At 68.3% G+C, this 55,586-nt stretch carries 56 protein-coding genes and 1 pseudogene (2 of these 57 only partly in view); 43 read left to right on the forward strand and 14 right to left on the reverse strand.

Going from position 1 to position 55,586, the window contains the following annotated elements:
- Positions 1-65, reverse strand: partial view of a fumarate hydratase gene (locus MLGJGCBP_RS41085; RefSeq protein ID WP_087556481.1) — the 5' portion only. 1,633 nt of this gene lie to the left of the window's left edge; only the first 65 of its 1,698 coding nucleotides appear in the window; the start codon lies at positions 63-65; its stop codon lies off the left edge, out of view.
- 178 nt (positions 66-243) lie between these two features.
- Between MLGJGCBP_RS41085 and MLGJGCBP_RS41090 the strand changes: the two genes are divergently transcribed.
- Positions 244-1,014, forward strand: coding sequence for a CPBP family intramembrane glutamic endopeptidase (locus MLGJGCBP_RS41090; RefSeq protein ID WP_087556480.1), 771 nt, complete (start codon positions 244-246; stop codon positions 1,012-1,014).
- Between the two features lie 21 nt (positions 1,015-1,035).
- On the opposite strand, the gene MLGJGCBP_RS41095 is transcribed toward MLGJGCBP_RS41090, so the two are convergent.
- Together MLGJGCBP_RS41095 and MLGJGCBP_RS50885 are read right to left on the reverse strand one after the other, a co-directional pair.
- Positions 1,036-2,280: an esterase/lipase family protein gene (locus MLGJGCBP_RS41095; RefSeq protein WP_160103186.1), complete on the reverse strand. Its 1,245-nt coding sequence runs from the start codon at positions 2,278-2,280 to the stop codon at positions 1,036-1,038.
- A 325-nt stretch (positions 2,281-2,605) separates the two neighbouring features.
- Positions 2,606-2,743, reverse strand: coding sequence for a hypothetical protein (locus tag MLGJGCBP_RS50885; protein WP_179220152.1), 138 nt, complete (start codon positions 2,741-2,743; stop codon positions 2,606-2,608).
- A gap of 303 nt (positions 2,744-3,046) precedes the next feature.
- On the opposite strand from MLGJGCBP_RS50885, the gene MLGJGCBP_RS41100 reads away from it, so the two are divergent.
- Positions 3,047-3,565 carry an OmpA family protein gene (locus tag MLGJGCBP_RS41100; protein ID WP_087556478.1) on the forward strand — a complete coding sequence of 173 codons (519 nt, stop codon included), beginning with the start codon at positions 3,047-3,049 and terminating at the stop codon, positions 3,563-3,565.
- Between the two features lie 9 nt (positions 3,566-3,574).
- Here MLGJGCBP_RS41100 and MLGJGCBP_RS41105 read toward each other — a convergent pair whose 3' ends face one another.
- On the reverse strand, positions 3,575-4,705 hold the full coding sequence (locus MLGJGCBP_RS41105; RefSeq protein WP_160103188.1) for an NADH:flavin oxidoreductase: 1,131 nt from the start codon (positions 4,703-4,705) through the stop codon (positions 3,575-3,577).
- A 138-nt stretch (positions 4,706-4,843) separates the two neighbouring features.
- On the opposite strand from MLGJGCBP_RS41105, the gene MLGJGCBP_RS41110 reads away from it, so the two are divergent.
- The 20 genes from MLGJGCBP_RS41110 to MLGJGCBP_RS41205 all read left to right on the forward strand — a co-directional run bounded on the left by MLGJGCBP_RS41110 (position 4,844) and on the right by MLGJGCBP_RS41205 (position 27,918).
- Positions 4,844-6,472 carry an amidohydrolase gene (locus tag MLGJGCBP_RS41110; protein WP_160103190.1) on the forward strand — a complete coding sequence of 543 codons (1,629 nt, stop codon included), beginning with the start codon at positions 4,844-4,846 and terminating at the stop codon, positions 6,470-6,472.
- Entirely contained in the window at positions 6,469-7,881 is a 1,413-nt protein-coding gene (locus tag MLGJGCBP_RS41115) for a chloride channel protein (RefSeq protein ID WP_160103192.1), read from the forward strand. Before MLGJGCBP_RS41110 ends, MLGJGCBP_RS41115 begins: the two co-directional genes overlap by 4 nt.
- A 42-nt stretch (positions 7,882-7,923) precedes the next feature.
- Positions 7,924-8,823 carry a restriction endonuclease gene (locus MLGJGCBP_RS41120; RefSeq protein ID WP_087556474.1) on the forward strand — a complete coding sequence of 300 codons (900 nt, stop codon included), beginning with the start codon at positions 7,924-7,926 and terminating at the stop codon, positions 8,821-8,823.
- A 166-nt stretch (positions 8,824-8,989) separates the two neighbouring features.
- Entirely contained in the window at positions 8,990-10,198 is a 1,209-nt protein-coding gene (locus MLGJGCBP_RS41125) for a serine hydrolase domain-containing protein (protein ID WP_160103194.1), read from the forward strand.
- Positions 10,199-10,304: 106 nt separating this feature from the next.
- Complete coding sequence (locus MLGJGCBP_RS41130) at positions 10,305-10,727, forward strand: Rv3143 family two-component system response regulator (protein WP_087556748.1); 423 nt, start codon at positions 10,305-10,307, stop codon at positions 10,725-10,727.
- Between the two features lie 218 nt (positions 10,728-10,945).
- The gene (locus MLGJGCBP_RS41135) at positions 10,946-11,305 is read left to right on the forward strand and encodes an NADH-quinone oxidoreductase subunit A (RefSeq protein WP_087556472.1); all 360 of its coding nucleotides are present in this window, start codon (positions 10,946-10,948) and stop codon (positions 11,303-11,305) included.
- Positions 11,306-11,354: 49 nt separating this feature from the next.
- On the forward strand, positions 11,355-11,909 hold the full coding sequence (locus MLGJGCBP_RS41140; RefSeq protein WP_087556471.1) for a NuoB/complex I 20 kDa subunit family protein: 555 nt from the start codon (positions 11,355-11,357) through the stop codon (positions 11,907-11,909).
- A 111-nt stretch (positions 11,910-12,020) separates the two neighbouring features.
- Positions 12,021-12,743 (forward strand): NADH-quinone oxidoreductase subunit C, encoded by a 723-nt coding sequence (locus tag MLGJGCBP_RS41145; RefSeq protein ID WP_087556470.1) that lies wholly within the window; start codon positions 12,021-12,023, stop codon positions 12,741-12,743.
- Entirely contained in the window at positions 12,743-14,053 is a 1,311-nt protein-coding gene (gene nuoD, locus MLGJGCBP_RS41150; protein ID WP_087556469.1) for an NADH dehydrogenase (quinone) subunit D, read from the forward strand. Before MLGJGCBP_RS41145 ends, nuoD begins: the two co-directional genes overlap by 1 nt.
- Positions 14,050-14,970: an NADH-quinone oxidoreductase subunit NuoE gene (gene nuoE, locus MLGJGCBP_RS41155; RefSeq protein WP_160103196.1), complete on the forward strand. Its 921-nt coding sequence runs from the start codon at positions 14,050-14,052 to the stop codon at positions 14,968-14,970. Before nuoD ends, nuoE begins: the two co-directional genes overlap by 4 nt.
- A 1-nt stretch (position 14,971) precedes the next feature.
- Positions 14,972-16,270, forward strand: coding sequence for an NADH-quinone oxidoreductase subunit NuoF (gene nuoF, locus MLGJGCBP_RS41160; protein ID WP_160103198.1), 1,299 nt, complete (start codon positions 14,972-14,974; stop codon positions 16,268-16,270).
- Positions 16,271-16,381: 111 nt separating this feature from the next.
- Positions 16,382-18,847: an NADH-quinone oxidoreductase subunit G gene (locus MLGJGCBP_RS41165; protein ID WP_236581672.1), complete on the forward strand. Its 2,466-nt coding sequence runs from the start codon at positions 16,382-16,384 to the stop codon at positions 18,845-18,847.
- On the forward strand, positions 18,844-20,196 hold the full coding sequence (nuoH, locus tag MLGJGCBP_RS41170) for an NADH-quinone oxidoreductase subunit NuoH (protein ID WP_160103200.1): 1,353 nt from the start codon (positions 18,844-18,846) through the stop codon (positions 20,194-20,196). Before MLGJGCBP_RS41165 ends, nuoH begins: the two co-directional genes overlap by 4 nt.
- The gene (gene nuoI, locus MLGJGCBP_RS41175) at positions 20,189-20,755 is read left to right on the forward strand and encodes an NADH-quinone oxidoreductase subunit NuoI (protein ID WP_160103202.1); all 567 of its coding nucleotides are present in this window, start codon (positions 20,189-20,191) and stop codon (positions 20,753-20,755) included. Before nuoH ends, nuoI begins: the two co-directional genes overlap by 8 nt.
- A gap of 31 nt (positions 20,756-20,786) precedes the next feature.
- Positions 20,787-21,596, forward strand: coding sequence for an NADH-quinone oxidoreductase subunit J (locus MLGJGCBP_RS41180; protein ID WP_201453345.1), 810 nt, complete (start codon positions 20,787-20,789; stop codon positions 21,594-21,596).
- The gene (gene nuoK, locus MLGJGCBP_RS41185; RefSeq protein ID WP_005239116.1) at positions 21,593-21,892 is read left to right on the forward strand and encodes an NADH-quinone oxidoreductase subunit NuoK; all 300 of its coding nucleotides are present in this window, start codon (positions 21,593-21,595) and stop codon (positions 21,890-21,892) included. Before MLGJGCBP_RS41180 ends, nuoK begins: the two co-directional genes overlap by 4 nt.
- Positions 21,893-21,961: 69 nt before the next feature.
- A complete protein-coding gene (gene nuoL / locus MLGJGCBP_RS41190; RefSeq protein ID WP_160103206.1) occupies positions 21,962-23,842 on the forward strand; it encodes an NADH-quinone oxidoreductase subunit L in 1,881 nt (626 codons plus the stop codon).
- Positions 23,839-25,407, forward strand: a complete 1,569-nt coding sequence (locus MLGJGCBP_RS41195) for an NADH-quinone oxidoreductase subunit M (protein ID WP_201453343.1) — start codon at positions 23,839-23,841, stop codon at positions 25,405-25,407. The genes nuoL and MLGJGCBP_RS41195 overlap by 4 nt, the downstream gene beginning before the upstream one ends.
- Positions 25,407-27,029, forward strand: a complete 1,623-nt coding sequence (gene nuoN / locus MLGJGCBP_RS41200) for an NADH-quinone oxidoreductase subunit NuoN (protein ID WP_160103230.1) — start codon at positions 25,407-25,409, stop codon at positions 27,027-27,029. Before MLGJGCBP_RS41195 ends, nuoN begins: the two co-directional genes overlap by 1 nt.
- Positions 27,030-27,195: 166 nt before the next feature.
- A complete protein-coding gene (locus MLGJGCBP_RS41205) occupies positions 27,196-27,918 on the forward strand; it encodes a DUF1906 domain-containing protein (protein WP_160103232.1) in 723 nt (240 codons plus the stop codon).
- Between the two features lie 5 nt (positions 27,919-27,923).
- Here MLGJGCBP_RS41205 and MLGJGCBP_RS41210 read toward each other — a convergent pair whose 3' ends face one another.
- Positions 27,924-28,427, reverse strand: coding sequence for a nuclear transport factor 2 family protein (locus tag MLGJGCBP_RS41210; protein WP_160103234.1), 504 nt, complete (start codon positions 28,425-28,427; stop codon positions 27,924-27,926).
- Between the two features lie 357 nt (positions 28,428-28,784).
- Between MLGJGCBP_RS41210 and MLGJGCBP_RS41215 the strand changes: the two genes are divergently transcribed.
- Positions 28,785-29,255, forward strand: a complete 471-nt coding sequence (locus MLGJGCBP_RS41215) for a MarR family winged helix-turn-helix transcriptional regulator (protein ID WP_087556459.1) — start codon at positions 28,785-28,787, stop codon at positions 29,253-29,255.
- Positions 29,256-29,265: 10 nt separating this feature from the next.
- Here MLGJGCBP_RS41215 and MLGJGCBP_RS41220 read toward each other — a convergent pair whose 3' ends face one another.
- The gene (locus MLGJGCBP_RS41220) at positions 29,266-29,616 is read right to left on the reverse strand and encodes a hypothetical protein (RefSeq protein ID WP_087556458.1); all 351 of its coding nucleotides are present in this window, start codon (positions 29,614-29,616) and stop codon (positions 29,266-29,268) included.
- Between the two features lie 108 nt (positions 29,617-29,724).
- Entirely contained in the window at positions 29,725-30,468 is a 744-nt protein-coding gene (locus tag MLGJGCBP_RS41225) for an Rv1157c family protein (protein WP_442972150.1), read from the reverse strand.
- 356 nt (positions 30,469-30,824) lie between these two features.
- Here MLGJGCBP_RS41225 and MLGJGCBP_RS41230 point away from each other — a divergent pair, with 356 nt between their 5' ends.
- Positions 30,825-32,159, forward strand: coding sequence for a mannosyltransferase (locus MLGJGCBP_RS41230; protein WP_087556456.1), 1,335 nt, complete (start codon positions 30,825-30,827; stop codon positions 32,157-32,159).
- On the opposite strand, the gene MLGJGCBP_RS41235 is transcribed toward MLGJGCBP_RS41230, so the two are convergent.
- Complete coding sequence (locus MLGJGCBP_RS41235) at positions 32,107-32,391, reverse strand: 4a-hydroxytetrahydrobiopterin dehydratase (protein ID WP_015889728.1); 285 nt, start codon at positions 32,389-32,391, stop codon at positions 32,107-32,109. The two genes, MLGJGCBP_RS41230 and MLGJGCBP_RS41235, sit on opposite strands and share 53 nt — an antisense overlap.
- Before the next feature lie 58 nt (positions 32,392-32,449).
- On the opposite strand from MLGJGCBP_RS41235, the gene MLGJGCBP_RS41240 reads away from it, so the two are divergent.
- Positions 32,450-32,830 carry a (deoxy)nucleoside triphosphate pyrophosphohydrolase gene (locus tag MLGJGCBP_RS41240; RefSeq protein ID WP_087556455.1) on the forward strand — a complete coding sequence of 127 codons (381 nt, stop codon included), beginning with the start codon at positions 32,450-32,452 and terminating at the stop codon, positions 32,828-32,830.
- Positions 32,831-32,832: 2 nt separating this feature from the next.
- Here the strand turns inward: MLGJGCBP_RS41240 and MLGJGCBP_RS50890 are convergent, their stop codons facing one another.
- The gene (locus tag MLGJGCBP_RS50890; RefSeq protein ID WP_087556454.1) at positions 32,833-33,009 is read right to left on the reverse strand and encodes a hypothetical protein; all 177 of its coding nucleotides are present in this window, start codon (positions 33,007-33,009) and stop codon (positions 32,833-32,835) included.
- 334 nt (positions 33,010-33,343) lie between these two features.
- On the opposite strand from MLGJGCBP_RS50890, the gene typA reads away from it, so the two are divergent.
- The 6 genes from typA to MLGJGCBP_RS41265 all read left to right on the forward strand — a co-directional run bounded on the left by typA (position 33,344) and on the right by MLGJGCBP_RS41265 (position 40,336).
- The gene (gene typA, locus MLGJGCBP_RS41245) at positions 33,344-35,251 is read left to right on the forward strand and encodes a translational GTPase TypA (RefSeq protein ID WP_072940524.1); all 1,908 of its coding nucleotides are present in this window, start codon (positions 33,344-33,346) and stop codon (positions 35,249-35,251) included.
- Positions 35,252-35,373: 122 nt separating this feature from the next.
- Positions 35,374-37,212 (forward strand): ABC transporter family substrate-binding protein, encoded by a 1,839-nt coding sequence (locus MLGJGCBP_RS41250; RefSeq protein WP_442972151.1) that lies wholly within the window; start codon positions 35,374-35,376, stop codon positions 37,210-37,212.
- Positions 37,209-38,087 carry an N-acetyl-1-D-myo-inositol-2-amino-2-deoxy-alpha-D-glucopyranoside deacetylase gene (mshB, locus tag MLGJGCBP_RS41255; protein WP_087556451.1) on the forward strand — a complete coding sequence of 293 codons (879 nt, stop codon included), beginning with the start codon at positions 37,209-37,211 and terminating at the stop codon, positions 38,085-38,087. The genes MLGJGCBP_RS41250 and mshB overlap by 4 nt, the downstream gene beginning before the upstream one ends.
- Before the next feature lie 99 nt (positions 38,088-38,186).
- Complete coding sequence (locus MLGJGCBP_RS50895) at positions 38,187-38,345, forward strand: hypothetical protein (RefSeq protein WP_005239161.1); 159 nt, start codon at positions 38,187-38,189, stop codon at positions 38,343-38,345.
- 14 nt (positions 38,346-38,359) lie between these two features.
- Positions 38,360-38,788 carry a hypothetical protein gene (locus tag MLGJGCBP_RS41260; protein WP_160103238.1) on the forward strand — a complete coding sequence of 143 codons (429 nt, stop codon included), beginning with the start codon at positions 38,360-38,362 and terminating at the stop codon, positions 38,786-38,788.
- A gap of 30 nt (positions 38,789-38,818) precedes the next feature.
- Positions 38,819-40,336, forward strand: coding sequence for a catalase (locus MLGJGCBP_RS41265; protein WP_160103240.1), 1,518 nt, complete (start codon positions 38,819-38,821; stop codon positions 40,334-40,336).
- On the opposite strand, the gene MLGJGCBP_RS41270 is transcribed toward MLGJGCBP_RS41265, so the two are convergent.
- Positions 40,333-40,710, reverse strand: a complete 378-nt coding sequence (locus MLGJGCBP_RS41270) for a VOC family protein (protein ID WP_087556448.1) — start codon at positions 40,708-40,710, stop codon at positions 40,333-40,335. The genes MLGJGCBP_RS41265 and MLGJGCBP_RS41270 overlap by 4 nt on opposite strands.
- 39 nt (positions 40,711-40,749) lie before the next feature.
- On the opposite strand from MLGJGCBP_RS41270, the gene MLGJGCBP_RS41275 reads away from it, so the two are divergent.
- On the forward strand, positions 40,750-41,592 hold the full coding sequence (locus MLGJGCBP_RS41275; protein ID WP_160103242.1) for a uroporphyrinogen-III synthase: 843 nt from the start codon (positions 40,750-40,752) through the stop codon (positions 41,590-41,592).
- A gap of 64 nt (positions 41,593-41,656) precedes the next feature.
- On the opposite strand, the gene MLGJGCBP_RS41280 is transcribed toward MLGJGCBP_RS41275, so the two are convergent.
- Genes MLGJGCBP_RS41280 through MLGJGCBP_RS41290 form a run of 3 tightly spaced genes read right to left on the reverse strand, consistent with a single transcriptional unit; the run spans position 41,657 to position 44,393 of the window.
- A complete protein-coding gene (locus MLGJGCBP_RS41280; protein WP_087556446.1) occupies positions 41,657-42,370 on the reverse strand; it encodes a uracil-DNA glycosylase in 714 nt (237 codons plus the stop codon).
- Positions 42,355-43,896, reverse strand: a complete 1,542-nt coding sequence (locus MLGJGCBP_RS41285; RefSeq protein ID WP_160103244.1) for a PH domain-containing protein — start codon at positions 43,894-43,896, stop codon at positions 42,355-42,357. The genes MLGJGCBP_RS41280 and MLGJGCBP_RS41285 overlap by 16 nt, the downstream gene beginning before the upstream one ends.
- On the reverse strand, positions 43,893-44,393 hold the full coding sequence (locus MLGJGCBP_RS41290; RefSeq protein WP_087556444.1) for a PH domain-containing protein: 501 nt from the start codon (positions 44,391-44,393) through the stop codon (positions 43,893-43,895). Before MLGJGCBP_RS41290 ends, MLGJGCBP_RS41285 begins: the two co-directional genes overlap by 4 nt.
- An 82-nt stretch (positions 44,394-44,475) precedes the next feature.
- Here MLGJGCBP_RS41290 and MLGJGCBP_RS41295 point away from each other — a divergent pair, with 82 nt between their 5' ends.
- The 7 genes from MLGJGCBP_RS41295 (at position 44,476) to MLGJGCBP_RS41325 (ending at position 51,018) form a co-directional block, all read left to right on the forward strand.
- Positions 44,476-44,661 carry a hypothetical protein gene (locus MLGJGCBP_RS41295; protein ID WP_015889740.1) on the forward strand — a complete coding sequence of 62 codons (186 nt, stop codon included), beginning with the start codon at positions 44,476-44,478 and terminating at the stop codon, positions 44,659-44,661.
- A 45-nt stretch (positions 44,662-44,706) separates the two neighbouring features.
- Positions 44,707-47,334, forward strand: coding sequence for a bifunctional FO biosynthesis protein CofGH (locus MLGJGCBP_RS41300; protein WP_160103246.1), 2,628 nt, complete (start codon positions 44,707-44,709; stop codon positions 47,332-47,334).
- A complete protein-coding gene (locus MLGJGCBP_RS41305; protein WP_087556442.1) occupies positions 47,331-48,101 on the forward strand; it encodes a hypothetical protein in 771 nt (256 codons plus the stop codon). Before MLGJGCBP_RS41300 ends, MLGJGCBP_RS41305 begins: the two co-directional genes overlap by 4 nt.
- A gap of 108 nt (positions 48,102-48,209) precedes the next feature.
- Entirely contained in the window at positions 48,210-48,533 is a 324-nt protein-coding gene (gene fdxA / locus MLGJGCBP_RS41310; RefSeq protein ID WP_005263360.1) for a ferredoxin, read from the forward strand.
- Positions 48,534-49,634, forward strand: a complete 1,101-nt coding sequence (dapC, locus tag MLGJGCBP_RS41315) for a succinyldiaminopimelate transaminase (RefSeq protein WP_160103248.1) — start codon at positions 48,534-48,536, stop codon at positions 49,632-49,634.
- Between the two features lie 45 nt (positions 49,635-49,679).
- Positions 49,680-50,549 carry a hypothetical protein gene (locus MLGJGCBP_RS41320; RefSeq protein WP_160103250.1) on the forward strand — a complete coding sequence of 290 codons (870 nt, stop codon included), beginning with the start codon at positions 49,680-49,682 and terminating at the stop codon, positions 50,547-50,549.
- A 55-nt stretch (positions 50,550-50,604) separates the two neighbouring features.
- Positions 50,605-51,018 (forward strand): PPOX class F420-dependent oxidoreductase, encoded by a 414-nt coding sequence (locus MLGJGCBP_RS41325; RefSeq protein ID WP_160103252.1) that lies wholly within the window; start codon positions 50,605-50,607, stop codon positions 51,016-51,018.
- A 4-nt stretch (positions 51,019-51,022) separates the two neighbouring features.
- On the opposite strand, the gene MLGJGCBP_RS41330 is transcribed toward MLGJGCBP_RS41325, so the two are convergent.
- Positions 51,023-51,598, reverse strand: a complete 576-nt coding sequence (locus MLGJGCBP_RS41330; RefSeq protein ID WP_236581673.1) for a hypothetical protein — start codon at positions 51,596-51,598, stop codon at positions 51,023-51,025.
- A gap of 177 nt (positions 51,599-51,775) precedes the next feature.
- Here MLGJGCBP_RS41330 and pruA point away from each other — a divergent pair, with 177 nt between their 5' ends.
- From pruA to MLGJGCBP_RS41350, 4 genes and pseudogenes are all read left to right on the forward strand, one after another.
- Complete coding sequence (pruA, locus tag MLGJGCBP_RS41335) at positions 51,776-53,416, forward strand: L-glutamate gamma-semialdehyde dehydrogenase (RefSeq protein WP_160103256.1); 1,641 nt, start codon at positions 51,776-51,778, stop codon at positions 53,414-53,416.
- A complete protein-coding gene (locus MLGJGCBP_RS41340) occupies positions 53,413-54,390 on the forward strand; it encodes a proline dehydrogenase family protein (protein ID WP_087556435.1) in 978 nt (325 codons plus the stop codon). Before pruA ends, MLGJGCBP_RS41340 begins: the two co-directional genes overlap by 4 nt.
- A 55-nt stretch (positions 54,391-54,445) precedes the next feature.
- The gene (locus tag MLGJGCBP_RS41345) at positions 54,446-55,120 is read left to right on the forward strand and encodes a rhomboid family intramembrane serine protease (protein WP_160103258.1); all 675 of its coding nucleotides are present in this window, start codon (positions 54,446-54,448) and stop codon (positions 55,118-55,120) included.
- 12 nt (positions 55,121-55,132) lie between these two features.
- A pseudogene (locus MLGJGCBP_RS41350) lies at positions 55,133-55,586 on the forward strand (acyl-CoA synthetase) (it continues 946 nt past the right edge of the window).

The following is a 55,586-nucleotide window of genomic DNA, read 5'->3' on the forward strand; positions in this document are numbered from 1 at the left end:
AGCAGCCGATATTCGGTGGGGTCCTCACCGATCGGCAGCAAGTCCTCGTAGAGGAAGTCGGCCATTCTATCTCCTGGACAGCGGGTTGTGTGAAGTTCGTCTTCAGGCTAGACGCGGCCCCCGGCGGCCCTGTGACGCGGGGGCATGCTTTGACCTGCGCAGTGGCGTGGCTCACAGAGTTCTCACAAGTAAATCCGTACACTTGACTGGATGCTTGAACACGGAACCAGATCGGCCGGCCGAATGACCCTTGCAGTCCAGGACGCCGGAGCCGTCGACGACGAGAAGTCCGGTGCACGTGCCAAGCGGCCCGTACTGCACGCCTACCTCGACATCGCGATCGTGGTGGTCGTCCTCGCGGCCACCAACCTGATCGCGCACTTCACCACCGCGTGGGCGAGCATCGCGACCGTTCCCATCGCCGCCGTCGTGCTGCTCGTGCTCACCCGGCGCCGCGGACTCGGCTGGGCCGAACTGGGGCTTTCACCCCGGCACTGGCGCAAGGGATCGCTGTATGCCCTCGCGGCGATGGGCCTCGTGATCGGCGTCGTCGCGATCGGTGCCGCCCTGCCGATCACCCGCCCCTTCTTCATGGCCGACCGGTACGCCACCATCTCCGGCGCTCTGATCGCGTCGATGATCGTCATCCCGCTGCAGACCGTCATCCCCGAGGAACTCGCGTTCCGCGGCGTGCTGCACGGCACCCTTGACCGCGTCTACGGCGCCCGCGGAGTCTTCGCGGCGGGATCGCTGATGTTCGGTCTCTGGCACATCGCGTCCTCGCTCGGACTGACGTCGGGCAACAAGGGACTGTCGAGCTTTCTCGGCGGCGGTGTGCTCGGGCAGGTCCTGGGCATCCTCGCAGCGGTGGTCGCCACCGCGGCCGCGGGCATCGTGTTCACCTGGCTCCGGCGCCGCAGCGGCAGTCTGATCGCGCCCATCGCGCTGCACTGGTCGTTGAACGGCGCGGGTGCGCTCGCCGCCGCCGTCGTGTGGCACACGACCATGGCCTGAGCGACGATGGCCTGAGCTGGGTCAGCCGGCCTCCGGGGCACCCAGCCACTCGAGCAGCTTCTCGTACACCGACTCGTGGTTGAGCATCGTGAAATGGTTCGCGGGCGCGAGGTGCATGCCGTCCTCGTCGCGGAAGCCGATCATCCGCGTCCTGTTCCGGCCGGACGCGCTCGGCACGAGCACCATGCCGTCGCCGAGCAGGCGGCCCAGCGGATGCCTCGGGCTGCGCGTGATGGTCGCGGAGACGAAGCAGTACGTCACGCCGTCGAGGAGGGGAACCTCGCTGATGGCCGCGGCGCGGAGGGCGTCCGGATCGCGACCGCGCCAGTCCTCGTCGACGAGCGAACCCTGATTCAGATCCCGGATGCCGGCGCTCCTCCGGCGCAGGAGTCCGGAGATCGCCCGCGTCTCGGGCAGTGCGGCCAGTCCGGCGCTCGCATAGTGGACGGCCTGCTCCAACGGGGCGCCGAGGTGAGGTGAGCCGAGACTCACGACCTGCCGCACCCGCCGCACCCACGGGCGATCGTCGAGGAAGGCGATCCGGCAGGCGCTGCGGGCGACGAGGCCACCCATCGAATGCCCGACGAGTGCGATCGACTCGACCTCGACCGGCCAGTGCCCGGTGACCGCGTCCAGAAGGTCGGACAGGCTCCTGCCGTTGTCGGAGATGTGCCGGCCGGAGTTGTACCGGATCTGCAGCGCCGTGTATCCCAGGTCCGTTTCGAGCCGTTCAGCGTAGGTCGGGCGGCGGCCCAGCGACCACGCGTCCTCGGTCTCGACGAGCCCGTGCAGGAAGACGACGATGCGGCCGCGGGCGTGGGGGAAGGCGTCGGCGAGCGTGGGCTCGTCCGCCGTGAGCGCGACACCGCCCACCCGTATCGCCAGAGGTTCGGCGAGCACGGACCCCTCCGATTCCAGTACGTCGCCGATCAGCCCCTGGATCGCGGCGATGGCCCGGGCACCGCCACGGGTCTGGGACGGCGGGACGTTCTCCGCCGACGGGACGTCGAGGAACTGTCCCGCGAGGGAACCGCCGAGTCGGGCGGTGCCGGCGACGAGTGCGTACACGGCGGCGGAGATCTCGTCGTGGAGTGCCTTGGCAGGCAGGGCGTGGGTGCCGACGCCGAGCCGTACTCCGGCGAAGACGCGGTCCGAGACGGCGCGGTGGATGCTGCCGATGCCGCCGGCGGCGGCCCCGATTTCGTCGAGAGCCAGCCGGGCGAGTGCCCGCACCTCGGAGCGGCGTCTGATCTGCGGATCGGTCACGAGATTTGAGTGTACGCATGTGCACTGAGATGTGCGCGTGGTGCGAAACCGCCGGAATGTGCAGCGCACGCGATTATTTCGCGAATAAATCAACGGTGAAACGGGAAAGTTGATCTTGCAAATGGCGGATCAATTGGTCGACCGACCAATTCCGGAGAAAAAGCTGGTGACGCGGATAATGAACATGTTCACGTCACGAGTTATCCATCGTGATAGATACGTGATCGACGCATCGTTACGCTGCCGACAACACCGCGACGGGGCCCGCGCGCCTGAGCGCACGAACCCCGTCGCGGGTATTTCAAGCCTTGTGCCAGCGGAAATGCTAGCCAAGCGTGGCTGCGGCCGCCGTCGCGGCGTCTGCGCCACCGCCCAATGCGTCGGCGGAACCCGAGAAGAAGTCCAGGGCACCGGCGAGGTCGGAGAAGGCGGAAAAGAAATCGGACAGGAAGGCGAGATCCATGCGTTTAACTCCTTGCTCGGTTGTGGGCATTTATGTCGGCGCTGAGCGGGCGCCGGATTCATTCCTACCGTTATTGAAATGAGATCGCAATCCGTGGAATTAACCGAATTGAAACGGAAGGCGAATCAACGGTTTCCGGGCAGGTGAGAAGCCCGTGTCCGAATCTACATCCGTCCGAGAAATCTCACGATGTGGGAGCCTGGGCCCTATGCGAATCGCACCTTCGAGGGGCGCGGGCGGGGCTATCCTCGTCCCACGACGTGTAGCGCCTTCCGGACATACGGACGTATAGGGGAAACCATCATGCGCAAGACCATCGTCACCGGCATCGCGGTCGCGGCCCTCGCGCTGCTCGGCGTGACCGGCTGTTCCAACGACTCGAACGAGGCGCCGATCGCGACCACGACCACGTCCTCCCCGTCCGATCGGATGGAAGGCGCGATCAGCAGTGTGCAGGCCACGGCGTCGTCCGCCGTGAACACCGCGCGCGAGGCCACCCAGAACGCGATCAACTCGGCCATCGCGGCGGTCCCGATCGGATTCGAATCGGGAACCGCCGAACTCAACGCCATCTCGGACGTGACCGTCAAGGCGGTGGCCGCCGCGATGAAGGCGGGCGACAGCAAGATCGCGATCGAGGCGTACGCGAGCAACTCGGACGAGGCGGCCGCCTCGCTCCTCGCCGACCAGCGCGCCCAGGCCGTGGCGAACGCCCTCGAGGCGCAGGGGGTCGACAAGAGTCGCATCTCGACCGAGGGCACGGCGAACCCGGCCGAAGGCGTGAACGTCGATCAGGTGGAGATCACCGTCGAGGACAGCTGACCGGCGCGGTCAGTGCAGGACCGCCCGGTGCTCGTTGCTGTACGGAATATGCTCGGCGGTCCTGCCGTCGCGGAGTTTGAGCACCCACTCCGGATCGGACAGCAGGGCGCGGCCGACCGCCACGAGATCGAACTCGCCGTTCTCGTACTGCCGGAGCAGGCGGTCGACCCCGGCGGTGTTCGAGGCGCCGTCCGACGTGAAGGCCGTCGTGAACACGTCGTCGAGACCCACCGAACCGACCGTGATCGTGGGCAGTCCGGTCAGCCGCTTGGTCCATCCGGCCAGGCCGAGTTCCCCGTCCTCACCGGACAGTTCGGCGAAGGCCGGTTCCCAGTGCCTGCGGGTGGACGGGTGCAGCACGTCGACGCCGGCGGCGACGAGGGGTGTGAGCACGGCCGCGAGTTCGCCGGGGGTCTGCGCGATGCGCGAGTCGTAGTGGTTCGATTTCCACTGCGAGAAGCGGTAGACGATCGCGAAGTCGTCCCCGACGGCTTCGCGGATCGCTGCGACCACCTCGACCGGGAAGCGGGTGCGGGCCTCGAGAGATCCGCCGTAACCGTCGGAGCGGTCGTTGGTGCGGTCCCACAGGAACTGGTCGAGCAGATAGCCGTGCGCGCCGTGCAATTCGATGCCGTCAAAGCCCACGTCACGCGCGTTGACGGCGGCCGCCACCCAAGCCTCGCGCAGCGCGTCGAGATCGGGCGCGGTGAATTCGCGTCCCAGCCGGGTTCCGTCCAGGGCGATCCCGGACGGGCTGGAGGTCGTCACCTCGGGGTTCATGCGGGGCTGCGGGCCACGTTCGACGCCCAGATGCCACAGCTGCGGGATGATCTGCCCGCCCTCCTCGTGGACCGCGTCCACCACCGACTTCCAGCCCGCGAGGCTGTCCTGTCCGTAGAGGAGCGGCACCCGGGTGTGGGATCCGGCGGCCGGGTCCGGAATGTACGTCCCCTCGGTGATGACGAGACCGACGCCGCCCGCCGCGCGCCGGCGGTAATACGCCGCCACGTCCTCCCCGGGAATGCCGTCGGGGGAGAAAGCCCTGGTCATGGGTGCCATCGCGAAGCGATTCCGGAGTTGGAGAGACTTGACGGCGAACGGCTCGAAGAGGCCGTCCACGGGCAGAGGTGTTTCGGTCATGCCTGTCTCCAACCGAACCCGGTTACGCACTATTCCTGCATATGACCTGCTGCGTAGTTGTAATCTGAAGTCACAGTCGACACTCGCTGCCGGCGCATGGGCACTCGCCCGCGCCCGGTCTGACGGGAGGGTGCACTGATGGGCACGAACGACGGAAAACCTGCCGATCTGGTGCTGTTCGGTGACGTGGTCACCATGAACGACGCCGCGCCACGCGCTCGGGCGGTCGCGGTGCGGGACGGGCGGATCGCCGCCGTCGGCAACGACGCCGCGGTGTTTCCGCTGATCGGACCGGCAACGATCGCGGTCGACGTGCACCGCGCCTGCATCCTCCCCGGGTTCATCGAGGCGCACGGTCACCCGTTGAACTCGGCGGTGCTGCTCGGCGAACCGGTGGTGGACATCAGGCCGGTGACCATCGCCGACGCCGATGAGGTGGTCGATGCCGTCCGCCGCGCCGTCGACGAGCACCCCGACGGCGCCGTGCTCAACGGCTGGGACCCTCTGCTCCAGAAGGGGCTGCCGGAGCCGTCCCGGGAATGGCTCAATACCGTCGCTCCCGACACCTCCCTGGTGATCCTGCACAACACCGGTCACGTGGCGTATTTCAACGACGTCGCCGCCCGGGAAGCAGGATTGAACAAGAAGACGCCGGACCCGGAGGGCGGCAGCTTCGGCCGCGACGAGTCGGGCGAACTGAACGGTTCGGCGTTCGAGGCGCCCGCGGTGATGGCGGTGGCCGCCTCGATTCTCGAGGGTGCGTCCACCCGGCTGCCGGAACTTCTCGCTGCGGAATGCGCGCGGATGAACGCGGCAGGCATCACCACCGCCAGCGAGATGGCCTTCGACCCACGCTTCCGGAGCGCGTTGACGGCGATCGCCCGGTCCGGTGCGCTCACCACCCGGCTGCGGCTGTACGAGATGTCGAACCCGGAGCGCTCCACGGACGTGTCACCCGGAGTGGGCGACGACCTGCTGCGCCAGGTGGGCATCAAGATCTGGTCGGACGGCTCGCCGTGGGTGGGCAACGCGGCCACGAGTTTCCCGTACCTCGACACGGAGGTCACGCGGTCGCTCGGACTCGCCGGATCACGCGGCAAGGCCAACTACACCGCGGACGAGATTCTCGAGATCAGCAAGCCGTACTTCGAGAACGGCTGGCAGATCTCCTGTCACGCAAACGGTGACGCCGCGGTCACCCTGGCCCTCGACGCGTGGGAGCGGATGCTCGCCGACTCGCCGCGAGAAGACCACCGACTGCGGCTCGAGCACGTGGGGGCGATGACCCCGGAGCAGTTCCGCCGGGCGACCGAACTCGGCGTCACGTGCAGCCTTTTCGTCGACCACCTCTATTACTGGGGCGACGTGCTCGTCGACGACCTGTTCGGCGAACGCGGAGCACGTTGGGCCGCTGCGGCTTCCGCGATCGCGGCGGGCCAGCGGATCTCGTTCCACAACGACGGTCCGGTCACCCCGACCAACCCGTTGCGCAACATCGCCGACGCCGTCACCCGCCGCACCCGGTCGGGACGCGTGCTCGCCCCCGAGGAGCGGATCTCCGTCCCGGACGCCCTGCGCGCGGAGACGATCAACTCGGCGTGGCACCTCCGGAGCGAGGACGCGATCGGGGCGATCGTTCCCGGGCTGCACGCCGATCTCGTCGTGCTGTCGGCCAACCCGCTTCTGGTGGATCCCGACGACATCGCGGACCTCGAGGTGCTCGCCACGATCCTGGAGGGTCGAACGGTCTTCGGAAAGCTGGAGTGATCCGGGTGGCGTCCGGGTCGCGGGCGCTGCGGTCGGTGGGGGCGTCGACCGGAGCCTGGATCCGCACCGCGGGCTACACCCGCAAATGGCTAGTTCTCGGTGTCGTGATCGGCATCGTCGCGGGGCTTGGCGCGGTCGTGTTCTACGTCGCGCTGTCGGAGGCGACGCAACTGCTGATCGTCGACATCGGCGGCTACCACCCGCCGACGGCGGCCGGTGACGGCGGCGCGGGCGGCAGCAGGGAGTTCACGAGACCGTGGGCGATTCCGCTCGTGGTGTGCCTGGGCGGTCTCGTGTCGGGCATCCTCGTGTTCACCCTGGCACCCGAGGCCGAGGGCCACGGCACCGACGCGGCGATCGAGGCCGTGCACCGGGACCCCCGCATGATCCGCGTCCGCGTCGTGCTGGTGAAGCTGGTCGCGTCGGCGATCACGATCGGATCCGGCGGGTCCGGCGGCCGGGAGGGGCCCACCGCGCAGATCTCGGCGGGTTTCGGGTCGCTCCTCGCCCGCAGGCTGGACCTCTCCCCGCGGGACGGACGCATCGCCGTGGCGATCGGCATCGGTTCCGGGATCGGCGCCATCTTCGGCGCCCCGCTCGGCGGCGCGGTGCTGTGCTGCACGATCCCGTACAAGGAGGACTTCGACTTCGAGGTGCTCGTGCCGGCACTGGTCACGTCGATCGTCAGCTACACCGTGTTCGGCAGCTTCCTCGGCTTCGGCCCGCTGTTCGGGTACGCCGCCCAGGACTACGTCTTCGACACCCCGGCGCAGCTGGTGTGGTTCGCGCTCATCGGTGTGCTCGGCGGCCTGATCGGATTGCTGTACAGCGGGACGTTCTACAAGGCCGTCGACCTCACCCACCGCCTGCCCGGCAGCCGGATCGTCAAGCCGGCGGTCGGCGGACTGCTCGTCGGACTGATGGCGCTGGTGCTGCCCGAGGTGCTGGGCAGCGGATACGGCTGGATCCAGCAGTCGATGGCCCGCGACGACCTCGCGGCCATCCCGCTGTGGGTGGTGCTGTTGTTGCCGTTCGCGAAGATCCTCGCGACGTCGCTGTCCATCGGATCGGGAGGGTCGGGCGGCATCTTCGGCCCGGGCATGGTGATCGGGGCGTTCACCGGCGCCGCGGTGTGGCGACTGCTGGAGCCGATCGCCCCGGGCGTCCCCGACAATCCGGCGCCCTTCGTCATCGTCGGCATGATGGCGTGTTTCGGAAGCATCGCCCGCGCCCCGCTCGCGGTGATGCTGATGGTCGCGGAGATGACGGGAAGCATCGGCGTGCTCGTACCGGGGATGATCGCCGTCGGAATCTCCTACCTCATCGTGCGCCTGTCTGGGAAGACGATCTACCGCGCTCAGCTCGAGAACCGGGCGGAGGCTCGGCTCGCCCAGGGTTCGCCGGGGTGATCGGATCCGGGTCCCTGTTCTGAGTGCCTGGAGGATTCGGGCATGCTTGTGGCCATGACTGTTCACGTTCCTCAGTACGTCGACCTCCTCTGGCCAGCGCTTCAGGCTGCCATTGCTTTGGGTGGTTCGGCGTCCAACGAGGAGCTCGACAGCGCAGTCGTTGAGCGAGAAGGTCTTTCGTCGGACGTGCAGGGCGTGCTGCACGGTGACGGTCCGAGCACCGAGATCGAGTACCGGCTGGCGTGGGCGCGCACCTACCTCAAGGGGATGGGTCTGCTCACCAACAGTCGCCGCGGGGTGTGGAGTGTGACGGAGAAGGGCCGGGAGGTCGGCGAGAGCGAGATCCGCCCGTTGCATGCCGAGTTCTCCGCCGAGAACCGCAAGAAGAATGCCGCGCGCAAATCGGCGAAGGCCGCATCCCGGAGGAACGACGAACCGGACGCCAACATCGCCGAGGCCGAGAACGACGCGGACTGGAAGGACCTGCTGCTCGACACGGTCCTGAAGATGTCGCCGCCTGCGTTCGAGCGGCTGACTCAGCGGTTGTTGCGGGAGGCCGGGTTCTCGAGCGCGTCCGTCACCGGGCGCGGCGGTGACGGGGACATCGAGGGGCTTGGCGTGTACCAGTTGTCGTTGCTCAGTTTCCCCGTGTTCTTCCAGTGCAAGCGCTACAGCGGCAGTGTCGGGGCCGGGGCGGTGCGCGATTTCCGTGGCGCGATGGCGGGTCGCGGCGAGAAGGGTCTGCTCATCACGACCGGGACCTTCACCGGTGACGCCCGTACGGAGTCCAAGCGGGACGGTGCCCCGCCGATCGACCTGATCGACGGCGACCGGCTGTGCGACCTGTTGAAGGAGCATTCACTGGGGGTTCAGACCACCACGCGTCTCGTCGAGGACGTCGAGGTCAGGTCCGATTACTTCCACTCCCTCGAGCCGAAATGATCATGGTCGGGTCACCTCGGCCCGGCCCGGACAGTCTTTCCCGTTGCGGTATGGCCACGAAGCGATCACGCAGGCCCTGAAGCGGTGCCGACGGCGTTCACCCGTGTGTAAAGAGGAAGTTAAATGCACATGTCACTGACGTGAAGAGCGACCGAGGGAAGTCGACATGACGACCACATCGCCGTGGCCGTTGAGGCGCCGCACCGTACGGCCACCGGCGGGGATGCTGGCGGACCGGCGATTCGGGGTGCTCGTCGACCAGTTCTTCCGGCTGTTCCACGACGCGGGCCAGGGCGGCGGAGCACTGGCCGTCTACCTCCACGGTGAGCCGGTCGTCGACGTGTGGGCCGGGTGGGCGAGCCGCGACACGTTCTGGCAGAACGACACGGTCACCCTCACGTTCTCCACGGGCAAGGGTGTCGCGTCCACCGTGCTGCACCGTCTCGCGGGACGCGGGATCATCGAGTACGACGCGCCGGTGGTGCAGTACTGGCCCGAGTTCGCCACCGCGGGCAAGGATGAGATCACGGTGCGCGAACTGCTGTCGCACCGCGCCGGACTGCACCGCGTCCGCGGGCTCGTGCCCGGACCGCTGAGTCTGATGGACCATGGCCTGGTCAGCGCCGCACTGGCCGCGGCGACCCCGGATCGGCGGCGGCTGAAGGCCCCCGGCTATCACGCCGTGACATTCGGTTCGCTGGTCGCCGAACTGACGGCGCGTGCGGCCGGAGAGCACTTCACCGATTTGGTGCGCACCGAGATCGCCGAACCGCTCGGCGTGAAGGAATTCTGGTACGAGGTGCCGTCGGCCGAGCGGTCCCGGATCGCGAGAACGTTCCCGCACATCAACCCGTTCGGTGTTCCCTGGGGCGCGACGTCGTTCGCGATGGCGCGGCTGCCCGGTCTCCGCAACGTCGCCGACGCCGGCATGCCCGCCGGTTTCGACGCCCTCGTCCGCAACCCCGCGATCCACGACAGCGTGATGCCGGGATGGAACGGCGTGTTCAGTGCCCGCGCGCTCGCGCGCATGTACGGGGCGCTGGCCAACGGGGGAACCGTCGGCGGTGCCGAGTTCCTCCCGCCGGACGTCGTGGCTCAGCTGAGCCAGGTGCAGACCACGGCCCGCGACTACGTTCTGGGGATACCGATGAACTGGCGGCTCGGCTACCACGCGGGAATGGTCGCGCGCCGTAGGCAGCCGTCGAATACCTTCGGGCACTACGGGTTGGGCGGGTCGGGCGCGTTCGCCGACGCCGACACCGGGCTGTCGATCGCCTTCGTCACCAACCGGCTCGGCAACATGCTGACCCCCATCGCGGATCTCCGCCTGCCGAAGCTCGGTTCCACGGCGCTCGCCATCGCCGAGAGGCTGTAGCCGGGCCGCTGCGGCCACCGGCCGAACCAATTCGATTTCGACGCGCCGTTTTTCGATCGACGCGAGCCGCCGGTCTGGAAGGCGGGGGACCGGTAGCATCGTGTCCGTGACCGACGCGACCGCCCACACCAGCCGTCCCGATCGGTTGCGTGTCCTCGTCTACAGCGACGATGCGAGCACCCGCCAGAAGGTCGTTCTGGCGTTGGGGAAGCGTCCGCACCCCGACCTTCCGGAGCTGGAGTACGTCGAGGTGGCGACGGCGCCCGTGGTGATCCGGGAGATGGATGCCGGCGGTATCGACCTGGCCGTCCTGGACGGGGAGGCGGTGCCCGCGGGCGGGATGGGGATCGCCAAGCAGTTGAAGGACGAACTCGATGCGTGCCCGCCGATCCTGGTCCTGACCGGACGTCCCGACGACGCCTGGCTGGCCAGCTGGTCGCGTGCGGAGGCCGCCGTGCCGCATCCGCTCGACCCGATCCGGTTGTCCGAAGCGGTCATAGCGCTGCTCCGCACCCGACTCTCCGCTTAGGGTCTCCTGACTTCCGTTTCCGCCGTCCGAAGGCGCATCGAGCGCCTGTCCCGCAGCGGTTTTCCGCATTTCCAGATCGCCCGGAAATCGCTCGGTCAAATCGGCCGGGCCCGGCGACTTCCCTTGTACGCTGTGGCATAACTCACAAGAGCGTAGCTTCGGAAACGACCGCCCGGGAATCGGGCGGGCAGGCTCGGGAAGAGGGGAGCTGAGACGGCATGAATGTCTATGTGCCGATCCTCGTGCTCGGGGCGATTGCTGTCGCGTTCGCGGTGTTCTCCGTGATCGTGGCGAGGATCGTCGGTCCGAGACGCTACAACCGTGCCAAGCTCGACGCCTACGAGTGCGGGATCGAGCCGACGGCCTCGCCGCTGGGCGCGGGCCGCATCCCGGTGAAGTACTACCTGACGGCCATGCTGTTCATCATCTTCGACATCGAGATCGTGTTCCTCTATCCGTGGGCAGTTCACTTCGACGCCCTCGGCTTCTTCGGTCTCGGGGCCATGGCCCTGTTCATCTTCAACGTCTCCGTCGCCTACGCGTACGAGTGGCGGCGTGGCGGTCTCAGTTGGGACTGATCGGTCCCGTCAGCGATCCAAAAGCTAAGTCGGAAGAGAAGAGTCGGATATGGGCATCGAGGAGAAGCTGCCGAGCGGCTTCCTGCTGACCACGGTCGAGGGGCTTGCGGGTTACGTCCGCAAGGGCTCGCTGTGGCCCGCCAGTTTCGGGCTCGCGTGCTGTGCGATCGAGATGATGGCCACCGCAGGCGGACGCTTCGACATCGCCCGCTTCGGCATGGAGGCCTTCCGTGCGTCACCGCGGCAGGCCGATCTCATGATCGTCGCCGGCCGGGTGAGTCAGAAGATGGCGCCGGTGCTGCGGCAGATCTACGACCAGATGGTGGAGCCGAAGTGGGTGCTGGCGATGGGCGTCTGCGCGTCGTCGGGTGGGATGTTCAACAATTACGCGATCGTGCAGGGTGTCGACCACATCGTGCCTGTCGACATCTATCTCCCGGGGTGCCCGCCGAGGCCCGAGATGCTGCTGAACGCGATCCTCACGCTGCACGAGAAGATCCAGCAGATGCCGCTCGGTGTCCACAGGGAGGAGGTGGCGCGTGCGGCGGAGCAGGCCGCACTGGCCGCCACTCCCACCTTCCAGATGAAGGGCCTGCTCCGGTGACGGCGCGACAAGGTCCGTGTAGCCGGAGCCGTGCGGCGAGGGAGCGGAGCGAACCGAGTACGAGGTGCCGGAGCCGTGCGGTCTGGACTGAGGAACGAGGGAGCGTAGCGAGTGAGTGACGAGGGAAGACCGCACGATCAAGCTCCGGCACACGCGAGCGAAGCGAGCCATGTCCCAGAGCAGATCGGCGTGCGCAAGGGTCTGTTCGGGGTGCGGGGTAGTGGTGATACGTCGGGGTATGGGCGGTTGGTACGTCCGGTGTTGTTGCCGGGGAGTACGCCGCGGCCGTTCGGCGGGTATTTCGACGAGGTGGCGGATGGGTTGGGGGCGGCGCTGGCGGAGTCGGGGGTGGGCTTCGAGGTGGCGGTGGAGTCGGTGGTGGTGTTCCGGGGTGAGGTGACGTTCGGTGTGCGCCGCGAGTTCTTGGTGCCGGTGGCGCGTGCGCTGCGGGATGAGCCGGATCTGCGGTTCGAGATGTGTCTGGGTGTGAATGGCGTGCATTTCCCGCAGGATGCGGGCCGGGAGTTGCATGCGGTGTATCCGTTGTTGTCGATTACGCACAATCGGCGGATCCGTCTGGAGGTGGCGGTGCCGGATGGGGATCCGCATATTCCGTCGTTGTATGACGTGTATCCGACGAATGATTGGCACGAGCGGGAGACGTACGACTTTTTCGGGATCGTGTTCGATGGTCATCCGTCGTTGACGCGGATCGAGATGCCGGATGACTGGCCGGGTCATCCGCAGCGGAAGGACTATCCGCTCGGCGGTATTCCCGTCGAGTACAAGGGCGCGGAGATCGCGCCGCCGGACGAGCGGCGGGGGTACAACTGATGAGCGAGGACACGGTTTTCACTGTCGCCGGTCAGGACTGGGACGAGGTTGTCGATGCGGTGAAGGCGGCGTCGGATGATGCGGGGAGCGGCGAGGAGCGCATCGTCGTGAACATGGGTCCGCAGCATCCGTCGACGCACGGGGTGTTGCGGCTCATCCTGGAGATCGAGGGTGAGACGGTCACGGAGGCCCGGTGCGGGATCGGCTATCTGCACACGGGGATCGAGAAGAACCTGGAGTACCGCACCTGGACGCAGGGCGTGACGTTTGTGACGCGGATGGATTATCTGTCCCCGTTCTTCAACGAGACGGCGTATTGCCTGGGTGTGGAGAAGTTGCTCGACATCACGGAGCAGGTGCCGGAGCGGGCGAGTGTCATCCGGGTGATGTTGATGGAACTGAACCGCATTTCCTCGCATCTGGTGGCGCTGGCCACGGGTGGGATGGAGTTGGGCGCGGTGACGGCGATGCTGTTCGGTTTCCGGGAACGTGAGTTGGTCCTGGACGTGTTCGAGTTCATCACGGGGTTGCGCATGAACCATGCGTATATCCGGCCTGGCGGGTTGTCGCAGGATCTGCCGGAGGGGGCGGTGGAGAAGGTCCGCGAGTTGCTGACGGTGATGCCGGAACGGTTGCGGGACATGGAGAATCTGCTGAACGACAACCGCATCTGGAAGGGCCGGACGAAGGGCATCGGGTATCTCGACCTCACGGGGTGCATGGCGCTGGGGGTGACGGGTCCGATGCTGCGTGCGACGGGTCTGCCGCACGATCTGCGGAAGTCGCAGCCGTATTGCGGGTACGAGAACTACGAGTTCGACGTCAGCACTGACACCGGGTGTGACGCGTACGGCCGTTACCTGATCCGGGTCGACGAGATGAAGGAGTCGCTGAAGATCGTCGAGCAGTGCCTCGACAAGTTGCGGCCGGGGCCGATCATGGCGGAAGACAAGAAGATCGCGTGGCCTGCGGATCTGACGTTGGGCCCGGATGGTCTGGGTAATTCGCCGGAGCATGTCCGCGAGATCATGGATTCGTCGATGGAGTCGCTGATCCATCATTTCAAGTTGGTGACCGAGGGTTTCCGGGTGCCGCCGGGCCAGGTGTACGTGGCGGTGGAGTCGCCGCGGGGTGAGCTCGGGGTGCACATGGTGAGCGACGGTGGCACGCGCCCGTTCCGGGTGCATTTCCGCGATCCGTCGTTCACGAATCTGCAGTCGGTGGCGGCCACGTGTGAGGGCGGCATGGTGGCGGATGTGATTGCCGCGGTCGCGAGCATCGATCCCGTCATGGGGGGAGTGGATCGATGACCGAGCGAGCGGCACCGGCGCAACCACCTGTTTTCATCGAGTTCGGGCCGAGGCCGGAGGAGAACGGACGGTTGGTGCGGCCGGGTGCGCGGGAGGAGTATCCGCCGGAGATCCGGGCGCGGCTCGCTGCCGACGCCGATGTCGTCGTCGCGCGTTACCCGAATTCGCGTTCCGCGCTGCTGCCGTTGTTGCATCTGGTTCAGGCGGAGGACGGGTGCATCACGCCGGCGGGGGTCGAATTCTGTGCCGGCCGGCTCGGGTTGACCGGCGCCGAGGTGGCCGCGGTGGCGACGTTCTATTCGATGTACCGGCGCGATCCGACGGGTGACTACTACGTCGGGGTGTGCACCAACACGTTGTGCGCGGTCATGGGCGGCGACGCGATCCTCGCCGCGCTGGAGGAGCATCTCGATCTGCCGCACGGTGGCACGTCCGCGGACGGCAAGGTCACGTTGGAGCACATCGAGTGCAACGCGGCGTGCGATTACGCCCCGGTGGTGATGGTGAACTGGGAGTTCTTCGACAATCAGACCCCGGAGTCGGCCCGCTCGCTCGTCGATTCCCTGCGGTCGGGGGATCGGGTGACGCCGAGCCGCGGCGCGACGCTGTGCACGTTCCGGGAGACCGCCCGCATTCTCGCCGGGTTTCCCGACGAACGTCCCGGTGCGCTCGAGGAGGGCGTCGCCGGCGACGCGACACTGGCCGGCCTGCGCATTGCGCGGGAGCGGGGAATGACGGCGCCGGATCCGGCGGAGACGTCCCTCGTCCCGGAGCCGCAGTCGCAGGGCACCGAGGCGGTGGCGGCGGAGTCGACGAAGGACGAGCCTGCGCCTGCCCCGTCGGCGACGGTCCCTCCGGATCGGTCCACCTCCGAAACGAACCCGGCTGCCACCGACCCCGGACGGAAGGGAGACTGACATGCCGCTGACCCCGGTCCTGAGCCGCTACTGGGACGAACCCGAATCCTGGACCCTCGACACGTACCGTCGCCACGACGGATACGAGGGCCTGCAGAAGGCGCTGCGCATGGACCCGGACGAGGTGATCTCGACGGTCAAGGAGGCCGGTCTGCGCGGTCGCGGCGGTGCCGGGTTCCCGACCGGCATGAAGTGGTCGTTCATCCCGCAGGGCGACGACAAACCGCACTACCTCGTGGTCAACGCGGACGAGTCCGAACCGGGCACCTGCAAGGACATGCCGCTCATGCTGGCCACGCCGCACGCGCTCGTGGAGGGCGTCATCATCGCGGCGTACGCGATCCGCGCCGGGCATGCCTTCATCTACGTGCGCGGCGAGGTGGTGCCGGTGCTGCGCCGGCTGCAGGCCGCGGTCGCGGAGGCGTACGCGGCGGGCTATCTCGGCAAGAACATCCTGGGCACCGGGTTCGACCTCGAGTTGGTCGTGCACGCGGGTGCCGGGGCGTACATCTGCGGCGAGGAGACGGCGCTGCTCGACTCGCTGGAGGGGCGCCGCGGCCAGCCCAGGCTGCGTCCGCCGTTTCCCGCGGTGGCCGGTCTCTACGCGTCCCCGACCGTCGTCAACAATGTCGAGTCGATCGCGAGCGTCCCGCCGATCATCGTGAACGGCATCGAGTGGTTCCGGTCGATGGGCAGTGAGAAGTCGCCCGGGTTCACCCTCTACTCCCTGTCGGGGCACGTGACCACACCCGGACAGTACGAGGCTCCGCTGGGAATCACGTTGCGGGAGTTGCTCGAGTACGCGGGCGGAGTCCGCGCCGGGCACCGGTTGAAGTTCTGGACGCCGGGCGGTTCCTCGACGCCGATCTTTACCGACGAGCACCTCGACGTCGCCCTCGACTACGAGGGCGTCGGCGCCGCCGGGTCGATGCTGGGCACCAAGGCCTTGCAGATCTTCGACGAGACCACATGTGTGGTGCGCGCCGTGCTCCGTTGGACCGAGTTCTACGCGCACGAGTCGTGCGGCAAGTGCACGCCCTGCCGGGAGGGCACCTATTGGCTGGTGCAGATTTTGGAGCGGCTCGAGCGGGGGGAGGGAACCGATGCGGATCTGCACAAGTTGCTCGACATCGCGGACAACATCCTCGGCAAGTCGTTCTGCGCTCTCGGTGACGGTGCGGCGAGCCCGATCATGTCTTCCATCAAGTACTTCCGCGACGAGTATCTCGCGCACTTCGAGCAGGGCGGCTGCCCGTTCGACCCGCATCAGTCCACGCTCATGGCTGGAGTGGACGCATGATGTGGCGCCGGGATGGTGCGCGAGCCGTGACTCGGCGCCGGGGCGATGCGCGAGCCGTGACTCGGCGCCGGGGCCGCGCGGTCTGGACCGAGGAGCGAGGGAGCGCAGCGAATGAGTGACGAGGGAAGAGCGCGCGTGAAAGCCCCGGTGCCCGTGAGCGGAGCGAGTTGTGACACAGTCAGCATCACTATCGACGGGGTGGAGCTGAGTGTTCCCAAGGGCACGTTGGTGATTCGTGCGGCGGAGATGATCGGTATCCAGATCCCGCGGTTCTGTGATCATCCGCTGCTCGACCCGGTGGGTGCGTGCCGTCAGTGCCTCGTCGAGGTGGAGGGGCAGCGGAAGCCGCTCGCGTCGTGCACCACGACTGTCACCGACGGCATGGTGGTGCACACCCAGCTGACTTCGCCGGTGGCGGACAAGGCGCAGAAGGGGGTGATGGAGTTGCTGCTGATAAACCATCCCCTGGATTGTCCGGTGTGCGACAAGGGCGGCGAATGCCCGTTGCAGAATCAGGCGATGTCCAACGGGCGCGCGGAGTCGCGCTTCGGGGAGATCAAGCGCACGTTCCCTAAGCCGATTCCGCTGTCCACGGAGGTCCTCCTGGATCGTGAGCGGTGTGTGCTGTGTGCGCGGTGCACCCGGTTCTCCCAGCAGGTCGCGGGGGATCCGTTCGTCGAACTGATGGAGCGGGGTGCGCTGCAGCAGGTCGGGATCTACGCGAAGGAACCGTTCGAATCGTACTTCTCCGGCAACACCGTCCAGATCTGCCCGGTGGGCGCGCTGACGGGTACCGCGTACCGGTTCCGGGCCCGCCCGTTCGATCTGATCTCCAGCCCCAGTGTGTGCGAGCACTGTGCGAGCGGGTGCGCCCAGCGCACCGATCATCGGCGGGGCACGGTGTTGCGGCGGCTGGCGGGCGACGATCCCGAGGTCAACGAGGAATGGAATTGCGACAAGGGGCGGTGGGCGTTCGCCTACGCCACTCAGCGCGACCGGATCACCACCCCTCTGGTCCGCGGCGACGACGGCACGCTGGCGCCCGCCTCCTGGTCGGAGGCACTGGCCGTCGCGGCGCGGGGACTGACCGCGGCGCGGGGCAACGCGGGTGTCCTCGTCGGAGGCCGATCCACGTGGGAGGACGCCTACGCCTACGCAAAATTCGCACGAACGGCGCTCGGCACCAACGACATCGACTTCCGCAGTCGCGCACACTCCGGTGAGGAGGCCGACTTCCTCGCGGCCCGGGTGGCGGGGCAGCGACTCGCGGTCACCTACGACGATCTCGACGCCGCGCCGGTCGTCCTCCTCGCCGGGTTCGAGCCGGAGGAGGAGTCGCCGATCGTGTTCCTGCGGCTGCGCAAAGCGGCGCGTACGAAGGCCGTTCCGGTGTACTCGATCGCCCCGTACACGTCCCGCGGCCTCGAGAAGGTGTCGGGCAGACTGCTGCAGGCTGCGCCGAATGCGGAGCCGGAGGTCCTCGACGGCCTCCGTACGGGTGAGGTGGACGCGGGGGTCACCGAGTTGCTTCGCCGACCGGGTGCGGTCGTCGTGGTGGGGGAGAGGCTCGCCGCGGTACCGGGGGCGCTGTCCGCCGCGGTCCGGCTGGCCGACGCCACCGGGGCCCGGCTGGCCTGGGCGCCGCGGCGGGCCGGCGAACGCGGCGCACTCGAGGCGGGCGCGCTGCCCGGACTGCTCCCGGGCGGCAGGCCGGTGGGCGATCCCGTGGCCCGGCGGCAGGTCGCGTCGGCGTGGAACGTCGCGGATCTGCCGGACACCGCGGGCCGCGACACTGCGGGCATCCTCGCCGCCGCCGAGTCGGGGACGCTCGGGGCGCTGGTGATCGGCGGTGTGGAGATCGACGACCTCCCCGACCCTCAGGCCGCGACGGCGGCCGTCGACGCGGCCGGGTTCGTCGTGAGTCTGGAACTGCGCCACAGTGCGATCACCGATCGCGCCGACGTGGTGTTCCCCATCGCACCGGTCATGGAGAAGCCGGGCACGTTCCTCGACTGGGAGGGGCGGATACGCGACTTCGACGCCGCTCTCCGCGGCACCGGGGCGATGCCCGATCAGCGGGTGCTCCACGCGATCGCCGGCGAAATGGGTGTCTCGCTCGGTCTTCCCGACGCGGCGACCGCACGGCGGGAACTCGAGCGGCTCGGCGCCTGGGACGGTGACTTCCCGGATCCGCCCGACGTCCCGCAGTCCCCACGGCGGGACCCCGGGGCGGGGGAGGCGATGCTCGCCACTTGGCGGATGCTGCTCGACTCGGGGCGGCTGCAGGACGGGGAGCCGCACTTGGCGGGCACGGCGCGTACCCCGGTCGTGCGGATGTCCGCGACGTCGGCGGCCGAGTCGGGTGCCGGTGACGGAGATCCGGTCACCGTCACGACGGAACGAGGCGAAGTGACGTTGCCGTTGGTGATCACCGACATGCCGGATCGGGTGGTGTGGCTGCCGCTCAACTCACCCGGATCGGCGGTCTACCGGCAACTGGCCGCCGGGGCGGGAACCGTCGTGAACCTACGCCGCGCCGCAGGCACCAACGGGATCGCGCCGGGAGGTGCGCTGTGACGATCGCGGCGGTCTACCCCGACCCGGCACTGTTCGGGCACGACCCGTGGTGGCTGGTTCTGGGCAAGGCGCTGGCCGTCTTCGTGTTCCTCGTCCTCACCCCGCTTCTGACGATCCTGGCCGAACGCAAGGTCATGGCCTGGATGCAGATGCGCGTCGGCCCCAACCGGGTGGGCCCGTGGGGCATGCTGCAGAGCCTCGCCGACGGCATCAAGCTCGCCTTGAAGGAGGGGATCGTCCCGAAGGGTGTGGACAAGCCGATCTACCTCCTCGCGCCGATCATCGCCGCGGTTCCCGCGTTCATGGCGTTCGCCGTGATCCCGTTCGGCCCGGCGGTGTCGATCTTCGGGCACTACACGCCATTACAGCTGACGGACCTGCCGGTGGCCGTGCTCTACGTCCTCGCAGCCACGTCGATCGGCGTCTACGGCATCGTGCTCGCCGGCTGGGCGTCCGGCTCCACGTACCCGCTGCTGGGAGGTCTGCGCTCGACGGCGCAGGTGATCTCGTACGAGATCGCGATGGCATTGTCGTTCGCTGCCGTGTTCCTGGACGCCGGAACGATGTCCACGTCGGGCATCGTCGCCTCCCAGGAGCACACCTGGTACGTTTTCCTGCTGCTGCCGTCGTTCCTCATCTACGTCACCTCGATGGTGGGTGAGACCAACCGGGCGCCGTTCGACCTGCCCGAGGCCGAAGGCGAACTGGTCGGCGGATTCCACACCGAGTACTCCTCACTGAGCTTCGCGATGTTCATGCTCGCCGAGTACGTGAACATGGTGACCGTCTCCGCGCTCGCCACCACCCTGTTCCTCGGCGGCTGGCACGCACCGTTCCCGCTCAGCCTGTGGGACGGCGCGAACTCCGGATGGTGGCCGGTGCTGTGGTTCACGCTGAAGGTCTGGGGTTTCCTGTTCGTGTTCGTCTGGTTGCGGGCCACGCTGCCCCGGCTGCGGTACGACCAGTTCATGGGTCTCGGCTGGAAGATCCTGATCCCGATCTCGCTGGTGTGGGTCATGATCGTCGCCACCGTCCGGGCCTTCCGCAACGAAGGCTACGACGCGCGGACGATCACCCTCGTCGTCGCGGGCCTCGTCGTGGCCCTCGTGGTGGTGACGCTGCTGTGGAAGCGCCTGCGTCCCGGCCGCGTTCGCGCACCCGAGAAACCGGTCGAGCCGCGGGACCGCGCCGAACTGTCCCCGGAGACACTCGAACCGTTCGACCCCATGGCCGGTGGATACCCGGTTCCGCCGATGCCGGGTCAGACACTGCCCGCGTTCCGGCGCACGCCCGTCTCCGTCACCGGCGCGCACTCCACCGGATCGACTCAGGAGAACAGCGATGACTAAATTCCTCGGCCCCATAGCGGGATTCGGCGTGACCTTCTCCACGATGTTCAAGAAATCGAACACCGAGTTCTACCCGGAGGAGAAGACGCCGACGGCGCCCCGCTATCACGGCAGGCATCAGCTCAACCGGTACGCGGACGGGCTGGAGAAGTGCATCGGGTGCGAACTGTGCGCCTGGGCGTGCCCCGCCGACGCCATCTTCGTCGAGGGCGCCGACAACACCGACGAGGAACGCTTCTCACCCGGCGAGCGGTACGGCCGGGTGTACCAGATCAACTACCTGCGCTGCATCGGGTGCGGGCTGTGCATCGAGGCGTGCCCGACGCGGGCGCTGACGATGACCAACGAGTACGAGATGGCCGACGACAACCGGGCCGGCCTGATCTACGAGAAGGACCGCCTGCTGGCCCCGCTCGAGTCCGGCATGGTCGATTCGCCGCACCCGATGGCCCCGGGCACCACGGCCGAGGACTACTACCGCGGCACCGTGACCGGGGGAACGGCGCCCGCGTCGCAGGACCAGTCGGAGGCGGACGACACGGCGGGGGACAAGCCGTGATCGAGGGAGGAGAGCCGACGTGGTGAACACGATGCCGTCCGCGGTCCAACTGATCGCGGAACCCTTCACCCAGACCTCGACGGGCGAGGGCGTGCAGTTCTGGGTCCTCGCGACCGTGGCCGTGATCGGCGCGCTCGGAGTGGTCAGCGCGACGAAAGCCGTCTACTCGGCGATCTTCCTCGCCACGACCATGATCATCCTGGCCGTGTTCTACATCGCCCAGGGCGCGCTGTTCCTCGGCGTCGTGCAGATCGTGGTCTACACCGGCGCGGTCATGATGCTGTTCCTGTTCGTGCTTATGCTCATCGGCGTCGATTCCTCCGAATCCCTCGTCGAGAACCTGCGCGGTCAGCGGGTGGCCGCGATCGCGGCGGGGCTGGGATTCGGACTCCTGCTGATCGGCGGCATCGGAAGTGCGTCCGTCTCCGCGTTCACCGGTCTCGACGAGGCCAACGCGGCGGGCAACGTCCAGGGGCTGGCCGAACTCGTCTTCGTCCGGTACGTGTGGGCGTTCGAACTGACCGGCGCACTGCTGATCACCGCGACCATCGGTGCCATGGTGCTCGCCCACCGGGAACGCTTCGAGCGGCGCAAGGACCAGCGCGAGCTGTCCGAGGACCGGGTCCGTGAGGGTGCCCGTGTCACACCGCTACCCAGTCCCGGGGTCTACGCGCGGCACAACGCCGTCGACATCCCGGCGTTGCTGCCCGACGGCACGTTCTCCGACCTGTCCGTCAGCCGGTCACTCGACCGGCGGCCGAGCATGCCCGCCCGGGCGCTGGGCACCGCGGACGTCGCGGCCCCCGAACCCGCCGCGACCGAAGAGGAGGGTGGGCGATGAATCCCGAGAACTACCTCTACCTGTCGGCGCTGCTGTTCACGATCGGTGCCGCCGGAGTGCTGATCCGCCGCAACGCGATCATCGTGTTCATGTGCATCGAACTGATGCTCAACGCGTCGAATCTGGCGTTCGTGACGTTCGCCCGGATGCACGGCAACCTCGACGGTCAGGTCTTCGCGTTCTTCACGATGGTCGTCGCGGCCGCCGAGGTCGTCGTCGGTCTGGCGATCATCATGACCATCTTCCGTTCCCGCCGTTCGGCTTCCGTCGACGACGCCAACCTCCTCAAGAACTGACGGGTCCCCGATGACGCACATCCTCGAGAAGGTGACTTTGCCCGACGACACCCCGATCGGCGGTGCGGCATGAGCGGAACGCTCTGGCTGCTGCCGGTCCTGCCGCTCCTCGGCGCCGCCGTGCTCCTGCTGGCGGGCAGGCGCAGCGATGCGTGGGGTCATCTCCTCGGTTGCGTGACGGCGCTGGCCTCGTTCGCGCTCGGTCTCGCCTTCTTCGTCGACATGCTGGGCCGGGACGCCGCCGACCGGGTCGTGCACCAGGTCCTGTTCAGCTGGGTGCCGGTCGGCGAACTCCAGGTGGACTTCGGTCTGCAACTCGACCAGCTGTCCGTGTGCTTCGTGCTGCTGATCACCGGTGTCGGCTCGCTGATCCACATCTACTCGGTCGGCTACATGGCCCACGACCCGGAGCGCAGGCGGTTCTTCGCCTACCTCAACCTGTTCCTCGCGGCGATGCTGCTGCTGGTGCTGGCCGACAACTTCCTGGGACTGTACGTCGGGTGGGAGGGTGTCGGTCTCGCGTCGTACCTGCTCATCGGGTTCTGGCAGTACAAGCCGTCTGCGGCTGCCGCGGCGAAGAAGGCGTTCGTGGTCAACCGCGTCGGCGACATGGGGCTGATCCTCGCGATCATGATCATGTTCTCGACGTTCGGCTCGATCGAATTCGCCGACGTGTTCACGCGCGCCGACGCCGCGAGCGAGGGCGTGCTCACCGCGATCGGGCTCGCGCTGCTGCTCGCCGCCTGCGGCAAATCGGCGCAGGTCCCGCTGCAGTCCTGGCTCGGCGACGCGATGGAGGGCCCGACACCGGTATCCGCGCTCATCCACGCCGCGACCATGGTCACGGCGGGTGTGTATCTCATCGTCCGCTCCAACGCGATCTTCGACCTGGCACCGAACGCCCAACTCGGCGTCGTGATCGTCGGCGCGGTGACCCTGCTGTTCGGCGCGATCATCGGTTGCGCGAAGGACGACATCAAGAAGGCGCTGGCGGCGTCGACGATGAGCCAGATCGGGTACATGGTGCTGGCCGCCGGACTAGGACCGGCCGGGTACGCGTTCGCGATCATGCTGCTGCTCACCCACGGCTTCTTCAAGGCCGGCCTGTTCCTCGGCGCGGGTTCGGTGATGCACGGCATGAACGACGAGGTGAACATGCGCCGGTACGGCGGTCTCCGCACCGTCATGCCCATCACGTTCGTCACGTTCGGGCTGGGATACCTGGCCATCATCGGGATTCCGCCGTTCTCCGGCTTCTTCTCCAAGGACAAGATCATCGAAGCGGCGTTCGCCGCCGAGGGCGTGCAGGGCGTCGTCCTCGGAACGGTGACGCTGCTCGGTGCGGGACTCACCGCCTTCTACATGACCAGGGTGATGCTGATGACGTTCTTCGGACAACGGCGGTGGCAACCGAACACCGACCCCCACGAGTCGCCGGGGGTGATGACGGTGCCGATGATTCTGCTCGCGGTGGGTTCGGTCGCCGCGGGAGCGCTGCTTGCCGTCGGGTCCTCGCTGCAGCACTGGCTGGAACCGGTCGTCGGCGCCCATCACGGCGAGCCCGCGCTGCCCGTGTGGGCGATCACCGGACTCACCCTGGTGGTGGTGCTCGCCGGGGTCGCGGTGGCCTACCGGCAGTACGCCCGGCAGCCGATCCCCGACACCGCGCCGGTGGACGTCACCGCCCTCACCGTCGCCGCCCGGAGGGACCTGTACGGCGACGCGTTCAACGAGGGGGCGCTGATGCGTCCCGGGCAGGAGTTGACGCAAACGCTCGTGACCGTCGACGACCGGGGCGTCGACGGCACCGTCAACGGGTTCGCCGCACTCGTCGGCGGAACGTCGATGCGGGTGCGGCGCCTGCAGACCGGGTTCGTCCGGTCGTACGCCCTGTTCATGTTCGCGGGTGCGGCGCTACTGGTCGCCACGATGCTGGTGAGGCTGTGGTGAGCGGCTTCCCGTGGCTTACCGTCCTGTGGGTGCTGCCACTCGTCGGCGCCGGTGTGGTCCTGGCCCTGCCCGTCGACCGGCGCGCGCTCGCGAAGTCGGTCGCGGTCGGTGTGTCCGTGGTGGTCCTGTGCCTGGCGGTCATGCTGGCGATCCGGTTCGACCCGACCGGTGAGCAGTACCAGTTCGTCGAATCCCACGCCTGGATCCCAGCGTTCGGCACCCGGTACATCCTGGGTCTGGACGGCATCGCGCTCGTCCTGGTGCTCCTCACCGCGGTGCTGGTGCCGCTGCTGCTGCTGGCGGGGTGGAACGACGGCGACTCCGCTCCCGATAATGACCGGCGGCGGATGGCGCACACGTACGTGGCGCTGACGCTGATGGTCGAGGCGATGGTGATCGTCTCGTTCACCGCCCTCGACGTCCTGCTGTTCTATATCTTCTTCGAGGCCATGCTCATCCCCATGTACTTCCTGATCGGAGGATTCGGCGGGGCGGGGAGGTCGTATGCCGCGGTGAAGTTCCTGCTGTACAACCTGTTCGGCGGCCTGATCATGCTGGCGGCCGTCATCGGGCTGTACGTGGTGACGGCGCGCCAGGACGCGTTCGGCGGCGGCACCTTCGACTTCCGGGTGATCGTCGCCGAGGGGCTGGACGCCGACCCCGGCGTGCTGAAGGCATTGTTCCTCGGGTTCATGTTCGCGTTCGCGGTCAAGGCCCCGCTGTGGCCGTTCCACACGTGGCTGCCGGGCGCCGCGGTGGAAGCCACCCCGGCCAGCGCGGTGCTCATGATGGCCGTCGTCGACAAGGTCGGGACGTTCGGGATGCTGCGGTTCTGCCTGCAGATGTTCCCGGACGCGTCCGCGTACTTCGCACCGTTCGTCACGGTGCTGGCGGTGATCGGCATCATCTACGGTGCGGTGCTGGCCATCGGACAGACCGACGTGATGCGGCTGATCGCGTACACGTCGATCTCCCACTTCGGGTTCATCATCCTCGGTATCTTCGCGATGACGAGCCAGGGGCAGGCCGGATCGACGCTGTACATGGTCAACCACGGCATCTCGACCGCGGCGCTGTTCCTGATCGCAGGGTTCCTGGTGTCGCGGCGCGGCACCCGTCTCATCGCCGACTACGGCGGGGTGCAGAAGGTCGCTCCGGTGATGGCGGGCACGTTCCTCGTGGCGGGGCTGGCCACGCTGTCGCTGCCGGGCCTGGCGCCCTTCATCAGTGAGTTCCTCGTCCTGGTCGGGACGTTCTCGCGGTACCAGATCGCCGCCGTGGTCGCGACTCTCGCGCTCGTCCTCGCCGCGATCTACGTGCTGTGGCTCTACCAGCGGATGATGACGGGACCGCTGAAGGAGGGCAACGAGACGGTCCGCGATCTCGTGCGTCGTGAGATCGCGGTCGTGGCACCGCTGATCGCCCTGCTGCTCGTCCTCGGCGTCTACCCCAAGCCGGTACTGGACGTCATCACCCCCGCGGTGAGCCACGTCCTCGTCACCGTCGGTCAGCACGATCCTGCCCCCACCGTCGCCGGGCAGGATTCAGAGGGAGGCACACCCTGATGAGTACCTCCGAATTCGTCCTCGCCCAGTCCGCGTCATTGCCTGCGCCGGACATCGAATACGGCCAGCTGTCACCGATGTTGATCGTGTTCGGCGTGGCTGTCGCCGGTGTGCTCGTGGAGGCGTTCCTGCCCCGTCGCGGCCGCTACTCGAGCCATCTCGTTCTCGCGATCGGCGGACTCACTGCGGCATTCGTGGCCGTCGTCCTGCTCGCGGGAACCCGCGACTCGGTGGTCGGGGGAGGGGTGGCCGTCGACGGTCCGACGCTGTTCCTCCAGGGCACGATCCTGCTGATCTCGATCCCGGCGATCCTGATCATCGCCGAGCGGAGCGTCGACAGCGGGGTCGGCGCCGCGACCGCGGAGGTCACGGCCGTCCGCGGGGCGGAGCCGGAAGGCAGAACCGACGCGTTCACCCCGCAGGCGTACGCCGTCCCCGGCAGTGTCGCCGAACGGGAGGCCACCAGAAACGCCCCGGGGCACACCGAGGTCTTCCCCCTCACCCTGTTCGCGGTCGGCGGGATGCTCCTGTTCCTGGCGTCCAACGACCTTCTCACCATGTTCGTGGCGCTGGAAGTGCTCTCGCTGCCGCTGTATCTGCTGTGCGGGCTGGCGCGGCGTCGCCGTCTCCTGTCGCAGGAAGCCGCGATGAAATACTTTCTGCTCGGGGCGTTCTCGTCGGCGTTCTTCCTGTTCGGGGTGGCGTTGTTGTACGGCTACGCGGGCACCGTCGCGTTGCCGGGGATCGGCGACGCACTCGCCCGGGGCGCCGAGGACCGGACGCTGGCGCTGATCGGCACTGCGCTCCTGTCGGTGGGTCTGCTGTTCAAGATCGGCGCGGTCCCGTTCCACTCCTGGATCCCCGACGTCTATCAGGGTGCGCCGACGCCGATCACCGCGTTCATGGCGGCGGCCACCAAGGTCGCGGCGGTCGGGGCGATGCTGCGCATCTTCTACGTGGCGCTGCCCGACCTCCGCGCGGACTGGCGGCCGGTGATGTGGGGCGTCGCCATCCTCACCATGGTGGTCGGTGCCGTCATGGCGGTCACGCAGAACGACGTCAAGCGGATGCTCGCGTACTCCTCGGTCGCGCACGCCGGATTCATCCTCACCGGTCTGATCGCGGCCAACCGGGCGGGTCTGTCGTCCACCATGTTCTATCTGCTGGCCTACGGCTTCAGCACGCTCGGCGCGTTCGCCGTCGTCACCCTCGTGCGGGACAGCCGGGGCGAGGCGACGGACCTGTCCCGCTGGGCGGGGCTGGGGCGGCGTTCGCCTCTGGTGGGCGGGGTCTTCGCCCTGTTCCTGCTCGCGTTCGCCGGAATCCCCTTGACGAGTGGGTTCGTCAGCAAGTTCGCGGTCTTCCAGGCCGCCATCGAGGGCGGTGCCGTTCCCCTCGTCCTCGTCGGCGTCGTCAGCAGTGCGATCGCGGCGTTCTTCTACGTCCGGGTGATCGTCCTCATGTTCTTCTCGGAACCGCAGAGCGACGCCCCGACGATCGTGGTACCCAGCATGTTCACCGCCGCGGCCATCGCGGTGGGAGTGGTGGTGACGGTGGTGCTCGGAATCCTGCCGCAGGGGGCGCTGGAACTGGCGGACCAGGCCGCGGTGTTCTTCCGCTGACCCGGCGGTGCCGGCGGGTCGCGAGTGTCCGATGTGACGGATGTAGTCCAAGTGGCTGGCGGGACCCGTGTGAGTGTGGTGGAATGCAAGCCGGACAACATACCGACTGAGCGAGAGTGAATGTCGGAGACACGCCGGAGCGCGACCGATCGGATATGGGGGCACAGTGGAATTTTCTCGGAGAGACCTGTTCCGGTACGCGGCAGCGGGATCCGCCGTGGCCGGGATCGCGGCGCTCGCATCCACCACGTCCTCGGTCGCCGTCGCGAAGGCGGACAGCCTCGGCATCCTGATCGACTACGCGGGCGGCGTGCCTTCGGCGGACGCCATCCTCGAGGCCGGATACGACGGCGCCATCCGCTACGTGTCGGATCGCCGTCCCGGCGCCGAATGGATGGAAGGCAAGCCGATGCTCGCCGACGAGGCGCAGGCGCTGCTCGACGCCGGACTGTCCGTCGTTTCGTGCTATCAGTTCGGCAAGGGGCCGACCGCCGACTGGCGCGGCGGGCTCGAGGCGGGCAAGCGGCACGCGGAGCGTGGACTCGAATTGCACCTCGCCGCAGGCGGTCCCGAGGATCGTCCCATCTACGCGTCCATCGACGACAATCCCTCGCCCGCCGATTTCCTCACCATGATCGCCCCGTATCTCGCCGGGTGGGAGTCGGTGGTCGGCAAGGGGAACACCGGCATCTACGCCAACTCCAAGACGCTGGATCTGGCGGTCCTCGCCGGGCTCGGGTCGTGGTACTGGCAGCACGACTGGGGCACACCCGAGGGGTACGTCCACCCGTCGGCGCACCTGCATCAGTACGAGATCGACGCGAGCAACGTCGACGGGGTGGGCATCGATCTCAACGACATTCTCAAGCCCGACTACGGGCAGTGGTGACCCGGTCAGGCCGCCGGTCGATCACCCATCTTCGAGAGCCACTCCCGCGCGTCCTCGGGTAGGTTGCCCGCGGCTTCCGCTGCGCGGCACCACTTCTTGGCGGTGGCGAGAAAGTTCATCGGGTTGTACGCGTCCTCTTCGCGCGACCACAGGTTGTCGCCGGCGTAGTGGAGGATCGTGATGTTGGCCGCGGCGTGCCGGGAGCCGTCGCCGGGATCCTCCATGGGGTTGTCGATTTCGCAGATCACCCATCCCCGGTCTTCGTCGATCACGAACCAGTTCGCAGGGAACTCGGTCATCCGGGTTCCCGGGAAGGCCGACATGGTGCGCGTGACCCAGGCGCGGATGGCCTCGCGTCCGTCGAAGTGTCCGAACGCGTGCTCGACGTATGTGGCGTCCTCCGTGAAGAGGTCGGCGAATCCGTCCCAGTCTCCGAGTTCGACGCAGCGGCCGACGGTTCGCTGGTAGTGCGCGAACGCGTCTTCGAGTTCGGCGCGACTCCACGGCATGGTGCGTCCCCTTCTCTCGTCCGGCACCGCGTCTGCGTGCCTCGAAGAATGAGAACACGTTTCAGTTCTGTTGTGGGGCGTTTTCCGGTGGATGGGATCGTTGAAACGCCACCCGAGTCAACTCCGATTACCTGTTGTCACTCGTTTCACTTTCGAACCCGGAGGTTCTGCCATGGATCTGCTGATCAATTTCGTGTACACCGTCGCGTCGGTTCTCTACACCGCGCTGTTCGTCAACGGATCCTGAGTCGCGTTCGCGGTGCCGGAATGTGCACGCTACACATGATGTGTATGGTGCACAATGATGCCCCGGTCGAGGTAACCGTGCCTCGGGCAGAATGACGGTAACTCTGGGAGGTGTCGGTGTCCGATCGCGACGAGGTGGCGGCTGATGTCGAGAACGAATTGACATTGCTGTCGCGCTATCACGCCCACGCGCAGCGGGCGGGGTTCCAACTCGACCGTTCCGCCTACCTGCTCCTCGGACGCCTGGAACTCGAGCATCCGCTCAGCCTGAAGCAGCTCGCCGAGGCGTTCCGGCTCGACATCTCGACCATCAACCGGCAGATCGGCGCCTTGCTGAAGCGTGGACTCGTCGAACGGGTCCCCGACCCGGACGGGGGAATGGCCCGCAAGGTCGAGGCCACTGCGCGGGGGCTCGAGCAGCTTCACGCGGACCGGGCGCTGGGCAGGAACGGTGTCGAACGCATCATCGCCGAGTGGAGCGACCACGACCGCGGTGAGTTGCGCCGCCTGCTGACCAAGTTCAACGGCGAGATCGAGAAGTACGACGGCAACTCCTGGCCGCGCGCCGGCCGGACGACCTGACCGGACGCCGTCAGGACTGGACGTGTGCGGTCGCGTCCCGTGTGAGGTCCGGTTCGTCGGCGATGACCGTGAGATGAGGGTGCTCGGGCGGACTGTCGTGCCAGCCCTTCCATGACAGCAGAGACCACCGCGACAGCCCCGACAGCGCAGATCCAAGGCTGGCGAACGAGGCGGTGCTCAGTGCCGAGCCGAACGACCCGACGGACCCGATCGACAGCACCGAGCCGACACTCCCGATCGACAGGACGGAGTAGGCGGAACCGATCGAGAGGATCGACCCTTCCGAACGGATCGACAGGATGGACCGCCGGGCGTGTCGCGATCGCAGTGAGTGGTCCGGGGTGTGGTGCGTCGAGTGCATTCCTCGGTCTACCACGGTGGGGCCGTCGGCAAACAGTGAAGCGGTGCAGACATGAGCGAGGGGCCCTCCGGAAGATCCGGAGGGCCCCTCGCTCGTCAGGTGTGAGGGTTACGCGACCTGGAACATGCCGACGGTGGGGAGGAAGCTGCACGTGATCGGCGCCGCCCCTTCCTTCTGGGTCGTCAGTCCGCCCGACACTACCGCGAGGACGCGGCCCGGGCCGGTGTCCGCGATCGCCGACAGGGTTGCCGGTCCGTCGGGGTTGATCTTGGCCTCGTTGGTGAGGTTCTGGGTAGCGCGCCGCTGGTTGTCCAGGTTGATCCACGTCACGGTCAGCGGATTGGGCTGTTCGGCGGCAACGGAACTGGTTCCGAGGGCGGTGAACACGAACCCGGCCTGACCTGCCTTGGGGCCGGGCGGGGGCAGCTGGGCCGGGCCGGGGACCGCGAGGGCGGTGCCGACGGAATCGGCGCCCTCGCCGATGCAGCCCCTGCCGATGGTCGGGTAGAGGAACTGCGCGATGACGGGCGCGTTCTCCTGCGGGATCTCGGGACCGCCACCGCCGCTGCCGTCGAGGAACGTGATGACGCGCTCGAGGGTGGACTTGAGTTCCGGCGGGATGCCGGGGGACTCGAGGAGGTTGCGGGCCTGGTCCAGAATCGCGTCCTGGGGTCCTGCGGCGATGTCTTCGGTACCAGCGGCTGCGCCGATGATGGCGGGTGCGAACGACGCGAGCATCTCCACGGGGATGCCTTCGGGTACGGGCGGCGGCGTCGGCTGCGCGATCGCCTGGGCCGGCACTGCCATAGCGGCTGCTGCGGCAACGGCGAGAGCAGTTACTGCTCTGCGCATACCTCGGGTTCGAAGCACAGTCTCCCCATCCTTAGTCATAACAGCGTGGACGACAAAACAATCCACGTCTGACGGCTCGGGGGGTCACTCTATGTACAGCGCCCCCGGGTTGTACAGCTCACGAGTTCGTTCATCGGTAGCTGCGGCACCCCGGTGGGAGTGTATGGCATACAGACCCCGACGGTGGTCCTCCGGTGACGATAGCTTGTGGCACGTGTGGTTCGTGTGATTGGTGATGCAACTGTTACGCGCGGCTACGGACACCTCGGAACCCGCGGGCGGCGCCGTCTACGCTGTGCGGGACCGTTTCGGGATCGGCTGAGACATCTACACACCTCACGGGAGAGCGCCACACTGTGTCCGACCATGCAGCGTCCGACGGCGGAGCAGCCTCCGACGACCCGACTTCCGAGCGTTCACCCACGTCCACCCGGGGAACATCCGCCCTGCACACCCTGTTGCGATGCGCGCCTGTTCTTCTCGTGCTGTCGGTGCTCGGGCGGATGGCGTGGACGCTGTTGAGCCCCAACGGGATGAACCTCGTCGACCTGCACGTCTACGTCGACGGTTCCGAGGCGCTTCACGGTGGCAGTCTCTACGACTTCACCTATTCGGAAGTGACACCGGACTTTCCGCTGCCGTTCACCTATCCGCCGTTCGCGGCGCTCGTCTTCTTTCCCCTGCACTACCTGCCGTTCCCGCTGGTCGGGGTCGGCTGGCAACTGCTCACCATCCTCGCCCTGTACGCGCTGGCGCGGATGAGCCTGGGGCTCGTGCTCGGCGACGCCGCGCGCAGCCCGCACTGGCGTGCGGTCGCGGTGCTGTGGACCACGGTCGGGGTGTGGGTGGAACCGGTGCGCACCACGCTGGACTACGGCCAGATCAACGTCTTCCTGGCACTGCTCGTGATGACCGCGGTCCGCAGTTCCCGGTGGTGGCTGTCCGGTGCGCTCGTGGGATTCGCCGCCGGGATCAAACTGACCCCGGCGATCACCGGCCTCTATTTCCTGATGCAACGCCGCTGGAAGGCCGCCGTCTTCTCCGGGGTCGCGTTCGCCGCGACCGTCGGAGTCAGTTACCTGCTGATCGGCTCGGAGGCGCGGGAGTACTTCACCCACCTGCTCGGTGACGCCGATCGCATCGGGCCGGTCGGCTCGGTCTGGAATCAGTCGCTGCGCGGCGCGTTGTCGCGGCTGCTCGGATACGACGTCGAGACGGGCGTCCTCTGGCTGCTGGCGGTGGCGGTCACCGTCGTCCTCGCCGGCCTGGCCTGGCGGGCGATCGCCCGGGACGACCGGCTCGGCACCCTCGTTCTCGTCGAGTTGCTGGGGTTGCTCGTCTCACCGATCTCGTGGTCGCACCACTGGGTGTGGGTGATCCCGATGCTGATCTGGTTGCTGCACGGCCCCTACGGGTCGATGCTGGGCACCCGGATCCTCGCCGGGTACTGGCTCGTCACCACTCTCATCGGCGTGCCCTGGGTGCTCAGCTTCTTCCAGGACTCGATCTGGTTGATCTCCCGGCCCGCGGTACTCGCGTGGCTGGGCACCGTCGACGTCGTCGGCGCCTTCGGTGTCTATGCATGGGTGGCCTACGCCGGGCGCCGCACCAAGCGTGCCGCCGCGGCCGCCGGCGAGATCAGCCCGCCAGTGAGTCGATCTGCGCAGCAAGATCCAGATCCAGCTGCGTGAGCCCGCCCGCGGAATGCGTCGACAGTGTGTAGGTGACCTTGCGCCACCTGATGTCGATGTCCGGATGGTGGTTCGCGGCCTCCGCCGCCTCCGCGACCTTCCGGACCAGCTCCACCGCTTCGGGGAAACTCGGCGACTCCACGGTGCGGACGAGGGAATCACCCGCCCGCTGCCACCCGGGCAGTCCTGCGAGTGCGGTGTCGATCTCTCCGTCTGACAGCAACTCGGCCATACCTCATGATGGTGCCGTGCCCGAGGAACGTGCAAGACCTGTCGAGAACACCGGTGAGGTGGTGGCGGCCGCGATCATCGTCGACGGCCGGCTGTTGCTGGCGCAGCGGACGCGGCCCCCGGAACTTGCCGGACTGTGGGAGCTGCCCGGCGGCAAGGCGGAGGCGGGGGAGAGCGCCGAGGACGCGCTGCGCCGCGAACTGCGGGAGGAACTCGGCGTCGAGGTGTCCGGCGGCGACCGGATCGGTGACGACGTGCCGCTGCCCGACGGCCGGGTGCTGCGCGCGTACCGCGTCGAACTGGTGTCGGGAACCCCCGCCGCGCTCGACCACGCGGAACTGCGCTGGGTGGACGGACGGGAACTTGGTGAGATCGACCTCGTCGGCAACGACCGCGGATGGGTGCCGGACCTGCGGTTGCACCTGAACGGGCGGGCCTGACCTCAGGCCGCGCGGGCCTTCTTGAGGCCCTTCTTCAGTTCCTTCTTGGACGCGCCCTCGTCCTCGAGCTTCTTCATGCGCATGATCACGACCGGGCACTTGATGCACCGCGTCTTGCTGCGGCAGCATTTCTTCTTCGGCTTGAGGCCCGAGACCTTGCCGGCCTTCACCTTGCCCATACTCGGCTCGGCCTTCCTACTCCGGTGAACGCCGGTATCCGCCGGCTCCGCTCAGGTTAGCGTCCCCTCAGCTTTCGGCCTCACCGCACACGCGAGACGGGCCGAATTCGACGTGGCGCAGATCACTTTACGCTGGTCGGGCATGCCCCGCGAAGCCGGCGATGCGCGAAGTAGCCGTTCGGGCGGGTAGTATTCACGTGGCCGCGATGCCTGTACTGGGCGATTTACCATCGCCTCGACGAGGATTCTGAATCGAGATGACAAGGCGGCCGCCAGAAAGCCGTGCGAGGGAACTTTCGCGTGGCCGAATCAACTCAGCCAGGAGAGCCACCGCGTGACCATCACCAGCTTCCGTAACGTTGCCATCGTCGCACACGTCGACCACGGCAAGACCACTCTCGTCGACGCCATGTTGCGTCAGTCGGGGGCATTCGAGGAGCGCGCCGAACTGGTCGACCGCGTGATGGACTCCGGCGACCTCGAACGCGAGAAGGGCATCACGATCCTCGCGAAGAACACCGCCGTCCACAAGCACCACGGCGACGGCAGTGTCACGGTCATCAACGTCATCGACACCCCCGGTCACGCCGACTTCGGCGGCGAGGTCGAGCGCGGCCTGTCCATGGTCGACGGTGTCGTCCTGCTCGTCGACGCCTCCGAGGGCCCGCTGCCGCAGACCCGCTTCGTGCTGCGCAAGGCGCTCGCCGCGTCGCTGCCCGTCATCCTGGTCGTCAACAAGACCGACCGCCCCGACGCCCGCATCGAAGAGGTCGTCTCCGAAAGCCACGACCTGCTGCTCGACCTGGCCTCCGACCTCGACGACGAGGCCGCCGAAGCCGCCGAGCTCGCCCTCGACCTTCCCGTTCTGTACGCGTCCGGCCGTGAGGGCAAGGCGTCCAAGGTTCAGCCCGAGAACGGCCACGCGCCGGACGCCGAGAACCTCGACGCCCTGTTCGAGGTCCTCCTCAACTACGTGCCCGCACCCAAGGGCAACGTCGACGCGCCGCTGCAGGCTCACGTCACCAACCTCGACGCGTCCGCGTTCCTCGGCCGCCTCGCGCTGGTCCGCATCCACAACGGCGAGCTGACCAAGGGCCAGACCGTCTCCTGGTGCCGCGAGGTCGACGGCGAGCCCGTCGTCACCAAGGCCAAGATCACCGAACTGCTCGCCACCGTCGGCGTCGAGCGTCAGCCCGCCGAGAAGGCCGTCGCCGGTGACATCGTCGCGGTCGCCGGTTTCGCCGACATCATGATCGGCGACACCCTCGCCGACCTGGAGAACCCGGTGCCGCTGCCGCGGATCACCGTCGACCAGCCCGCCATCTCGGTGACCATCGGCACCAACACCTCGCCGCTCGTCGGGCGGGTCAGCGGACACAAGCTGACGGCCCGCATGGTGAAGTCGCGCCTCGACCAGGAACTGGTCGGCAACGTCTCGCTCAAGGTCCTCGACATCGGTCGCCCCGACGCCTGGGAGGTCCAGGGCCGTGGTGAGCTCGCGCTCGCCATCCTCGTCGAGCAGATGCGCCGCGAAGGCTTCGAACTGACCGTCGGCAAGCCGCAGGTGGTCACCCGTCAGGTCGACGGCAAGGTGCACGAGCCCTTCGAGGAGCTCACCATCGACAGCCCCGAGGAATACCTCGGCGCCATCACCCAGCTCCTCGCCAACCGCAAGGGCAAGATGGTGCAGATGGCCAACCACGGCGCAGGCTGGGTCCGGATGGAGTTCATCGTCCCGTCGCGCGGCCTGATCGGGTTCCGCACCGACTTCCTCACCGAGACCCGCGGCACCGGCATCGCGAACGCCGTCTTCCACGGCTACGCACCGTGGGCCGGCGAGATCCGCGCCCGCCACACCGGCTCGCTCGTCTCGGACCGCACCGGTTCGGTCACCCCGTTCGCGATGATCCAGCTCGCCGACCGCGGAACGTTCTTCGTCGAGCCCGGCGCCGACACCTACGAGGGCATGGTCGTGGGCATCAACCCGCGCCAGGAGGACCTCGACATCAACGTAACCCGCGAGAAGAAGCTGACCAACATGCGTCAGTCCTCCGCCGACGTGATGGAGACCCTCGCCAAGCCGATCAAGCTGGAGCTCGAAGGCGCGATGGAGTTCTGCGCCGGCGACGAGTGCGTCGAGGTCACCCCGGAGGTCGTGCGGGTGCGCAAGGTGCACCTGTCGGCTACCGACCGTGCCCGTGAGCGTTCGCGTTCCAAGGCCCGCGACAAGGCGGCCCTGTAGTCGGCACGTCCGACCACGTCAAACACAACCGGGCGAATGTACCTTCGATCGATCGCCGACCGAAGGTACATTCGCTCGTGGGTTTCCGGAGCCTTCCGGTATCTCTGAGGAAAGGCGGCGCGGTGGGTGCTGGGGGTCGACTCGAGAGAGTCCGAGCGGTTCGGGCGGTTCGGGGAGTTCGGGGCCGAAGCCGCGGGAACGGTGTGGCAGTGACCGCACTCCTGCTGGCACTGTCGACGGCGGTACTCACGTCGTGCACCGCCGATCCGCCTCCGCCGGTCGAGAGCACCGACAGCCCCAAGCCGACGGTGTCCCCGACCGAGAAGCAGCCCGTCGTCGTCGCGATCGACGACGTGGGCAGCGGATTCAACCCGCACCTGCTGTCGGACCAGTCGCCGGCGAACTCCGCGGTGAGCGCCCTCGTCCTGCCGAGTCCGTTCCGGCCGGTGCCCGACCCCGCGCACCCGGGCGGCAGCACCTGGATTCCCGACTCCTCCCTCGTCATCTCCGCGGACGTCACGTCGCAGGAACCGTTCACCGTCACGTACCAGCTTCGCAACGAAGCGCAATGGTCCGACGGTGCGCCCATCGCCGCCGAGGACTTCCGCTACCTGTGGCAGCAGATGATCAGCGCCCCCGGGGTGGTCGACCCCGCCGGCTACGACCTGATCCAGGACGTCCGGTCCTCGGGCGGCGGCAAGACGGTCACCGTCGTAATGAAGGCCGCCTACCCGGCGTGGCGTGAACTCTTCACCGACCTGCTGCCGTCACACCTCATCAAGGATTCCCCCGGCGGTTTCGCGACCGGACTGGCCGAGAACATCCCGGTGTCGGGCGGGCACTTCCACATCAAGTCGATCGACCGCGGCCGCGACGAGATCCTGCTCGAACGCAACGACCGGTTCTGGGACAAACCGGCGACCCCCGACCAGATCCTGATGCGCCGCGACGGCACCCCGTCGCAGCTCGCCGACTCGATGCGCAACAACGACACCCAGATCGTCCAGATTCACGGGGGCACAGCGACTTCCGCTCAGCTCGCGGCGATCCCGGCGGTGCGGACCGGTGCGTCGTTCCAGCCCCGCGGACTCGACCTGACGCTGAACGGCCGGGTGCCCGAACTCGCCGACGTCCGGGTGCGGAAGAGTCTGCTGAACCTGCTGGACACGGACCTGCTCGCCGTCGTGGGCGCGGGCAGCGAGGCGTCGGCGGTCCCGGCGCGCTCGCAGGTCTACGCCCCCTCCGATCCCGGTTACAGCGCGACCGCACCCGCGCGGCCGAGCCGCGAACAGGTGCTGGCGCAGCTGGCCGAATACGGCTACGTCGCCGAAACACCCCCGGATACCGTCGTTCCCGCAGGCACGGTGCCGCCCACCCGGCTCGTCCGTGAGGGCGTCCCGCTCACGCTCGTCATCGGGACACCCGAGGGAGACGACACCGCGAGCGCCGTCGCCAACACGGCGGCCGACCAGTTGCGCGGCGCCGGCATCGACGCCACGGTGACGTCGCTGCCCGCCGAGGAGTTGTACGGTGAGTCGCTGAGCAGGGGCGACATCGGAGCGGTCGTCGGCTGGTCGCGCGCCGGGTCCGACCCGGCGACGGCGCTGGCGTCCCGGCACAGCTGTCCGCCCGCAATGGTCGCGACGACTCAGCCGAACACCGAAACCGCCGTCCCCGAACGTGATTCGGTGTCGGAGGCCGAGGCCCCGTCGAACCTGTCGGGAGTCTGCGATCCCACCTTGCAGCCGTCGATCGACGCCGCGCTGTGTGGGGTCGGTGACGTGCCGCAGGCCCTCGCCGACGCCGATCGCAGGCTCTGGGACCTGGCCGCGGTGCTGCCGATCATGCAGGACCGCACGCTGGTCGCGGCCGGGCCCGGTGTCGACGGGGTATCGCTGTCGGGCGCGGTGCCCGTCGGAATATTCAGTGACGCAGCAGACTGGAGCAGGATCAAGGAATGAGTGAGCGGCGACTTCTGCTGGTCCATGCCCATCCCGACGATGAGACCCTCACCACCGGCGGCACCATCGCGCGCTACGCCGCCGACGGTACCGACGTCCACGTCCTGACGTGCACGCTCGGCGAGGAGGGCGAGGTGATCGGTGACGAGTGGGCGCACCTGGTTGCGGACGCCGCCGATCAGCTCGGCGGGTTCCGGATCGGTGAGCTGACGTCCGCGCTGGCGTCGCTCGGTGCGGGGCGGCCACGATTCCTTTTAGGGGCGGGACGCTTCCGCGACTCCGGGATGGCGGGCACGGCGTCGGCGGCGAACCCGCGCGCCTTCGTCAACGCCGACCGCGACTCGGTGACCGCGGCGATCGTGGCGGTCATCCGCGAGGTGCGGCCGCACGTCGTCGTCACGTACGACCCGGACGGCGGATACGGGCACCCCGACCACATCCAGGCGCACGGGATCGTCACGGCGGCCGTCGAGGCGGCGGGAACCGAACAGTTCCCGGACGCGGGCGTCCCGTGGGAGGTCGCGAAGCTGTACTGGACGGTGACCGAGGCGAGTGCGCTCGAGGCAGGTCTCTGCCGGATCGGCGATCTTCCCGACGGCTGGCGGCTGCCGGAGCCCGGCGAATTGCCGAGCGTGCCGGACGCCGACGTGACGACGGTGATCGACGTACGGGGTGTGCTCGATGCGAAGCGGAACGCGCTGTCGGCGCACGCCACGCAGGTGACCGTGGCGCCGAGCGGCACCGAGTACGCGCTCTCCAACGACATCGCGCAGCCGATCCTGGTGGAGGAGCATTTCGTGCTGGTGCGCGGCGCCCTCGGGGATCGGGACGCCGACGGCAGGGAGCGGGACCTCTTCGGTGGCGTGCGTCTCTGACCGCAGGTGTCTGTGACCGCCGTCACGTATTACACTGTGGCGCACGTCACGCAGCGGCCGCGGTCGAGTCCGCGTGGCACCCGTCAGGAGAGGCGATAGATGTACAACTGGGATGTTCAGAACGCCATCGTCGCGTTCGTCGATACGCTTCGGCCCTCGTGGCCGGCCCAGCACGACCTGTACTACAGCGTGCTGTACGGATTCGCCGACATGCAGAGCCATTTGCTGACCCTGCTGGGCTACCCGCCCGTCGCCTGATCCACTATTGACACATGACCGTCGGCACCGCAACGCAACCCGGGCACCTCGACGCTTTGGGGAGGGTCACCCTCGCGTTGCTGGTGTTCGACGGTTTTCTGTGCGCCGTCCTGTCGGTGCTGTTCCTGCCCAGCTATCTCGGTGCCACGCCGTTTCCGATCAGCATCCTCGCCGCCGCGGTCGCCAATCTGGCGCTGGTGATCGCCGCCCGGTCCACGACCGGCCGGGTCAGGTCGGGAGTGCTGCCGCTCGCCGGGTGGGGGGTCGGTTTCCTGCTCTGCATGTTCGGCGGTCCGGGCGGCGACGTGCTCATGCTCGCGTCCGTCTGGACGCTCCTGCTCCTGATCGGCTCGCTGCTTCCCGCAGCGGTCTACCTGTGGAAGGTCAGTGTCAAAGCGGCTTTCGGGGCTGTTTCGCCTCCAGAACGCGAGGGTACGCGGTAACCACCAGCAGTCTGCTGAAGGAGCATCGCGATGACCGATCAGAACTTCACGACCGACGACGCCGGCATCCCGGTCACGAGTGACGAACACTCGCTCACCATCGGGACGGACGGGCCCATCCTCCTCCAGGACCACTACCTGATCGAGAAGATGGCCCAGTTCAACCGCGAACGCGTTGCGGAACGCCAACCGCACGCGAAGGGGGGCGGGGCGTTCGGACGGTTCGAAGTCACCGAGGACGTCTCCGCGTACACGAAAGCCGATCTCTTCCAGCCCGGGAAGAAGACGGATCTGCTGATCCGATTCTCGTCCGTCGCCGGCGAGCGCGGCAGCCCGGACACCTGGCGCGACCCTCGCGGATTCGCCGTGAAGTTCTACACCGAGCAGGGCAACTACGACATGGTCGGAAACAACACGCCCGTCTTCTTCGTCCGCGACCCGATGAAGTTCCAGGACTTCATCCGCTCGCAGAAGCGGCGCGCCGACAACAACCTTCGCGACCACGACATGCAGTGGGACTTCTGGACGCTGTCCCCGGAGTCGGCGCACCAGGTCACCTGGCTGATGGGCGATCGCGGTATCCCGCGCACCTGGCGGCACATGAACGGGTACTCCAGCCACACTTACATGTGGGTGAACGCCGCCGGCGAGAAATTCTGGGTGAAATACCACTTCCACACCGACCAGGGCATCGAGTTCTTCACGCAGCACGAGGGCGACCAGATGGCGGCCGTCGACACCGATTACCACACACGGGACCTGTGGGAGCACATCGACGGCGGTGAGTACCCGAGCTGGACGCTGAAGATGCAGATCATGCCGTTCAAGGATGCGGACGACTACCGGTTCAACCCGTTCGACCTCACCAAGGTGTGGCCGCACGGCGACTACCCGCTGATCCCCGTCGGCAGAATGACACTCGACCGCAACCCCACCGACTACCACTGCGAGATCGAGCAGGCCGCATTCGAACCCAGCAATCTGGTTCCCGGCATCGGCCCGAGCCCCGACAAGATGCTCATCGGCCGGCTGTTCTCCTACCCGGACGCCCACCGCTACCGGATCGGCGCCAACTACAAGGAACTGCCCGTCAACCGGCCGCACGTACCCGTCCATTCGTACTCGAAGGACGGCAACATGCGGCACCACAACCCCGGGGACCCGGTGTACGTGCCGAATTCCAAGGGTGGCCCGCACGCCGATCCGTCGCAGGTCGGGGAGACCGCCACCTGGTACGGCGCCGGCGACATGGTCCGCTCGCCCTACGCACTCCACAAGGAGGACGACGACTGGGGTCAGGCCGGGACGATGGTCCGTGACGTACTCGACGACGCCGCCCGGGACCGCCTGGTGGACAACATCGTCGGGCACCTGCTCAACGGCGTCAGCGAACCGATCCTGGCGAAGGCGTTCGAGTACTGGCGCAACGTCGACAAGACGCTCGGCGACCGGATCGCCGACGGGGTGTCGGAGAAGCAGTCCGAGACGGATCCCAAGGCGGGGGAGCAGGCCAATCCGGCGCGCAGCAGCGCGCAGGCGAAGGCCTAACCCTCGAACGCCACCGGGTGCCGGGGCTCGTACAGCGTCATCTCTCCCGCTCCGGGGATCTTCAGGGAGGTGGTGAGGCCGTACCGGTCGTCCCGGATTCCGCGGGTGAATTCGGCGCCCTTGGCCTCGAGTTCCGCCACGGTCGACTCGATGTCGTCGCACATCAGCGAGATCTCGTGATGCGGCCGGGTCGACCACGGCTCGCCGCCCCGATCGTCCGAGGTGGGATGCACTCCCATCTCCGACGGCCCGGTGCGGAAGATCAGCCAACCGCCGCCGGCGTCGACGTGCGGCCAGCCCAGCACGTCGCGGAAGAAATCGCGGGCGGCCTCGGCGTCGTCGGCGTAGACCAGAGTGTGCACAGCTGTGATCATGTGGGCAGCCTAGTGCGATTCGTCCGTCACACTGAGGGAATGTCGAACGACGAACTGTCCGGTCTCACCATCGCCGTCACCGCCGAACGGCGGGCCGCCGAGTTCATCACGCTGCTCGAACGGCACGGCGCCGCCATCGTCCACACCCCGGCCATCCACGTGCTTCCGCTCGTCGACGACTCCGATCTGCGCGCCCGCACCGCCGAGATCATCGCGTCGCCGCCGGACCTCCTCGTCGTGAGCACCGCGGTCGGATTCCGGGGATGGCTGGACGCGGCACGGGCCTGGAACGAGGAAGACGCACTGCTCACCGCCCTGCAATCGGCGCGGATCATCACCCGCGGCCCCAAGGCGAAGGGCGCCGTCCGCGGCGCAGGCCTGCGCGAGGAGTGGTCGCCCGACACCGAATCGTCCGAGGAAGTGCACGACCACCTCGTGGCCGAGGGGGTGCGCGGACTGCGCGTCGTGGTCCAGTTGCACGGCACCATCACCGAATGGGAACCGATGACCGACCTCAGCGTCTCCCTCGCCGGCGCCGGGGCCGAGACGACGGCCGTGTCGGTGTACCGGTGGATCCGGCCCGAGAACCAGCAGCCACTGCTGACGCTGCTCGACCGGATCGTCCGCGCCGAGGTCGACGCCGTCACCTTCACCAGCGCACCCGCCGTGTCCTCGTTGCTCAGCACCGCGAAGGACACCGACCGGGTCGATGCCCTCCTGCAGGCGTTCCACGGTCCGGTCGCACCCGTCTGCGTCGGTTCCGTCACGGCCTCGCCTCTCACCGTCCTGGGTGTGGAGACCATGCAACCCGCCCGCCCCCGGCTCGGCAGCATGGCCAAATACATCATCGAGGAACTCCCGAAGCGGCGGCATGCGGGGTGAACGGCGCTTTCGGCGCTTCTGACGCGTCGGATGTACCGTTCGCCCGGCGGTCGGGCGCCCGAAATCAGTCGAGCAGCCCGGCCACGCGTGCGGCGTCGGAGAGCACCGACTCGAGCATGGCGGGGGTCAGCCTGCCGGTGAACGTGTTCTGCTGGCTGACGTGGTAGCACCCGAACAGGTGCAGGGGACGTTCGGTGCCGGCCAGTTCGACGTGCGCGCCGTGCCCGAACTTGGGTCGCGGCCGGGGGACGGCCCAGCCGGCGTCGTCGAGGACCGGGAGCAGCGACTGCCAGCCGAACCCGCCGAGCACGATCACCGACCGCAGGCCGGGTTGCAGGATGCGTAGTTCGGCGTCGAGCCAGTGCCGGCAGTTGTCGCGTTCCTGAGGGGTGGGCTTGTTCGCGGGCGGCGCGCAGTGCACCGGGGACGTGATCCGGACGCCGAACAGTTCGAGGCCGTCGCCGATGCGGGTGGCCGTCGGCTGGCTCGCGAGACCCACGGCGTGCAGGGCGGCGTACAGGAAGTCGCCGCTGCGGTCGCCGGTGAACATGCGCCCGGTCCGGTTCCCGCCGTGTGCGGCGGGCGCGAGACCGACGATCAGCAGGGACGCGTCGGCCGGACCGAATCCGGGAACCGGCCGGCCCCAATAGGTTTCGTCGCGAAACGACGCGCGCTTCTCGCGTGCGACGGTCTCCCGCCACTCGACGAGGCGGGGGCACGCCCGGCAGTCGATCAGGTGGGCGTCGAGACCGGCGATGTCGTTCAGCGGCGCGCCCACACGTCACCTCCGCCGGGGGCCACCGACTCGATGAGCGACCACGCCTGATCGGCAGGCAGGTCGATCATCAGGTATTTTCCAGTGCCTGCGGGGGTCGCGGCGATGACGGTCGCCACTCCTGCCCGCCGCTGGAAGAACGTCTGGCGGACGGTCCAGCCGATGATGCCGTCGGCCTCGAGACTGACCCGGGCGCGGTCGAGGGAGCCGCTGCGGGTGATCAACCACCCGGGCACCACGGCGTGACCGAGGCCGCGGTACCGGTCCCACGCCAGCGCCACCCCGCCGACGGCGAGCATCGCGATCCCGGCCCACACCGCCCAGAACACGGGCCGGTCGAGGATCAGGAACACGAGGGCGGCGGCGAGCGCGATCTCCGCGGGGATCAGGGCCCGGGTGTAACGCCGCCGCTGTGCGACCGGCCCGTGCGGGGTGAGCGGGACCGCGGCCTGGCGGTGGTCGCCGATGACGGTGGCCATCACCCGCTCCGCCTCCGCGCGCGGCGCCTGGGGGAGCAGCAGCGAGGACTCGCGCCTCTCGGCGCTGACACCGGTCATCACGGCATCGAGCCGGGCGCCGCCGGCGAGCCGCAGCAGGAGTGGTTCCTCGAGCCGCGTACCGCGGAGCCGGGCGCGATCGAGGGTGGTCTGGCGGGTCTTCAGCAGGCCGTGGCTGACGTGCAGGGTGCGACCGTTGTCCGTCAGCGTCATGTTGCCGTACGTCAGCAGGTACCGGACGCACGCGAGGCCGCTGGCGACGATCAGGAGGACGACGATGCCGACGACGACGGCCACGGCGACCCCGACGCGCTCGGCGGATTCGATCCCCTCGGCCACCGTCGACGAGCGGGCGATCTTCGCCCCGATTCCGTATTGGAACGCGAGTCCGACGATCGCCGCGATGGTCACCACCCCGGTCACCGAGAACGGGGCGTAGCGCACCCACGCGGGAGTCCAGTGGCCGATCTCGTCCACCGCGGGTTCCTGCGTGACCGCGGTGTGCTCGACTTCGGGGGAGGGCTGACGGGCGAGGAGCGCGGCGCGCAGGTCGGGCACCAGCCCGGTGGAGAGGGCGTTGAGTTCGAACTTCGCCGCATCCGGCTTGGCCCCCACCTGCCGGCCGGTGCCGATGCGCACGATCGACAGCCCGAGCAGCCGATGCAGCACCCCCGCCTCCACGTCGACGGAGCGGATCCGGTTGCGCGGTACGGACAGCAGGCGTTTGTTGAACAGGCCCTGCCGCAGTTGCACGTGGACCGGGCCGATGCGGTAACTCGTCGTGAACCAGCGCGAGACGCCGAACACCACGAACACGACGATGGCGACGAGACTCCACACGTGGTTGCCGCTCTGGGTGCCGATCACCAGCGAAATCAGCAGCACCGGCAGGAGTTTGACGATCTCGTTGACGGGGTGGACCAGCAGCATCCGACGGTCCAGGCGCAGCCAGGGCTGCTCCTCCTCCGCCGCGACCGCCGCCTCGCCCTGCGCGATCGGCGGAGCGACGCCCGGTTCCGGTGCCGCACTCATGTGGCGTCACCGACGTTGGTGCCCGCGATCTCGGTGAGCCGCGCGACGGTGCGGTCGGCGGTGCCCTGATCGAGGGCGGCGATCTTGACGGCACCTGCGGACGACGCCGTCGTGACGGTGACGGTAGCCAGCCCCAGCATGCGGTCGATGGGTCCGCGTTCGGTGTCGACGGTCTGGATGCGGGAGATAGGCGCGATGCGCCGTTCCTGGGTGAACCAGCCGCTTCGCGTGTAGACCGCGGTGTCGCTGATCTCCCACCGATGCACCCGGTATCGCCAGAAGGGGACGACGGCGACGTGGACGATCGCGAGCACGACGGTGATCGCGAGGACCGTGAGATGTACCCACACGGGCCACCAGTGGAAGACGAGCGCGACGGCCTGCACGACGAAGACGGGAAACCAGAGGAGGGCAGCGTTGATTGCCCACAGCTGCTTGGCTTTGGGGCTGGGCCGCCACAGCGGCTCCGCCATGGTGACGGTGGTGGGCACACTCATGCCCCTACTTTGGCCGTGCCCCGCCATTCTGTCGAGAACGGACCTATGGTGGGAGGAACCCCGAAGCGAAAGGAGCGCAGACATGACGTCATTCGATGCGGCCGATTCTCCGGAGGTTCCCGAGGCGGACCGGCTCGAGCAGGAGATCGCCGTCGACGACGACAACTCCGACGAGGTCGAAGAAGTGTCGTCGCTGGAGGTGAACGAGGCGGACGCCGCCGAGCAGAGCCGGGCGGTTCCGGTCGACGAGGACTACCCGCGCGGGTAGCGATCCCCGCCGCTCACGGAGTCTGGGTGGCACGGCTCGTCGTCGATGGCGCATGATCGCTGGGTGACCCATTCAGGTGAAGAGTCCGGCCGGCCCACGATGCTTCCCATGCCGGGTGTTCCGGCGGCACCCCCGTCCGGCGTATCGGCGCAGGAAGCGGCCCCGTCCGCGTCCGCGATGCGGCGGGTGCTGCGACGTGCCCGGGACGGCGCCACGCTGAACGTGGACGAGGCGACGGTGTTGTTGCAGGCCCGCGGCGACGATCTGGTGGATCTGTGTTCGTCGGCGGCGAAGGTCCGCGATGCCGGGTTGCTGGCGGCGGGTCGGCCGAAGGCGGTCACGTATTCGCGGAAGGTGTTCATCCCGTTGACCCGGTTGTGCCGGGACAAGTGCCATTACTGCACGTTCGTGACGGTGCCGGGCAAGTTGCGGGCGGAGGGGCGCGGGGCGTATCTGGAACCGGACGAGGTCCTCGAGATCGCCCGTCAGGGCGCCGAATTGGGCTGCAAGGAAGCCCTGTTCACCTTGGGTGACCGTCCGGAGGATCGGTGGCCGGAGGCCAAGCAGTGGCTCGACGAGCGGGGCTACGACTCGACGCTGGACTACCTGCGGGCGATGTCGATCCGGGTGCTCGAGGAGACCGGGTTGCTGCCGCACCTGAACCCGGGTGTGATGAGCTGGGAGGAGATCTCCCGGCTCAAGCCGGTGGCCCCGTCGATGGGGATGATGCTCGAAACCACCTCCACCCGGCTGTTCACCGACAAGGGCGAATGCCATTACGGCAGCCCGGACAAGGATCCGGCGGTGCGGTTGCGCACCCTGACCGACGCCGGCCGGCTCAGTGTGCCGTTCACCACCGGGATTCTGGTGGGCATCGGCGAGACGGTCCGGGAGCGGGCCGAGTCGATCATGGCGATCCGGAAGTCGCACAAGGCGTTCGGGCACGTCCAGGAGGTGATCGTGCAGAACTTTTTGGCCAAGCCGGACACCGCGATGCGCGATACCCCCGACGCCGGTCTCGAGGAGTTCACCGCGACCATCGCGGTGTCCCGGTTGCTGCTGGGCCCGGGGATGCGGATCCAGTCGCCGCCGAATCTGGTCTCGACCACCGAATGCGCCGCGCTGCTGGGGGCCGGCGTCGACGACTGGGGTGGGGTGTCGCCGCTGACCCCGGACCATGTGAACCCGGAGCGGCCGTGGCCGAACCTGGACACCCTGGCCGAGATCACCGCGGCCGCCGGGTTCGAACTCACCGAACGCACCGCGGCGCAGCCGCAGTTCGTCCTCGCCGGGGCGCCGTGGATCGATCCGCGGATCACCGGGCACGTGCACGCCCTCTCCGACCCGCAGACCGGGCTCGCCAAGCCCGACACCACACCGGTCGGGCTGCCGTGGCAGGAGCCGGACGAGTCGTGGGAGTCGGCGGGGCGGGTGGACCTGAACACCGAGATCGACACCGCCGGCCGCAACACCGACACCCGCAGCGATCTGGGCAGCGCGTTCGGGGACTGGGAGACCGTCCGCGAGCAGGTGCTGGAGTTGTCCGGCCCGGTGCGGGTGGACACCGACGTCCTGGCGGCGCTGCGCAGCGCCGAACGCGACCCGGCGGGGCTGTCCGATGACGAGTACCTGGCGTTGGCGACCGCGGACGGGGCGGGACTCGAGGCGGTGGTCGCGTTGGCCGATGCGCTGCGTAAGGATGCGGTCGGGGACGAGGTCACGTATGTGGTGAACCGGAACATCAATTTCACCAACATCTGCTACACCGGGTGCCGGTTCTGTGCGTTCGCGCAGCGCAAGGGGGACGCGGACGCGTTCACCCTGTCCACCGACGAGGTCGCGGACCGGGCGTGGGAGGCGCACGTCGCGGGGGCGACGGAGGTGTGCATGCAGGGCGGTATCGACCCGGAGTTGCCGGTGACCGGGTACGCGGATCTGGTGCGGGCGGTGAAGAAGCGGGTCCCGTCGATGCATGTGCACGCGTTCTCGCCGATGGAGATCGTCAACGGCGCCTCCCGGGGCGGGCAGAGCATCCGGGACTGGTTGACGGAGTTGCGGGAGGCGGGTCTGGACACCATTCCGGGGACGGCGGCGGAGATCCTCGACGACGAGGTGCGGTGGGTGCTGACGAAGGGGAAGTTGCCGACCGCCACCTGGGTGGAGGTGGTGACCACGGCGCACGAGGTGGGGCTGCGGTCGAGTTCGACGATGATGTACGGGCACGTCGACAACCCGAAGCATTGGGTGGGGCATCTGCGGGTGCTGTCCTCTATTCAGGACCGCACCGGTGGGTTCACCGAGTTCGTGCCGTTGCCGTTCGTGCATCAGAGTGCGCCGCTGTATCTGGCGGGGGCGTCGCGGCCGGGTCCGACCAACCGGGACAACCGGGCGGTGCACGCGCTGGCCCGGATCATGCTGCACGGGCGGATCCCGAACATTCAGACCAGCTGGGTCAAGCTCGGGGTGACCGGCACCCAGGTGATGTTGCGGGGCGGGGCGAACGATCTCGGCGGCACGTTGATGGAGGAGACCATCTCCCGGATGGCGGGTTCCGAGCACGGCTCGGAGAAGACCGTCGCCGAGTTGCGGGCCATCGCCGAGGGCATCGGCCGCCCGGCCCGCGAACGCACCACCACACACGCCCGGCGCGAGGGACGGTCGCCGGCCGCATGAGCGAGACACATCGGCTGGGCGACGACACGGTCGTCGGCATCCTGGACCGCGCCGCACGCGGCATCAACCCCGTGCTCGATCTGGCCCTCACGGATCCGTTCGGTATCAAGGGCCGGACGTTCACCCCGGCAGCGGAGGAACGGGGCGCCGCGGAGGCGCTGCTCGACGGCCTCGCGTGGGTGCTCGACACCGTGCGGTTCCCGGGAACGGCGTCGTGGGAGAAGGCGAGCGACGACGAGCGGGCACGGTGGTGGGTGACGCGGATCGGTGCGCTGAACACGATCGCGGTCGCGTCCCCGGGCATGTTCGGTGTTCTCCTCAACCGGCTCCCGATCCAGGACGTGCTCGGATTCGCGAATCAGGCCGTCGTGCTCGTCGCCGTGGCCCGGGAGCACGGCGTCACCGACCGGTCCGAGCAGGTGGACCTGCTGGCGTCCGTGCTCTGCCGCCGTGAGACGGACGCGTCCGCGGTGCTCGCCCGCGCGACCCCGCCATCCGATTCGGCGGACGGTGCCTCGGTGTGGCGCCCGTTCGGGCTGATCGGCGCGCTGTGGCGCACCGCGGGCACGGTGCGGGCGCTCAGTGACGAACTAGACAAACGCCCGCAACCGGGCGGGACCTACGCGCTGCTGGGCAACATCCCGGTGGTCGGTGTGGTGGCCGGGTATCTCGGCGAACGTGGCGCGCTGGTGAGAGCCGTAAAACAAGCCGAGAAACGGATTGCGAACCGGGCGCCGATGCCCGCGACGATCCGCCGGGTCAGGTAACCCTCACCGCAGAGGAGTCCGCCTGGCAGGCGATAATGATTTCTTCCACGAGGTACAAGCGGCCCGTACCTCGTGCTAACTCGTGTCAGAAAGGCAGGGAGAGCGGCAGTGCCCTACACGATTGCTGAACCGTGCGTGGATGTGCTGGACAAGGCGTGTATCGAGGAATGCCCTGTCGACTGCATCTACGAGGGCGGGCGGATGCTCTACATCCATCCGGACGAATGCGTGGACTGCGGCGCCTGTGAACCCGTCTGCCCCGTCGAAGCCATCTTCTACGAAGACGACGTTCCGGACCAGTGGAACGGCTACATCGCCGCGAATGTCGACTTCTTCGACGACCTCGGTTCCCCCGGCGGCGCGGCGAAGCTGGGCAAGGTCGACTACGACCCGCCGTTCGTCAAGGCGCTGCCCCCCATGGGCGAGGACTAGATGCCTCGTATCCCGGTAGCCGCAGCACTTCCCGACTTTCCGTGGGACTCGCTCGAGTCGGCGAAGGCGAAGGCCTTCGCCCACCCGGGTGGCATCGTCAACCTGTCGGTGGGAACCCCCGTCGATCCGGTGGCCCCGATCATCCAGGAGGCGCTGACCGCGGTCGCCGCGGTTCCGGGATATCCGACGACGCACGGCACGGACGAACTCCGCAACGCCGCGGTCGAGGCGCTGCGCCGCCGCTACGGAATCACCGGCATCGATCAGGCGGCGGTGCTGCCCGCGATCGGCACGAAGGAGCTCATCGCCTGGCTGCCACGCCTTCTCGGGCTCGGCGCCGACGACCTCGTGGTCATTCCGGAGCTGGCGTACCCCACCTACGAGGTGGGTGCGCTCCTCGCGGGTGCGCGGGTGATCCGCACCGACGGCCTGAACCGGCTCGGCCCCGAGGGCGCGTCGCTGATCTTCGTGAACTCGCCGTCCAATCCGACCGGCAAGGTGCTCGGCCTCGAGCATCTGCGCAAGGTGGTCGACTGGGCGCGCACCCGGGGCGCCATCGTGGCGTCCGACGAGTGCTACCTGGGGTTGACCTGGGAAGGGGAAGCACTCTCCATCCTCGACGAGCGGGTGAACGACGGCGATCTCACCGGTCTCCTCGCGGTGCATTCGCTGTCGAAGACGTCCAACCTCGCGAGCTACCGCGCGGGCTTCGTCACCGGTGACCCGGCGTTGGTTGCCGAACTTCTCGAGGTCCGCAAGCACGCGGGCATGATGGTGCCGTTGCCGATCCAGTCGGCGATGACCGCCGCGCTCGGCGACGACGACCACGAGAACGAGCAGCGTGAACGGTACCGCCGTCGCCGCGAGATCCTTCTCGCAGCGGTGCGCGGCGCCGGATTCACCGTCGACGATTCCGAGGCCGGGCTGTACCTGTGGGCGACCCGCGGCGAAGCCTGCCGGGACACCGTCGAATGGTTCGCCGAGCGGGGCATTCTCGTGGCGCCGGGGGAGTTCTACGGTCCCGGCGGCGGCACCCACGTCCGGATCGCGCTCACGGCCGACGACGAACGAATCGCGGCCGCAGCGGAACGACTCGCCTGACCCGAGTCGGCCCGGACGGAACGGTCGCGGTGCAAGTATGGTGCCGTGACCCTCGACGACGTCGCCGACGAACTGTACGGCCTCGACCCCGGTGAGTTCGTCGAGGCGCGCACGGCGCAGGTGACGGCGGCGCGGGAGAACAAGGACCGCGCCCTGGCCACCGAGATCGGGAAACTGCGGAAGCCCACAGTCGTCGGCTGGCTCGTCAACCTGCTCGCCCGCGAACTGCCCGACGAGGTGGGTGCGCTCCTCACCCTCGGCGACGCCCTCCGCGATGCGCAGCGGCACCTGTCCGGCCCGGACCTTCGGCGGCTGACGACGCAGCGCCAGCAGGTGGTCCGGGCGTTGGCGCGCAAGGCCGGCGAACTCGCCGCCGACCGGGGCCGGACCGTCGGTGAGGACGCGCTGCGGGATGTCGGTCAGACGCTGCACGCCGCGCTCGCCGACGCCGACACCGCCGAACAGGTGCGGCGCGGCCGGGTAGTGACGGCGGCGAGCTACAGCGGTTTCGGGCCCGCCGGACTCACCGCCGTCCAGGGAAAGTCGGCGAAGAAGCCGTCGAAGTCCGAACCCGAAAAGCCGAAGAAGGCGAAGAAATCGCAGGAGCGTGATCTCGACGCCGAACGCGCTGCGGCCGAGGCGGAACTGGCGGACGCCACGTCCGGGGCCGACGAGATCCGCGGCGCGCTGGACGACGCGAACACCGAACTCGGGCAGGCGCGATCCACGCTGACCGAGATCGACCACCGGATCGAGGAACTGCGCGCCGAACTCGAACACGCCGAGCAGGAGCGGCAGTTCACCCGGAACGCGGAGAGGGCCTCGGCGGAGGCAGTGCACCGGGGAGAACGCGAACTGGAGGTGGCGGAGCGGCGGGTCGAGGCAGCCCGGCGCGCACTCGACGACCTCGGCTGAGGACGAGTGCCGGAAACCTTGACCTCGAGCGCGGTTGAGGTCTTAGCCTGGCCTCATGTCATTCACCGAGCAGGAACTCGATTACCTGGCATCGCAGCGCATCGGCAGGCTCGCCACGGTGCAACCCGGCGGAACCTTGCAGGTCAGTCCCGTCGGCTTCCACTACAACCCCGACACGTCCACGATCGACATCCAGGGCTACAACATGGCGGCGAGCCGTAAGTTCCGCAACGTCGCCGACAACGGGAAGGTGGCGTTCGTCGTGGACGACGTGCCGTCCGTCGACCCGTGGCGGGTCCGCTGCGTCGAAATCCGCGGTCGCGCCGAGGCCCTCGACGCCGACGCAGCCCAGGCGAACGGTCTCGGCGGCCCGACCATCCGCATCCGCTCAGAACGCATCATCAGCTTCGGGCTCGGCGCCACCGACCAGGACGTCCACCAACTCGTCTCGAACGCACGCGACGTGTAGCGGACTACGCGATGTCCGGGGAATAGCCGGCCGCGAGCACGGCGACGGTGGACGGCGGTGTCAGGACGGTGGCGGTGCCGCCCTCCGGCCGGTTCGACGGCGTCCTGTATCCGTCGGCCGACCACGGGACGACGGTGTCGTCGAGCACGACCGCGGGACCGTCGTCGAACAGCACGAAGGCGCCGCGGGGCAGCGACGACCACGCGGCCCGGTGCGTTCGCTGACGGGACCCGTCCAGTCGTTCGCCGTGCAACCGGGCGTCCATCTCGTCGGCGCTCGGCAGGGCGCCCCCGTTCGCGGACCGCCAGGCGGCGCGAAAGTCGTTGTACGGCTCGCGCCTGCAGAGGGCGCACGGCCGGTGCCCGGCGGCCAGCGCCACCGCCTCGTCGTGGAAGAACAGCACCGTGTAGTGGCCCTCGCTCCACTGCGGGACCGTGCGCGCCGGGTAGTCGGTGACGCAGATGATCCACCGTTTGCCGGAATGATTGCGCACCACGGAGTGCCCGCGGTGCAGGCAGCCCCGATTGCCCATGAACCGGCCGCGCAGCGGAATCGCGACGATGCCGGAGCGGGGTGACACGCGGTTCCGTTCGGCCATGCGCCGATGGTAGCCAGCCCGTCGGCGCGTCAAAACCGGATGGCTGCCCCCGTACAGAGCTAACCTGGGCTCGAGGGTTCCGTTCGGACGGGTGTCCCCGTCCGGCCGCGGTTCCCGGTCACAGTTCCTCACACGATCTGAGGGCAGGAGGCAGGCAGCATGGACGCCATCACTCAGGTTCCGGTGCCCACCAACGAGCCGGTCCACACGTACGCGCCGGGCAGTCCCGAACGTTCCCGAGTGCAATCCGCGCTCACCGACATCGCCACCAATCCCGTCGACATCCCGCACGTGATCGGTGGCAAACACCGTCACGGCAACGGCGACCGCGTCGACGTCGTGCAACCCCACCGGCACGCCGCCGTGCTCGGCACGCTGCGCAGCGCCACCCACGACGACGCGTCGGCGGCGGTCGAGGCGGCCACGGCCGCGGCACCGGACTGGCGGGCGCTGTCGTTCGACGACCGGGCCGCCGTGATCCTGCGTGCCGCCGACCTGCTGTCCGGGCCCTGGCGCGAGACACTCGCCGCGGCGACGATGCTCGGGCAGTCGAAGTCGGTCCAGCAGGCGGAGATCGACGCACCGTGCGAGCTGATCGACTTCTGGCGCTTCAACGTTCACTTCGCCCGCCAGATCCTCGCCGACCAGCCGATCTCCTCGCCCGGTGTGTGGAACCGGCTCGAATACCGCCCGCTCGAGGGCTTCGTCTACGCCATCACTCCGTTCAACTTCAGCGCGATCGCCGGCAATCTGCCGACCGCGCCCGCGCTGATGGGCAACACGGTGATCTGGAAGCCGTCGTCGACGCAGACCGTCGCCGCGTACTGGACGATCAAACTGCTCGAAGCGGCGGGCATGCCCCCGGGTGTGATCAATCTGCTCACCGGCAGCGGGCAGGCGGTGTCGGAGGTGCTGCTGAGCGACCCCCGGCTCGCCGGAATCCACTTCACGGGGTCGACCCGCACGTTCCAGCACCTCTGGAGCGAGGTGGGCGCGAACATCGGGAAGTACGCGGGCTACCCCCGGCTGGTGGGGGAGACCGGCGGCAAGGACTTCGTGGTCGCGCACGCCTCGGCCGACGAGGACGTACTCCGGACGGCGCTGGTCCGCGGCGCATTCGAATACCAGGGCCAGAAGTGTTCCGCCGCCTCCCGGGCCTACGTCCCGAAATCGCTGTGGCGGAGGATGCGGGACACGTTCACTGCGGAGGTCGACGCCCTCACCTACGGGGACGTGACAGACCTGGAGAACTTCGGCGGCGCCCTCATCGACCGGCGCGCCTACGACAAGAACGTCGCGGCCATCGAACGCGCCCGCGGCGCGGCAGGCCTCGAGATCGCCGTCGGCGGCAAGTACGACGACAGCGTCGGCTACTTCGTCCGTCCCACCGTGCTCCTCGCGGACGACCCCGCCGACGAGGCGATGACCACCGAGTACTTCGGCCCGATCCTGACGGTGCACGTGTACGACGACTCGGCCCCGAACGCGTTCGCCGACGTGCTCGCCACGGTCGACTCGGCGGCCCCGTACGCACTGACCGGTGCGGTGATCGCCGACGACCGGCAGGCCGTCGAGCAGGCCACGTCGGCCCTGCGGTACACCGCCGGAAACTTCTACGTCAACGACAAGCCGACCGGTGCCGTCGTCGGGCAGCAACCGTTCGGCGGGGCCCGCGCGTCCGGCACCAACGACAAGGCCGGGTCCAAACTCAACCTGCTGCGCTGGGTGTCGGCCCGCACCATCAAGGAGACGTTCGTCCCCGCCACCGATTACCGATATCCGCACATGGGGTCGGAATGAAAGCGCCGACGGTTCTAGCGAATCCGCTGCGCCCGGCGATCCTGGCAGCGGCCAGGTCGTCGCGCGTCAAACGCGCCGTCACCGGCGCCCCGGTCACCCGGAAACTGGTCGACCGCTTCGTGGCGGGCGAGAGCCGGGAGTCGGCGCTGGCGTCCGTTCGGGAGATCCTCGATTCGGGCCGGTCGGTGTCGATCGACTTCCTCGGTGAGGACACCCATGACGCGGCGGGCGCGCAGGCGACGGTCGACGAGTACCTGGCGCTCGTCGCCGATCTCGGTGCCCTGCCGGAAGCAGCGGACACGACGTCGGGGGTCCGCCGGCTCGAGGTGTCGATGAAGTTGTCGGCGCTCGGTCAGGCGCTCGCCGGCGACGGCACGCGGATCGCCACCGGCAACGCCCGCACGATCTGCGCCGCAGCCGAGGCGGCCGGGGTGTGGGTGACCGTGGACGCCGAGGACCACACCACCACCGATTCGACGCTCGCGATCGTCCGCGAACTCCGCACCGACTTCCCATGGCTCGGTGCGGTGCTGCAGTCGTATCTGCGCCGCACCGAGGACGACTGCCGTGCCCTCGCGGGCCCCGGCTCGCGGGTCCGGCTCTGCAAGGGGGCGTACCGGGAACCCGAGTCCGTGGCATTCAAGGACCGCGCCGCCGTGGACGCCTCGTATCTGCGTTGCCTGACGATCCTCATGGAAGGCGAGGGGTACCCGATGGTGGCCTCGCACGACCCGGCCGTCATCGACGCGGTCGCACCGATGGTCGGGCGCACCGGCCGCGCCGCGGACGCCTACGAGCACCAGATGCTGTTCGGGATCCGGGACGTCGAGCAACTGCGGCTCGCGAACCAGGACAAGCAGGTTCGGGTGTACGTGCCGTACGGAAGTCAGTGGTACGCGTACTTCATGCGGCGACTGGCCGAGCGTCCCTCGAACCTGCGGTTCTTCCTGCGCTCGGTGGTCACCCGGGACTGACCGGCGCGGGCCGCTGACCGGATCCGGTGCGGGCGCGTCGTTGTAGAGTTTCGCGGTGACAACTTCTGGCGCGGGATGGATCAGCGCGGTCCTCTTCGCCGTCGTTCTCGTCCTCGCCTCACTGATCGGATCGGTGTGTATCGGTGAGGGGCGCATCGGCGCGGTGGGGTTCACCCGTCCGCCGCGCACCGCGGTGGTGCTGTGGTTGCTGATCGCCGTGCCGTCACTGCTGCAGATCGTCGTTCCCGCCGTCCTCGACGCCCTCGAGCGTGACCCCGACCAGATCCGGGACCACCAGTGGTGGCGGATCTTCACGTCGGTCGCGGTGCAGGACGGGGGAGTGGCCGGAACCGTGGTGAACCTGCTCGTCCTCGCCTGGGTGGCGCCGCTCGCGGTCCGGGTGTGGGGTGGAGTCCGGGCCGTACTGCTGTTCGTGGCGAGCCAGATCATCTTCGGCCTGTTCACCGCGTTCCTGTTCCCGTCGCCCGGCGCGGGCAATTCGGGTGCCACGCTCGCGCTGGCCGCGTCGTTCGCGGGGCTGGTGGTCATGCAGTCCAAGGACAGGCGGGTCCTCGCCGCGAGTGGTGGCATCGTGCTCGCCGGCGTCCTGCTGGTGGTAGTCGACGACGCCCACGGACTGGCAGTCCTGACCGGGGCCCTGCTCGGCGCGGCACTCGCCACGGTCAGTCCGCCGCCGGGAGACCCGCCCGACCGCGTCCGGGCGCTGTGAGAGGCTGTCGATGTGCTGCTGCGATCTCTGAATCCTCTGGCCGTCGCCCAGGGCGACGACATTCCCGACGCCATCCGGATCGGCGACGCCACCCTGTCGCGCGGCGACGTGCTCGGTGCGGCGACGTCCGTGGCCGAACGGGTGCACGCGCGGATCGGGTCGCGATTCTCGCCACCCCCACCGCGACCACCGTCCTCGCCGTCGTGGGCTGCCTCATCGCCGGTGTGACCGCGGTGCCGGTGCCGCCCGATTCCGGCCCCGCCGAACTCGAGCACATCCTGCGCGATTCCGGTGCGCAGGCGTGGCTCGGTGAGGCGCCTGCGGACGCGGCGGGCCTGCCCGTCGTTCCGGTGCGCCTCCACGCCCGGTCGTGGCACAGCTACCCCGAACCGCCCGAGTCGAGCATCGCGTTCGTGCTCTACACGTCCGGCACGACGGGACCGCCCAAGGGGGTCCTGATCAGCAG

The sequence above is a fragment of the Rhodococcus sp. T7 genome (genome assembly GCF_009872365.1).
Lineage (GTDB): Bacteria > Actinomycetota > Actinomycetes > Mycobacteriales > Mycobacteriaceae > Rhodococcus_F.

What these genes read in the sequence shown, in the direction of transcription:
- nuoE (WP_160103196.1), top strand. Translation starts at nt 14,050, where the DNA reads ATGACCGAGCGAGCGGCACCGGCGCAACCACCTGTTTTCATCGAGTTC.
- nuoK (WP_005239116.1), top strand. Translation starts at nt 21,593, where the DNA reads ATGAATCCCGAGAACTACCTCTACCTGTCGGCGCTGCTGTTCACGATC.
- MLGJGCBP_RS41270 (WP_087556448.1), bottom strand. Translation starts at nt 40,710, where the DNA reads ATGATCACAGCTGTGCACACTCTGGTCTACGCCGACGACGCCGAGGCC.
- MLGJGCBP_RS41105 (WP_160103188.1), bottom strand. Translation starts at nt 4,705, where the DNA reads ATGACCGAAACACCTCTGCCCGTGGACGGCCTCTTCGAGCCGTTCGCC.
- dapC (WP_160103248.1), top strand. Translation starts at nt 48,534, where the DNA reads ATGCCTCGTATCCCGGTAGCCGCAGCACTTCCCGACTTTCCGTGGGAC.
- MLGJGCBP_RS41220 (WP_087556458.1), bottom strand. Translation starts at nt 29,616, where the DNA reads ATGCACTCGACGCACCACACCCCGGACCACTCACTGCGATCGCGACAC.
- nuoD (WP_087556469.1), top strand. Translation starts at nt 12,743, where the DNA reads ATGAGCGAGGACACGGTTTTCACTGTCGCCGGTCAGGACTGGGACGAG.
- MLGJGCBP_RS41125 (WP_160103194.1), top strand. Translation starts at nt 8,990, where the DNA reads ATGACGACCACATCGCCGTGGCCGTTGAGGCGCCGCACCGTACGGCCA.
- MLGJGCBP_RS41265 (WP_160103240.1), top strand. Translation starts at nt 38,819, where the DNA reads ATGACCGATCAGAACTTCACGACCGACGACGCCGGCATCCCGGTCACG.
- MLGJGCBP_RS50885 (WP_179220152.1), bottom strand. Translation starts at nt 2,743, where the DNA reads ATGGATCTCGCCTTCCTGTCCGATTTCTTTTCCGCCTTCTCCGACCTC.
- MLGJGCBP_RS41135 (WP_087556472.1), top strand. Translation starts at nt 10,946, where the DNA reads ATGAATGTCTATGTGCCGATCCTCGTGCTCGGGGCGATTGCTGTCGCG.
- pruA (WP_160103256.1), top strand. Translation starts at nt 51,776, where the DNA reads ATGGACGCCATCACTCAGGTTCCGGTGCCCACCAACGAGCCGGTCCAC.
- MLGJGCBP_RS41140 (WP_087556471.1), top strand. Translation starts at nt 11,355, where the DNA reads ATGGGCATCGAGGAGAAGCTGCCGAGCGGCTTCCTGCTGACCACGGTC.
- MLGJGCBP_RS41210 (WP_160103234.1), bottom strand. Translation starts at nt 28,427, where the DNA reads ATGCCGTGGAGTCGCGCCGAACTCGAAGACGCGTTCGCGCACTACCAG.
- MLGJGCBP_RS41260 (WP_160103238.1), top strand. Translation starts at nt 38,360, where the DNA reads ATGACCGTCGGCACCGCAACGCAACCCGGGCACCTCGACGCTTTGGGG.
- MLGJGCBP_RS41100 (WP_087556478.1), top strand. Translation starts at nt 3,047, where the DNA reads ATGCGCAAGACCATCGTCACCGGCATCGCGGTCGCGGCCCTCGCGCTG.
- MLGJGCBP_RS41295 (WP_015889740.1), top strand. Translation starts at nt 44,476, where the DNA reads ATGACGTCATTCGATGCGGCCGATTCTCCGGAGGTTCCCGAGGCGGAC.
- nuoL (WP_160103206.1), top strand. Translation starts at nt 21,962, where the DNA reads ATGAGCGGAACGCTCTGGCTGCTGCCGGTCCTGCCGCTCCTCGGCGCC.
- MLGJGCBP_RS41110 (WP_160103190.1), top strand. Translation starts at nt 4,844, where the DNA reads ATGGGCACGAACGACGGAAAACCTGCCGATCTGGTGCTGTTCGGTGAC.
- nuoI (WP_160103202.1), top strand. Translation starts at nt 20,189, where the DNA reads ATGACTAAATTCCTCGGCCCCATAGCGGGATTCGGCGTGACCTTCTCC.
- nuoN (WP_160103230.1), top strand. Translation starts at nt 25,407, where the DNA reads ATGAGTACCTCCGAATTCGTCCTCGCCCAGTCCGCGTCATTGCCTGCG.
- MLGJGCBP_RS50895 (WP_005239161.1), top strand. Translation starts at nt 38,187, where the DNA reads ATGTACAACTGGGATGTTCAGAACGCCATCGTCGCGTTCGTCGATACG.
- MLGJGCBP_RS41300 (WP_160103246.1), top strand. Translation starts at nt 44,707, where the DNA reads ATGGCGCATGATCGCTGGGTGACCCATTCAGGTGAAGAGTCCGGCCGG.
- MLGJGCBP_RS41340 (WP_087556435.1), top strand. Translation starts at nt 53,413, where the DNA reads ATGAAAGCGCCGACGGTTCTAGCGAATCCGCTGCGCCCGGCGATCCTG.
- MLGJGCBP_RS41225 (WP_442972150.1), bottom strand. Translation starts at nt 30,468, where the DNA reads ATGCGCAGAGCAGTAACTGCTCTCGCCGTTGCCGCAGCAGCCGCTATG.
- nuoF (WP_160103198.1), top strand. Translation starts at nt 14,972, where the DNA reads ATGCCGCTGACCCCGGTCCTGAGCCGCTACTGGGACGAACCCGAATCC.
- MLGJGCBP_RS41090 (WP_087556480.1), top strand. Translation starts at nt 244, where the DNA reads ATGACCCTTGCAGTCCAGGACGCCGGAGCCGTCGACGACGAGAAGTCC.
- MLGJGCBP_RS41325 (WP_160103252.1), top strand. Translation starts at nt 50,605, where the DNA reads ATGTCATTCACCGAGCAGGAACTCGATTACCTGGCATCGCAGCGCATC.
- MLGJGCBP_RS41290 (WP_087556444.1), bottom strand. Translation starts at nt 44,393, where the DNA reads ATGAGTGTGCCCACCACCGTCACCATGGCGGAGCCGCTGTGGCGGCCC.
- MLGJGCBP_RS41285 (WP_160103244.1), bottom strand. Translation starts at nt 43,896, where the DNA reads ATGAGTGCGGCACCGGAACCGGGCGTCGCTCCGCCGATCGCGCAGGGC.
- MLGJGCBP_RS41180 (WP_201453345.1), top strand. Translation starts at nt 20,787, where the DNA reads ATGCCGTCCGCGGTCCAACTGATCGCGGAACCCTTCACCCAGACCTCG.
- MLGJGCBP_RS41235 (WP_015889728.1), bottom strand. Translation starts at nt 32,391, where the DNA reads ATGGCCGAGTTGCTGTCAGACGGAGAGATCGACACCGCACTCGCAGGA.
- MLGJGCBP_RS50890 (WP_087556454.1), bottom strand. Translation starts at nt 33,009, where the DNA reads ATGGGCAAGGTGAAGGCCGGCAAGGTCTCGGGCCTCAAGCCGAAGAAG.
- MLGJGCBP_RS41165 (WP_236581672.1), top strand. Translation starts at nt 16,382, where the DNA reads ATGAGTGACGAGGGAAGAGCGCGCGTGAAAGCCCCGGTGCCCGTGAGC.
- MLGJGCBP_RS41120 (WP_087556474.1), top strand. Translation starts at nt 7,924, where the DNA reads ATGCTTGTGGCCATGACTGTTCACGTTCCTCAGTACGTCGACCTCCTC.
- mshB (WP_087556451.1), top strand. Translation starts at nt 37,209, where the DNA reads ATGAGTGAGCGGCGACTTCTGCTGGTCCATGCCCATCCCGACGATGAG.
- MLGJGCBP_RS41275 (WP_160103242.1), top strand. Translation starts at nt 40,750, where the DNA reads ATGTCGAACGACGAACTGTCCGGTCTCACCATCGCCGTCACCGCCGAA.
- MLGJGCBP_RS41305 (WP_087556442.1), top strand. Translation starts at nt 47,331, where the DNA reads ATGAGCGAGACACATCGGCTGGGCGACGACACGGTCGTCGGCATCCTG.